This is a genomic window from Cupriavidus sp. KB_39, from assembly GCF_052114485.1.
In the GTDB taxonomy this organism is placed as follows: domain Bacteria; phylum Pseudomonadota; class Gammaproteobacteria; order Burkholderiales; family Burkholderiaceae; genus Cupriavidus.
Genome location: NZ_JBFREV010000021.1, coordinates 57272 through 105081, shown reverse-complemented (window position 1 = coordinate 105081; position 47810 = coordinate 57272). Strand labels below are relative to the sequence as shown.

Here is a 47810-nt window from a genome sequence, read left to right as displayed (position 1 = left end):
GGCTACACGGTGGTGATGGTGGAGCAGAACTTCCGCTTCGCCGCGCCGCTGGCCGACCGCTTCTACGTGATGGAGCACGGGCAGATCGTCGAGCGCTTCGCCGCCGCCGAACTGCAGGCCAAGATGCCGGTGCTGAACGAACTGCTTGGGGTCTGATCCGCGCGCGCCCTCGTGCGTGCGGGTTACTCGATTGATGGTGGCAGGAACGGGTGGCGTGAGCACGCTGCCGAAACTCAGGAGACAAAACATGAAGATGACTCGGCTGGCCGTGGCTGTGGCGGCGACTGTTCTGGGCGCGGTGTCCACGGGGGCATCGGCGCAGGTGTCGGGCGACACCGTGAAGATTGGCTATATCACCGACCTGTCGGGCCTGTACGCCGACATCGACGGCCCGGGCGGCCTGGAAGCGGTGAAGATGGCCATCGAGGACCATGGCGGCAAGGTGCTGGGCAAGCCGATCGAGCTGATGTCCGCCGATCACCAGAACAAGGCCGACATCGCCGCCTCGAAGGCGCGCGAGTGGATGGACCAGCAGGGCCTGGACATGCTGCTGGGCGGCACCAACTCCGGCACGGCGCTGGCCATGAACAAGGTGGCGTCCGAGAAGAAGCGCGTCTATATCAACAACGGCGCCGGCACGGCCCGCCTGACCAACGAGGAGTGCTCGCCGTACACGGTGCACTACGCGTATGACACGGTAGCGCTGGCCAAGGGCACCGGCAGCGCGGTGGTGAAGCAGGGCGGCAAGTCGTGGTTCTTCCTGACCGCCGACTACGCCTTCGGCCACTCGCTCGAGACCGACACCGCCGCCGTGGTCAAGGCCAATGGCGGCACGGTGGTTGGCTCCGTGCGCCATCCGCTGTCGGCATCGGACTTCTCTTCGTTCCTGCTCCAGGCGCAATCGTCCAAGGCGCAGATCCTGGGCCTGGCCAACGCCGGTGGCGACACGATCAACTCGATCAAGGCGGCCAAGGAATTCGGTATCACGAAGAATATGAAGATCGCTGGTCTGCTCATGTTCATCAATGACGTGCATAGCTTGGGCCTGAAGAACACCGAGGGCCTGCTGATGACCGACAGCTGGTACTGGGACATGAACGACGACACCCGCAAGTGGGCGAATCGCTACTTCGGCAAGATGAAGAAGATGCCGAGCAGCTTGCAGGCAGCCGACTACTCGGCGGTCAGCACCTACCTGAAGGCGGTGGAGACGGCCAAGACCGAYGATCCGGACAAGGTGATGGCCGAGCTGAAGAAGATGAAGATCAACGACTTCTACAACAAGGGKCAGATCCGCGCCGACGGCCGCAACATCCACGACATGTACCTGATGCAGGTGAAGGCGCCGGCGGAATCGAAGAAGCCTTGGGACTACCTGAAGGTCGTGGCAACGATCCCGGGTGACCAGGCCTTCACGACGGTTGCCGAGTCGAAGTGCGCAATGTTGAAGAAGTAAGCATTGGTTTTGCGCCCCTCTCCCGCTGGCGGGGGAGGGGATAGACACTCAGGCACTCGACGCCAATGGACATATTCGGAATTCCTCTACCCGCCATGCTGTCCCAGYTGCTGCTGGGGCTSGTCAAYGGYGCKTTCTACGCGATGCTGAGCCTYGGGCTGGCCGTSATYTTCGGCCTGCTMAACGTSATCAACTTCGCACACGGCGCGCTGTTCATGCTCGGCGCGCTGCTCGCCTGGGCGGGCATGGAGTACGCCGGGCTCAATTACTGGGTCATGCTGGCGCTCTCGCCGATCATCGTCGGCGTGCTCGGCGTGATCATCGARAAGTCGATGCTGCGCTGGATCTACAAGCTCGACCATATCTACGGGCTGCTGCTGACGCTGGGCATCACGCTGGTGATCGAAGGCGTGTTCCGCTCGATCTACGGCGTCTCSGGCCTGCCGTACTCGCCGCCCGACGCGCTGCAGGGCGCCACCGACCTCGGCTTCATGATCCTGCCGAACTACCGCGCCTGGGTCGTGGTCGCCTCGCTGGTGGTCTGCTTCGCCACGTGGTTCGTGATCGAAAAGACCAAGCTCGGTGCCTACCTGCGGGCCGGTACCGAGAACCCCAAGATGGTGGAAGCCTTCGGCGTCAACGTGCCGCTGATGGTGACGCTGACCTACGGCTTCGGCGTGGCGCTGGCGGCCTTCGCGGGCGTGCTGGCGGCGCCGGTGATCCAGGTGTCGCCGCTGATGGGCCAGAACCTGATCATCGTTGTGTTCGCCGTGGTGGTGATCGGCGGCATGGGGTCGATCATGGGTTCCATCCTCACCGGCCTGGGCCTCGGCGTGATCGAGGGCCTGACCAAGGTGTTCTATCCTGAGGCATCGGCCACCGTGGTGTTCTTCATCATGGTGATCGTGCTGCTGCTGCGCCCGGCTGGCCTGTTCGGGAGGGAGAAGTGATGAGCGGACAAACCGGACAAACCGCGGTGCCTGTGAGCACCGGAACCGTCAGGAACGGAGTGGGTGTGCAGAAGAAGGTGCTTTACGGCTTGCTGCTGCTGGGGCTGATCGTGGCCCCGATGGCGGGCGCCTACCCGGTGTTCGTGCTCAAGGTGATGTGCTTCGCGCTGTTCGCCTGCGCGTTCAATCTGCTGATCGGCTTCACCGGGCTGCTCTCGTTTGGCCACGCGGCCTTCTTCGGCGGCGCCGGCTACGCGGCCGGCCATGCGATGAAGGTCTGGGGCGTGACGCCGGAAGTGGGCCTGATCCTCGGCACGCTGACCGGGGCCGGCATCGGCTACGTGGTCGGCTCGCTGGCCATCCGACGGCAAGGCATCTATTTCTCGATGATCACGCTGGCGCTGGCGCAGATGCTGTTCTTCATCTGCCTGCAGGCGCCGTTCACGGGCGGCGAGGATGGCCTGCAGGGCATTCCGCGCGGCAAGCTGTTCGGCGTGCTCTCGCTCTCCGAGGACATCACGCTGTACTACGTGGCGCTGGCCATCATCGTCGCCGCGTTCGCGCTGATCGTACGCACCGTGCACTCGCCGTTCGGCCAGATTCTCAAGGCCATCAAGGAGAACGAGCCGCGCGCGATTTCGCTTGGATACGATGTCGATCGCTTCAAGCTGCTCGCCTTCGTGATCTCGGCCGCGCTGTCCGGGCTGGCGGGTTCGATCAAGGCGCTGGTACTGGGCTTCGGCACGCTGACCGACGTGCACTGGTCGATGTCCGGCTCGGTGATCCTGATGACGCTGGTGGGCGGCCTGGGCACGCTGTCTGGCCCGATCGTCGGCGCCTTCGTGGTGGTGGCGCTCGAAAACAAGCTTGGCGACATCGGTTCGTTCCTGGCGCACCTGACCGGCATCTCCTGGTTCAACGCGCTCGGCGAGTCGGTGACGATGGTCACCGGCATCATCTTCGTGATCTGCGTGCTGACGTTCCGCCGGGGCATCATGGGCGAGCTGATCGCGCTGACGAGTCGCAAAAAGTAGTAAAAATGCGAGTGATGACAGGCCGACATGCCCGCTTTTGGGGCTAGGGTTTCTGCTAGCTTGTTTCATACGCACCGCTTCGTTACATTGCATATACGGTTTTCGCAGGTTAAATGGAGGCGGAAGCGAGGAGACGACAGGCGCGCACCCGGTGTCGGGTAGCAGCAGCCAATACAATGAAAAGGCGTTGCCAGGTGATCCTTGGCAGCGCCTTTTTGATTTGTAGCGCCCGCTGGCGCGCCAGGCTTATCTCCCGACCGTCCTTCCTGTCCATGGATCACCCATCCCCGCATTCCTCGCGCCCACAAGGGCTCGTGCGGGTCGGCACCCCTGCCGACGCCGCTTTGATCGACGCCTGGCTGATGGCCCGCGCGCCGCTTGCCGTACCCGAGGCCCGCGCCCGCAGGCTGTCGCTGGAAGCACTCCTGGCGCAGGGTGCGCAGGGGCTTTGTCTTATCGATGGCGCCATCGCCGATGCCGGAAACCCGGGCGGCGAGGCGAGCCCCAACACGGTGCATGGTCTGCTACCGGTGACACTTATCCACAGCTTGTCCACCGGAGGCCGCGTTGCGCTGGCGGCGGAGTGGTGGGGGCCGGCCGATCTGGACGATCCGGCGGCTTCGACGGCGTCCCTCGCCGCCTGCTGTGACGTGCTGGCCGACTGGTGCCGCGCGCATGGTATCCGGCAGGTGTGGCTGGCGCCCGGCTTGCTGGCCGATCCCGCAGCCGCGCCGCGCGGCTTCGCCCCCGGGGCCGACGGGCTCCTGCACCGCAGCCTCGTGCCGACGCCCAAGCAGCTCGGCTGACCTCGGCATCGACCCCAATCCCGCTACTGGCCGGCTTTCCCGGCCGACCCTGACTGTTGCGCCCGCGCCGCTGCGGGTTAATCCCGCCTTTTCGTACGAAATCGCTGTGTTAGACTCGATTCGCATTCCCGACCGCACGGTCGGGGAATGCAACTGCGCAATCCGGGGGTAAACCGCGCAGGACGGGAAAATCAAAAGGGACGGTCTTCGAAGTTCCCGACATTGACGCTGGTGCCAGCGCTGCGCCGGCCATAGAGCCCGAAAAACGGGCCAAACCAAGAACTGAGGGCATCCGCCGGCCGGAAGCCGGCGGATGCCTTTTTCCTTTTTTGGAACCGAAGGAGACGAGATGACATTCAAGCGCGCCAGCGTGATGGCCCTTGCCGCCGCCAGCCTGTTCGCCGGGGCGGCCAGTGCCCAGGTCAAGGTGGGGGTCACCGTATCGGCCACCGGGCCTGCCGCTTCGCTCGGCATTCCCGAGAAGAACACGTTCACGCTGCTGCCCAAGGAGATCGCGGGCAAGAAGATCGAGTACTTCGTGCTCGACGACGCCACCGACACCACCACTGCCGTCAAGAACACCCGCAAGCTTATCAGCGAGGACAAGGTCGACGTGGTGGTGGGCTCCACGGTTACGCCGAACTCGCTCGCGATGGTCGACATCGCCGCCGAGAGCGAGACGCCGATGATCTCGATGGCCGCCTCGGCCCGCATCATCGAGCCGATGGACGCCAAGCGCGCCTGGGTCTTCAAGACGCCGCAAAACGACTCGCACATGGCCACTGCCATTGCGGAGCACATGACGAACAACAACGTGAAGACGGTGGCATTCATCGGCTTCGCGGATGCCTACGGCGAAAGCTGGGCGCAGGAATTCGCCAAGGTGGCGGAGATGCGCAAGATCAAGGTCGTGGCCAACGAGCGCTTTGCGCGCACCGACAACTCGGTGACGGGTCAGGTGCTCAAGATGATGGGCGCCAACGCCGATGCGGTGCTGATCGCTGGTTCGGGTACGCCGGCCGCGCTGCCGGCCAAGACGCTCAAGGAGCGCGGCTACAAGGGCAAGATCTACCAGACCCACGGCGTGGCCAACCCGGACTTCCTGCGCGTCTGCGGCAAGGACTGCGAGGGCACGTTCCTGCCGGCTGGTCCGCTGCTGGTGGCCGAGCAGCTGCCCGACAGCAATCCGGTGAAGAAGCCGGCCGTGACCTACAAGACCGCCTACGAGAAGGCCTTCGGCGGCCAGGTGTCGACCTTCGGCGGCCACGCCTGGGACGCCGGCCTGCTGCTGCAGAACGCAATCCCGGAGGCGCTCAAGAAGGGCCAGCCCGGCACCAAGGAATTCCGCAAGGCACTGCGCGACGCCCTGGAGCAGACCAAGAACCTGCCCGTCTCGCACGGCATCATCACCATGAGCCCCACCGACCACCTCGGCATGGACCAGCGCGCGCGCGTGATGGTGCAGATCGTGGATGGCAAGTGGAAGCTGCAAACGAAGTAAGCCGGCATTCGACCGGCGGTACGGAGCAAGTCGCGGAGTCACGAGGCAAAAAAGGGCGCATGGCGATCCATGCGCCCTTTTTTTGTCCGCCGGATCCTGTGATGATGCCCGCATGACCCTGTTCAGGAGGGCGGCGCCGCCAAGCTGGTAACGCCGCACCTCCTTCCACGACACGTTCCCAGACACGGGGAGACAATGGACCTCTCGATTGCGGCCATCCTGGCGCAGGACGGCATCACCTCCGGCGCCATCTACGCGCTGCTGGCACTGGCACTGGTGCTGGTGTTCTCGGTGACGCGCGTCATCTTCATCCCCCAGGGCGAGTTCGTGGCGTATGGCGCCCTGACGCTCGCCGCGATGCAGGCCGGCCACGCGCCGCAGACCACGTGGCTGCTGCTGGCGATGGGCGTGCTGACGTTCCTCTACGAGTGCGTGACCGTGCTGCGCAGTGCCGARCTGCGCCGCACCGCCCCGCGCCGGCTGGCCGTGCTGGCCGGCAAGTACGTCGTGTTTCCGCTGGCCGTTCACCTTGTCGTGCAGCAGTACGGCGGGCAGCCGCTGCCGATGCTCGCGCAGATCGCCCTGACGCTGCTGATCGTGATTCCGCTCGGGCCGATGCTGTACCGGCTGGCGTACCAGCCGCTGGCCGAAGCCAGCACGCTGGTGCTGCTGATCGTCTCCGTGGGGGTCCACTTCGCGCTCGTGGGGCTGGGTCTGGTGATGTTCGGCGCCGAGGGCTCGCGTACCAGCGCGTTCTCCGATGCGCGCTTCGACATCGGCACCTTGAGCGTCTCGGGCCAGAGCCTGTGGGTGGTGGGCGTGTCGGCGCTGCTGATCGGCGCGCTGTACTTCTATTTCGAGCGCACGCTCCAGGGCAAGGCGCTGCGTGCCACGGCCGTGAACCGGCTCGGCGCGCGGCTGGTCGGCATCGGCACCACGCAGGCGGGGCGGTTGTCGTTCACGCTGGCGGCGGCGATGGGCGCGCTGTGCGGCATCCTGATCGCGCCGCTGACCACGGTGTACTACGAGTCCGGCTTCCTCGTGGGCCTGAAGGGCTTCGTGGGCGCCATCGTCGGCGGGCTGGTCAGCTATCCGGTGGCCGCGCTCGGCGCGATCCTCGTCGGCCTGCTCGAATCCTATTCGTCCTTCTGGGCCAGCGCGTTCAAGGAGGTCATCGTATTTACCTTGATTATCCCGGTGCTGTTGTGGCGCTCGCTGACCAGCAAGCATGTCGAGGAAGAGGAGTAAGCCATGACACTGCTGACCGAGAAGCCCGTGGCCGACAAGCCGGTGGAGATCATCCACCCTCGCACGAAGGCGCGCACCCCAGCCGCCACGCGCAATCGTATTTTCACGATGTTGTTCGTCGTCGTGCTGGCCTTGCTGCCTGTGCTGCCGACGCCCGAGTTCTGGATCACGCTCGGCAACTACATCGGTCTCTATAGCATCGTGGCGATCGGGCTGGTGCTGCTGACGGGCGTCGGCGGCATGACCTCGTTCGGGCAGGCGGCGTTCGTGGGCCTGGGCGCCTACAGCACGGCCTACCTGACGACGCAGTTCGGCCTGTCGCCGTGGTTCGGGCTGCTGGTGGGGCTGGGCATCACGATGGCCTGCGCCTACGTGATCGGGCTGATCACCATGCGGATGTCGGGCCACTACCTGCCGCTGGCGACGATCGCCTGGGGGCTCTCGCTGTTCTTCCTGTTTGGCAACCTTGAATTCCTGGGCAAGTACGACGGCCTGAATGGCGTGCCGGTGCTGTCGTTCGTCGGTGTGTCGCTGCAGTCCGGGCGCTCGATGTTCTATCTGATCTGGGTGGTGGTGCTGCTCGCCGTGCTGGCCATGCAGAACCTGCTGAACTCGCGGCCGGGCCGTGCCATCCGTGCGCTCAAGGGCGGCGGCACGATGGCCGAGGCGATGGGCGTGAACACCGCCTGGATGAAGGTGGTGATCTTCGTCGTGGCGGCGGTGCTGGCCTGCGTGTCGGGCTTCCTCTACGCGCACCTCCAGCGCGCCGTGAACCCGACGCCGTTCGGGCTCAACTACGGCATCGAGTACCTGTTCATGGCCGTGGTGGGCGGCGTGGGCCACGTATGGGGCGCGGTGCTCGGCGCGGGCATCCTGACCATCCTCAAGGACGTGCTGCAGGGGCTGCTGCCGAAGCTGCTCGGCTCCACGGGCAATTTCGAGATCATTGTCTTCGGTGTGCTGATGGTGCTGCTGCTGCAATACGCGAGCGACGGCATCTGGCCGTTCTTGCGCCGGCTGTTCCCGTCGGGGCCACCGGTGACGGCGCCKGACGATGCCCAGCCGCTGCCGGTGCGCCAGAAGCCCGAGGCCGGCGAGCTGATCCTCGACGTGCGTGCGGCGCGCAAGCACTTCGGCGGGTTGGTGGCCGTGAACGACGTGAGCTTCCAGGTGCGCGCCGGCGAGATCATCGGGCTGATCGGGCCGAACGGCGCCGGCAAGTCCACCACGTTCAATCTCGTCACGGGYGTGCTGCCGCTGACGCGGGGCGAGGTGCGGTACCGCGGTGAGGTGATTTCGGGCTTGCCGTCGCGCGAGATCGTCAAGCGCGGCGTGGGCCGGACCTTCCAGCACGTGCACCTGCTGCCGACGATGACGGTCCTCGAAAACGTAGCCATCGGCGCGCACCTGCGCGGCGAYTTCCGCCCCCAGGGCGGCGTGGCGGCGGCGATTCTCCGCATGAATCAGGCCGAGGAGCAGAAGCTGCTGTTCGAAGCGCGCCGGCAGCTCGAGCGCGTGGGGCTGGCCGACTGCATGTATATGGAAGCCGGCAGCCTCGCGCTGGGCCAGCAACGCATTCTGGAGATCGCGCGTGCGCTGTGCTGCGACCCGGCGCTGCTGCTGCTGGACGAGCCAGCGGCCGGCCTGCGTTACAAGGAGAAGCAGGCGCTGGCCGAGCTGCTGAAGAAGCTGAAGGGCGAGGGCATGAGCGTGTTGTTGGTCGAGCATGACATGGACTTCGTGATGAACCTGACCGATCGCCTCGTGGTGATGGAGTTCGGGACGCGCATCGCCGAGGGCGTGCCGGAGGAGGTCCAGAAGAATCCGGCTGTGTTGGAAGCCTATCTGGGCGGCGTCGAGTGAGGATATGAGATGAATCTGATTCTGGAAGTCGATGACCTGCATGTTCGCTACGGCAAGGTCGAGGCGGTGCATGGCGCCAGCCTGAAGGTGGAGGCCGGGAAGATCGTGACCGTGATCGGTCCGAATGGCGCGGGCAAGTCCACGATGCTCAACGCGATCATGGGCGCGCTGCCGGTGAGTGGATCGTCGAACGGCGCGGTGCGCTACCTCGGCCATGACATGGCGGGCATTCCGGTGGAGGGGCGCGTCGCGCGCGGCATGTGCCTGGTGCCGGAGAAGCGCGAGTTGTTCGCGTCGATGACGGTGGAGGACAACCTGCAACTGGGCGCGTTCCGTCGCAAGAAGGCCGGCGAGCGCAATTACCTCGATCAGATGGAGGTGGTCTACGGGCTGTTTCCCCGGCTGAAAGAGCGGGCGAAGCAGGACGCCGGCACGCTGTCAGGCGGCGAGCGCCAGATGCTGGCGGTGGGCCGCGCGCTGATGGCCAAGCCGCAACTGCTGATGCTCGACGAGCCCAGCCTTGGGCTGGCGCCGCTGATCGTCAAGGAGATCTTCCACATCATCCACAACCTGCGCGAGACCGGCGTAGCGACGCTGCTGATCGAGCAGAACGCGCGCGCCGCGTTGCAGGTGGCCGACTATGCCTATGTGATCGAGACCGGCGACATGGCGATGGAAGGGCCGGCTTCCGAGTTGGCTAGCAATCCGAAGGTGATCGAAACGTACCTGGGGCTGGCGAAGAAGGCGGCCTAGTGTACGAAGTAGGTACGGTTGGTTACYTGGATGAATGAAAGCCGGCGTTGAGCCGGCTTTTTTATTTGTGCAGGGAATATCAGGCTGGAGTAGATGGGCGGGATGGATGTTTTTTCCCTTGGCTTAGGARAKCTCATCTATCCAGTTCATCCTCCTTCGCCACCTCCAACAGCCATGCGCGGAAGCAATTCAGCGCCACATGGTCGCGCCGCTCCTTCGGGGCGCAGAGGAAGTATCCACGCTGCAGCCGGATCGGCAGATCGAAAGGTGCGACCACTGCGCCGGCGGCGATTTCGTCGCGCACCAGGCAGCGCTGGAGCACCGCCACGCCCATGTCCGCCTTCACTGCCTGGACGAGGATCGACACCTGATCGAAGCCGGTGGCCAGTCGGGGCGCAGCACTGGGTACGCCCGCTGCTTCGAGCCAGTGCTGCCAATTGGCGGGCGCCGTGGTGTGGAACAGCAGCGGTTCCTGGAGCAGATCGGCGGGGTGCTGCCATCTTCCCGCCGCGCGCCGTGCGTGGGCCCGTGCGGGGTGGCAGATCGGCACCATCTCGCGGCCAATCACATAGTCGACTTGCAGACCCGGCCACTTGTCGGCCACGCCGGCGAGCAGCGCCGCATCGGGCGACGGCCCGGAGAGATCCTCGTTGCGGCGATAGGGCACGAAGTCGAGCCGGATGTCGGGGTGTCGRCGGTGAAAGTCGGGCAGGCGCGGCACGAGCCAGACGCTCGCCAGCGTGGGGACGGCTGACAGCGTGAGGTKGTGCTGCCGGGCCTGATCCCGTTGCAGCATCGCCGCGCTGGCGGCTTCGATGGCGGCCAGTGGGCCAGCCACGGCCTCAAGATAGATTCGTCCCGCCTCGGTGAGCGTCAGCCGATGTGCGTTGCGATGGACCAGCGGCTGGCCGAAGTGTTCTTCCAGGCGCGCGATGGCCCGGCTGATGGCGCCCTGGGTCACGCAGAGCGTCTCCGCCGCGCGCGTGAAACTGCCCAGCCGCGCCGCCGTGGCGAACGCGTGCAACTCGGACATCGACGGGGAACGGAGCCGCATGGGGCAGGGCGCGGGGGCGCTTGGTTAGGATGAGCTTTGGTARTGCAACCGTGCAATATAGTCGTTTGTGCGCGACCGGTAAACTCCCGACACTCGACGCTCGGTATCCCCATCGAGAACGATAAAGAGGAGTTTGATCCCATGACCCGAGCCCGTTCCCCGCGACGCCAGTTCCTGCTGACCGGCATCGCCATGGCCGCCACGCTGGGCGCCACCGTCAGCGGCCACGCCATTGCGCAAGGCAGCTATCCGAACAAGCCGATCCGGCTTGTCGTGCCGTTCGCGGCGGGCGGTTCCACCGATCTGTCGGCACGCCTGGTGGCCGAATTCGCCGGCCGGGAGCTGGGCCAGACCATCGTCGTGGACAACAAGGGTGGGGCGGGCGGCTCCATCGGCATGGAGCAGGTGGCGCGCTCGGCGCCGGACGGCTACACGATCGGCATGGCCACTGTGAGCACGCACGGCTCGAACCCGGCCGTCTACCCGAAGCTCGGCTATGACCCGATCAAGGACTTTGCGCCGGTCACCAACGTGATTGCCATCCCGAGTGTGTTCGCCGTCCACCCGAGCGTGCCGGCCAAGACGATGCAGGAGTTCATCGCGCTGGCCAAGGCCAACCCGGGCAAGTACACGTTCGCGTCGCCCGGTGCGGGCTCGCTGGGGCACGTCAACATCGAGAACTTCATGATGCTGGCCAAGATCGACCTGCTGCACGTGCCGTACAAGGGCGCCGGGCTTGCGCTCAATGACGCCGTGGCAGGGCAGGTCAACGCGATCACCGACAACCTGTCGTCCACGCTGCCCCACGTGAAATCGGGCCGCCTGCGCGCGCTGGCGGTGCTGGGYGCGGCACGCTCGTCGCAGTTGCCGAATGTGCCGACCTATAACGAGCTCGGCTTCAAGGACATGGGCGATGGCGGCTGGTTCGGCATCGTCGCACCGGCCGGCACGCCGCCGGCCATCGTCGACAAGCTCAACGCCGCCATCCACAAGGCGATGCAGAACCCCGAGTTYAAGCGCAAGGTCGAGGAGTCCGGCGGTACGCTGGTCCCGACCACGCCTGACCAGTTCAAGGCGCAGATCCAGCAGGCCATGGCCCGCTATGCCCGCGTGGCCAAGGCTGCCAACATCAAGCTGGACTGAGCGATGACGACCTTCGAAGCTGTACAGGGCGACGCCCCGATTGGCCCGTTCTCGCTGGCCGGCCCCCAGGGTGRTCCGCTGCCGCTGGTTTGCGATTCTCCGCACAGCGGCGTGTTCTATCCGGACGACTTCCGCGCGGTGGTGCCGCTGGCGCGGCTGCGAGGTGGGGAGGACACCCACATCGACACGCTGTGGGAAGCCGTGCCCGAGGTCGGCGGGACGCTGGTCGCGGCCACTTTCCCCCGCGTCTATATCGACCCGAACCGGATGCTCGACGACCTCGACCCGGACCTGCTCGACGGCCCCTGGCCGACCACGCTGGCCCCGGGCGAGAAGACGCGCCTCGGCTACGGGCTGGTCTGGCGCAGGCTGGATGCGAATACCCCGATCTATGACCGCAAGCTGTCCGTAGCGGAAGTGCAGACACGGATCGACCGCTATTACCGGCCGTACCACGCGGTGCTGTCGTCGGCGGTGGAGGCCGCTTACAGCCGCTTCGGCGCGGTGTGGCACTTGAACCTGCACTCGATGCCGAACAACGCCTACGAGCGGCTCAAGATCCAGAGCCCGCACCCGCTGGCGGACTTCGTACTGGGCGACCGGGACGGCACCACATGCGAGCCCGGCCTCGTCAACCTCGTGGAGCGGGAACTGCGGAAGATGGGCTACACCGTAGCCCGCAACGACCCGTACAAGGGTGTGCAGCTCATCGCCCAAATCGGCCGCCCCGCCGAGCGCCGCAATAGCCTCCAGATCGAGATCCGCCGCCCGCTCTATATGGATGAGGCAACCAAGGTACCCAATGCGGGTTTCGTGACCCTCCAGCGGGATTTGGGATTGCTGTCGGCGAGCATCGCCACGTATATCCGCGGGAAGCTTTGAAAGCGGTACGGCGATGTTTCACGTGAAACATCGGAGAGGGAAGGGCCCCGCGGAAGCGGGGCTTTTTCTTTGGGGGCTTAACAGATGACGCCGCCGATGCTTTTGCCGGTTTTCAAGTCGAAACCGACGTAGCACACGTATTCCTTGGCAGAGTATCGTAGACAAGAAATTTCTCTTTTTTCCCTCACGCGAGTCGAGGCGTCCGCACCGCATGCATCAGGCCGGTCCGGCCCAAGGGCGTTGAACATCTCTCGGGCGGCGCTACCCGAGATCAAAAAGGAAATCTTACTGTCGCCTTTGCTGGGCGGGATCGTGTCGCCAAGATAGCCRCCATATACAACGTACTCCACTTTTGCTGGACGAAACTCGTACTCCCATGCCGAAGCTGCAGCGCTCACTGCCGCCACGCCCAGCAATGTGGCGACCAGGACTATAGCCATTTGATATCTCATTGTCCTTATCCTCGGACACGAACGTGCAGATGGTTATCGTGGAATGGCTTCCGGACGACCCGTGGGACTGTGAGGTCGTTAAAGTACACATAATCCACGTGTCCACATTGCCAAATGAGCTCGACGAGTCGGCGTGTGGCGGCGCGATCATAGGCCGCTTGCTGGTATTCGACTGGCATGTGTTTCCCGTCCTTACGGACGGGCCGAATGTCGATATCCAGCCCATCCCTATGCGATTTGTGGCCTTCGAAATAGGTGCTGTCGGCGAGACTAATGTTCCCGAATCCCAGCTTCCGATCATCGTGCCGGCCCCATTTGAACTCAAGGTTGAACAAGAACGACAGCATATTCGGATGCGCGTATTGCCCCAGGCCCGCGCTGGGCGTTCCATAGGTGTAGTACGACGCTTCCTCTGGCGCCTGCGGCAGCATGTGAAGACCCCGTGAATCCTGGAAACTCATGACTGAACTCCTGTCTGGTGAGTCCAAGATCATGCGCCGAGTCATGTTGCGACGCAAAAAATGCATCAAATACGTCACAAATGACGTGCGTGGCGGAGATCACAGATTGTGTTCCACGTGAAACACTTCCTCCCACCATGTACCGCACCCGCCATGTTTCACGTGAAACATGGTGTCCGACCAAAGTCCCTGATGGGATTGCCGCTATAATTCGGCATCCTGAATTTTCCCGCCCAGCCTCCCGGAGGAGGTGTCCCATGCTTTACCCGAAAGAGTTCGATGTCATTGTCGTCGGTGGTGGTCACGCCGGCACCGAAGCCGCGCTTGCCGCCGCCCGTATGGGCTGCCAGACGCTGCTGTTGAGCCATAACATCGAGACGTTGGGTCAGATGAGCTGCAATCCGTCGATCGGCGGCATCGGCAAGGGGCATCTGGTCAAGGAAGTGGATGCCATGGGCGGCGCAATGGCGGCGGCCACGGACGAGTCCGGTATCCAGTTCCGCATCCTCAACTCCAGCAAGGGTCCGGCCGTCCGTGCCACGCGTGCCCAGGCGGACCGTGTGCTGTATCGCAAGGCGATTCGGACCCGGCTGGAGAACCAGCCGAGCCTGATGCTGTTCCAGCAGGCCGTCGATGACCTGATGGTGGAGGGCGACCGCGTGGTTGGCGCCATGACCCAGGTTGGCATCGCCTTCCGGGCGCGGGCTGTGGTGCTGACGGCGGGGACGTTCCTCGACGGCAAGATCCACGTCGGGCTGGATAACTACACGGGTGGGCGTGCCGGCGATCCGGCGGCGGTCTCCTTGTCGGCACGTCTGAAGGAATTGAAGCTACCGCAGGGCCGGCTCAAGACCGGCACGCCGCCTCGTATCGACGGGCGCACCATCGACTTTTCGGTGATGGAAGAGCAGCCGGGCGATCTCGATCCGGTGCCGGTGTTCTCCTTCCTGGGCCGTCCGGAGCAGCATCCGCAGCAGCTTCCGTGCTGGATCACGCATACCAACAGCCGTACCCACGACATCATTCGCGGCGGCCTGGACCGCTCTCCGATGTACACCGGTGTGATCGAAGGGGTAGGGCCGCGTTACTGCCCGAGCATCGAGGACAAGATCCATCGCTTTTCGAGCAAGGAAAGCCACCAGATCTTCCTCGAGCCGGAAGGGCTGACGACGAACGAGTTCTATCCGAATGGCATCTCCACCAGCCTGCCTTTCGACGTGCAGCTCGATCTGGTCCATTCAATCCGCGGCATGGAGAACGCGCACATCCTGCGTCCCGGCTACGCGATCGAATATGACTACTTCGATCCGCGTGCGCTGAAGGCGTCGCTGGAGAGCAAGGCCATCCAGGGGCTGTTCTTCGCCGGCCAGATCAACGGTACGACTGGGTACGAGGAAGCCGCCGCGCAGGGCCTGCTGGCCGGTATTAACGCAGGCTGCTTTGTGCGCGAGCGGGATGCCTGGACGCCGCGCCGGGACCAAGCCTACCTCGGCGTGCTGGTCGATGACCTGATCACGCGTGGCGTGACCGAACCGTATCGGATGTTCACGAGCCGTGCCGAATTCCGCCTGAGCCTGCGCGAAGACAACGCGGATATGCGTCTGACCGAGATGGGGCGCGAACTGGGCGTGGTCGATGACGCCCGCTGGGACGCCTTCAATCGGAAGCGCGACGCTGTTTCACGTGAAACAGAGCGCCTGAAGAGCACGTGGGTCAACCCGACGCTGCTGCCCGAGGCTGACGCCGTGCCGCTGCTCGGCAAGGCCATCGAGCGCGAGTATTCGCTGGCTGATCTGCTGCGGCGCCCCGAGGTCACCTATGAGGCACTGATGGCGATGCAGGATGGCCGTCATGCGCCGGAAGGGGTGCTMGATGCAGACCCGATGCTGGCCGAGCAGATCCGCGAGCAGATCGAGATCGGCGTGAAGTACCACGGGTACATCGCCCGCCAGGCCGCCGAGGTGGACAAGCTGGAAGCCAACGAGGCGACAAAGCTGCCGCCTAATTTCGACTACACCGAGGTGCGCGGGCTGGGCTTCGAGGTCAGCCAGAAGCTGAACCAGCATCGTCCGGAAACGCTCGGGCAGGCGTCGCGGATCTCGGGCGTCACGCCGGCCGCGATCTCGCTGCTGTTGGTACACCTCAAGAAGAAGGGCATGGGGCGCGGTGCGTCCGCTGCCGCGCCGGCCGGCAACGGCCAGGAGGCTGCCTGAGTGGGCGGCCCCCGACACCCCGCGATCGACGACGCCGCGCAACGCCGCCGCCTGGAAGCCGGGTTGGCGGCCATCGGCCTGACACTGGCGCCGGCCCAGATCGACACGCTGTTCGCCTACCTGACGCTGCTGCGCAAGTGGAACAGCGTCTACAACCTCACCGCCATCCGTCATCCTGACGAGATGCTCACGCACCATCTGCTCGATTCGCTGACGGCCGTCCCCGCGTTGGCGGAAGCCGCGCGCGCCACGGATGCGGCCGAGCCGGCCCGGGGCAGGGTGCTCGACGTCGGCTCCGGCGGCGGCATGCCCGGGCTGCCGTTGGCGATTGCCTGTCCGGACGTGTCCGTGCTGATGGTCGACATCGTCCAGAAGAAGACCGCGTTCCTGACACAGTGCCGCGCACAGCTTGGGCTGTCCAACGCCGCCGCGCATTGGGGCCCGGTGGAGAAGCTCGAGGACGCCAGCGGCTATGCCGTGATCACGTCGCGGGCGTTCGCGGAGTTGAGCGATTTCGTGAGCCTGTCTGGCCAATTGCTGGCGCCGGGCGGGAAGCTGATCGCGATGAAGGGTATTTATCCACAGGCGGAGATCGATCGCATGGAAGCTGCTGGACTGATGGCGACGTGGCAGGTGGAGGCGGTACCGAAGCTGACGGTGCCGGAACTGGATGCGGAACGGCACCTCGTGGTGCTGTCGCGCCGGTCATGAACGATAATGTGAACAATTCAGCACAAACCGGCCTCGCGCCGGCGGTAAGCACTGAGGAGCAGCAAGCGCCTATGGCCAAGGTATTCGTGATCGCCAACCAGAAGGGCGGTGTGGGCAAGACCACCACCACGGTGAATCTGGCCGCCGGGCTGGCTGCGCAGGGGCAGCGCGTGTTGCTGGTGGACCTCGATCCGCAGGGCAATGCCTCGATGGGCTCCGGCATCGACAAGCAGTCGCTCGAACACAGCGTGTACCAGGTGCTCGTGGGGCTGTCGACGGTGCAGCAGGCGCGCCAGCGTTCCGAGTCCGGCCGCTACGACGTGGTGCCCGCCAACCGCGAACTGGCCGGTGCCGAGGTGGAACTCGTCGAGTTGGACCAGCGTGAGCGCCGGCTCAAGCAGGCGCTGGCCGAGGTGGATGGCGAGTACGACTTCGTGCTGATCGACTGCCCGCCGTCGCTGTCCCTGCTGACGCTGAACGGCCTCTGCGCCGCGCACGGCGTGATCGTGCCGATGCAGTGCGAGTACTTCGCGCTGGAGGGCCTCTCGGACCTCGTCAACACGATCAAGCAGGTCCACGCGAACCTGAACCGCGAGCTGAAGGTGATCGGCCTGCTGCGCGTGATGTTCGACCCGCGCGTGACGCTGCAGCAGCAGGTGTCGGCGCAGCTGGAGGCCCACTTCGGCGACAAGGTGTTCAAGACCGTGATTCCGCGCAACGTGCGGCTGGCCGAGGCTCCGTCCTATGGCATGCCGGGCGTGGCGTTCGACGCCGCGTCGAAGGGCGCCAAGGCGTATCTCGATTTCGGCGCGGAGATGATCGCGCGCGTGCGGCAGCTCGGTTGAGCGTCGCGGATTAGGATAGAAGGATGGCGACCATGAGTACCGCGAAGAAGAAGGGCCTCGGCCGWGGACTGGAGGCACTGCTGGGCGGCCCCGCCGAGATCGTCGAGACCGCGAAGCAGGAGGGCGCGCCCACCGTGCTGCGCCTGGAACAGCTGCAGCCGGGCAAGTACCAGCCGCGCACGCGCATGGACGAGGGTGCGCTGCAGGAGTTGGCCGCGAGCATCCGCGCGCAGGGACTGATGCAGCCGATCCTCGTGCGCCGTGTGGCCGAGCCGGACCGCTACGAGATCATYGCTGGTGAACGCCGCTTCCGCGCCTCGAAGATCGCGGGCCTGGACAAGGTGCCGGTGCTCGTGAAGGACGTGGCCGACGAGGCCGCCGCCGCGATGGCGCTGATCGAGAACATCCAGCGTGAAGACCTGAACCCGCTCGAGGAAGCGCAGGGCATCATGCGGCTGATCCGCGAATTCCAGTTCACGCACGAGCAGGCCGCCGAGTCGGTCGGCCGCTCGCGCAGCGCGGTGTCGAACCTGCTGCGCCTGCTGAACCTGGCCAATCCCGTGCAGACGATGCTGATGGCGGGCGATCTCGACATGGGTCACGCGCGCGCGCTGCTGGCCGTCGACGGCGCCAACCAGATCACGCTCGCCAACCAGATCGTCAACAAGCGGTTGTCGGTGCGCGAGACCGAGAAGCTGGTCACGTCGACGCTCAAGCCGTTCGACCTCAAGTCGCTCAAGCAGAAGACCGGCAACGGCACGCGTGACGTGGCGCGCCTGGAAGAAGAATTGTCCGATACGCTGGGCCTGGCCGTGCAGATCAAGCTCGGCGCGCGCGGCAAGGGTCAGCTGACGATCCACTTCACCAGTAACGACGCCCTCGACGGCGTGCTCACCCGCCTGCGCGAGCCTGCGGACGGCCAGCGCGTGGCCTAGCGTCATCCGCGCGTTACGGCAACCGCTTTGTGCCCCGGAGGCACGCGGTTGTCGGCCTGTTGCGACAATGCCGCGATGTCCGTCGCGGCGCTTCCCACAATCTGCGCGATAACCGAACGGCTTGCACCGTCGAAGGGCAGGGTGCACCGCTCGCGCGCAGGTCAAATCGCCATCATGCGGCCCGTTGCGCGCGCAATCCAATTACGTCTTGCGTCATTGCCGCGCAATATCCCGCCAGCCATCATGGAGGCGTGATAGCAACCGTTGTGCGCAACATGCTGCAAGCTAACTGAAAGCAGATTGACTCGTCTCGTGGATTCCCCGTAGAATCGTGCGGTTTGAATTCTGGCCGGACCCGAAAAGTTCCGGCCTGGAACGAGGCTAGGCAGGTGGTGGTACGAGACCGACAGCAAGACCCTTCGCTGGACCGTGCAGCGTCTCCGGATCAACCGAATACCGCTCGTCGTTACGACGACTGGAGCGATCGGGATGATGACTGGGGCGATGATGGCGCGAATGAAGAACAGGCTGTCGATCCGCTATCGCGTGCCGATGCGGTGACGCTGCTGGGCGAGCGTGCGCTGCGCCCGTCGCGGATGACACCAGCCAGGGTGGTGATGGCGCAGGTTGTTGTGACGCTGCTGTCGGCCTTGGCCTGGGCGGTGTTCGCGCAGGAGCAGGCGGCGTCGGGCTGGTCGGCGTTCTTTGGCGGCACGGTGTGTTTCGTGCCGAGCGGTTTCTTCGCGCTGCGCCTGTGGATGTCGCGCGGGCAGCCGTCGGTCGGCGGCCTGGTGGCCGGCGAGGCGATCAAGGTCTTCGGCACCGTCGCACTGTTCGTGCTGGTGGTGGTGCTGTACCGCGATCTGCGCTGGGTACCGATGCTGGTCACGTTCCTGTTGGCGCTGAAGACATATTGGGTGGCACTCGCGATTCGCTGAGTGGATTCCTGAAGCGGTGGCCGGATGCAAGGGTCGGCTGCCGATTCAAATGAGGCACCCCTCCGGAATATCAAGAGGTTTCAGTTTCACGCGCGGCGGGCCCACGAAGGGGCCAGTGCCGCGTGAGCAAGGTTTGCCCAGAACAACGAGGCGGCTTGCCTGGCGGTGACCGGTCACGTGACCGAAGGCCATGCAAGACGCGTACCGGGCTTCCGCCAGAGCGGGGGCCAGTACCTATCCATTTCGCAATATACGGTTCGCAACGACATGTCAGCAGAAGCTACGCAAGGCGCAGGGCATACGCTCACACCCTCAGGCTATATCGCCGAACATTTGCAGAACTTGAATTCGATCGGCGGGAAGCAGCATTCCGTGGTCGATTTCAGTGTCATCAACTATGACACGGTGTTCTGGTCCGTCCTGTGCGGCGTGCTCGCACTCTCGTTCCTCTACGCCGCCGCGCGCCGCGTGACGCCTGGCGTGCCGGGCCGCTTCCAGGCCTTCGTGGAAATGATCGTCGAGATGGTGGACGACCAGGCCAAGGGCATCATCCACGGCGACCGCTCRTGGATCGCCCCGCTGGCGCTGATGGTGTTCTGCTGGATCACCGTGATGAACGCGATCGACTTGATCCCCGTGGACTGGGTCACCGGCCTGAACCACCTGCTGGGCGTGTTCCACATCCACCTGCCGCACCACCGCGCCGTGGCCACTGCCGACCTGAACGGCACGCTGGGCATGTCCTGTGCCGTGCTGGTGCTGATGATCTACTACAGCTTCAAGATCAAGGGCGTGGGCGGCTTCACGCACGAGCTGTTCTCGGCCCCGTTCGGCGCCAAGTGGTACCTGGCCCCGTTCAACCTGATCCTGAACGTCATCGAATACCTGGCCAAGGCCGTCTCGCTCGGCATGCGGTTGTTCGGCAACATGTACGCCGGCGAACTGGTGTTCCTGCTGATCGCGCTGCTGGGTTCGATCTGGACGTTCAGCGGCGACCTGTCCGCGCTGGGCTTCGTCGGTCACGTGATTGCTGGCGCCGTCTGGGCCATCTTCCACATCCTGATCGTGCTGCTGCAGGCATTCATTTTCATGATGCTGACGCTGGTGTACATCGGCCAGGCTCACGATCACCACTGATTTCAAGGTTTTTGGTTTTTTGGTTTTTTGGTTCTAAGTCTCTCTCAATTTAAAGGAGTCATCATGCAAGCATATCTCGCCAACATCCAGGGTCTGACCGCTATCGGCATCGGCATCATCATCGGTCTGGGCGCCATCGGTGCCTGCCTGGGTATCGCCCTGATGGGCGGTAAGTACATCGAGGCATGCGCACGTCAGCCCGAGCTGATGAACCCGCTGCAAACCAAGATGTTCCTGCTGGCTGGCCTGATCGACGCGGCATTCCTGATCGGCGTGGGTGTTGCAATGCTGTTCGCCTTCGCCAACCCGCTGCTGGCTGTCATTCAGTAAGTCTTTTCGGTCTGCATGATGCTGACGGGCGGCGCAGGCCTCAGTCCGATGGCCTGGCCGCCCTTGTGCATTTATCTGTAGTTTGATTACCGAAAGGAACACACCATGAATCTGAACGCAACGTTTTTTGCGCAGATGGTCGTGTTCTTCATCCTGTGGTGGGTTGTTGCCAAATTCATTTGGCCGCCGCTGGTGAAGGCGCTCGACGAACGCGCAAAGAAGATCGCCGATGGCCTCGCCGCTGCCGAAAAAGGCAAGGCCGAGCTCGAACTCGCTAACAAGCGTGTGGACCAGGCTATGGCCGAAGCCCGCACCGAGGGTGCTCAACGCGTCGCTGACGCCGAGAAGCGCGCCCAGCTGACGGCCGACGAGATCAAGCAGAACGCCCAGGCAGAAGCCGCACGCATCATCGCCCAGGCCAAGGCCGAGGCGGATCAGCAAGTGACCCGCGCTCGCGAACAGCTGCGCGACCAGGTCGCCACGCTGGCCGTGAAGGGCGCCGAGCAGATCCTCAAGCGTGAAGTGAACGCGCAGGTGCACGCCGACCTGCTCAATCAACTCAAGGCTGAGCTCTAATCATGGCTGAAACCGCAACCATTGCCCGTCCCTACGCCGAGGCGCTGTTCCGCGTCGCGAGCGAAGCCGGTGCAGGCAACCTGGGTGCATGGTCCGAACTGGTGTCGGAGATGGGGCAGGTTGCTGCCAATCCCGACATGAAGGCGCTTGCCGACGATCCGAACGTTTCCGCCCAGAAGCTGGCGGAAGTGTTCCAGTCGGTGCTGAAGAGCCCGGTCAACGACGAGGCACGCCGCTTCGTGAACCTGCTGGCGGAGAACCACCGCCTGACGGTGCTGCCGGAAATCGCCGAACAGTTCCATGCGCTCAAGAACGCCCGCGAGGGGTCGTCCGACGTCGAGATCACCAGCGCTTTCCCGCTGGAGACCTCGCAAGTCAACGAACTGGTCGCCGCACTCGAACGCAAGTTCGGCCGCAAGCTGTACGCACAGGTGGCGGTGGACCCGTCCCTGATCGGCGGCGTGAGCGTCAAGGTCGGCGACGAAGTGCTCGACACCTCCGTGCGCGCGCGCCTGGCCGCCATGCAAGCCGCGCTGACCGCCTGACCGCAACGGCCGACGGATTGAAGAATTAGGAGCATTGTGATGCAACTGAACCCCTCAGAAATCAGCGAGCTGATCAAGTCCCGCATCTCGGGTCTTGGCGCCGACGCTGAAGTGCGCAACACCGGCACGGTGATCTCCGTGACCGATGGTATCTGCCGCGTGCACGGCCTGTCCGGCGTGATGCAGGGCGAGATGCTGGAATTCCCCGGCAACACCTTTGGCCTGGCGCTGAACCTGGAGCGTGACTCCGTGGGCGCCGTGGTGCTGGGTGAGTACGAACACATTTCCGAAGGCGACACGGTGAAGTGCACCGGCCGCATTCTGGAAGTGCCGGTGGGACGCGAACTGCTGGGCCGCGTGGTGAACACGCTGGGCCAGCCGATCGACGGCAAGGGCCCGATCAACGCCAAGGAAACGGACGTGATCGAGAAGGTGGCCCCGGGCGTGATCGCACGTCAGTCGGTGAGCCAGCCGGTGCAGACCGGCCTGAAGTCGATCGACGCGATGGTGCCGATCGGCCGTGGCCAGCGCGAGCTGATCATTGGCGACCGCCAGACCGGCAAGACCGCCGTGGCTGTCGACGCCATCATCAACCAGAAGGGCAAGGGCGTCTTCTGCGTGTACGTGGCAATCGGCCAGAAGGCTTCGACGATCGCCAACGTGGTGCGCAAGCTGGAAGAGCACGGCGCGATGGAATACACCGTCGTCGTGGCCGCTGCCGCTTCGGACTCGGCCGCCATGCAGTACCTGGCCGCCTACGCCGGCTGCACGATGGGCGAGTACTTCCGCGACCGCGGCGAAGACGCRCTGATCGTCTATGACGACCTGACCAAGCAAGCCTGGGCCTACCGCCAGGTGTCGCTGCTGCTGCGCCGCCCGCCGGGCCGCGAAGCCTACCCCGGCGACGTCTTCTACCTGCACTCGCGTCTGCTYGAGCGTGCTGCCCGCGTGAACGAAGACTACGTGTCGAAGTTCACCAACGGCGCCGTGACCGGCAAGACCGGCTCGCTGACCGCGCTGCCCGTGATCGAAACGCAGGCTGGCGACGTGTCCGCCTTCGTGCCGACCAACGTGATCTCGATCACCGACGGCCAGATCTTCCTGGAAACCGACCTGTTCAACGCCGGTATCCGCCCCGCTATCAACGCCGGTATCTCGGTGTCGCGCGTCGGTGGTGCTGCCCAGACCAAGGTCATCAAGAAGCTGTCCGGCGGTATCCGTACCGACCTGGCCCAGTACCGTGAACTGGCTGCGTTCGCGCAGTTCGCCTCGGACCTGGACGATGCCACCCGCAAGCAGCTGGAGCGCGGCCGCCGCGTGACGGAACTGCTGAAGCAGCCGCAGTACCAGCCGCTGCAAGTGTGGCAACTGGCCGCGTCGCTGTACGCCGCGAACAATGGCTTCCTGGACAACGTGGACGTGAAGGACATCCTGCCGTTCGAGAAGGGCCTCCACGACCACCTGAAGACCAAGTTCGCCGATCTCGTCAACCGCATCGAAGATACCAAGGATCTGTCGAAGGACGACGAGGCCGCACTGCGTGCCGCGATCGAGGATTTCAGGAAGTCCGCCGCGTTCTAACCGCGTAATTCCACGGATCGTGCCGCGCGCCCGGAGTAACGGTGGCGCGGCGCGAAACGAATGGAGAGGAAGATATGGCCGGAACGAAAGAGATTCGAACCAAGATCAAGAGCGTGCAGAACACGCGCAAGATCACCAAGGCGATGGAGATGGTCGCCGCGTCCAAGATGCGCAAGGCGCAGGAACGGATGCGGAATGCCCGCCCCTACGCCGAGAAAGTGCGGAATATCGCGGCGCACCTGGCTACGGCCAACCCCGAGTTCAAGCATCCGTTCATGCAGGCCCGCGATGTAAAGCGCGCTGGCATGATCGTGGTGACGACGGACAAGGGCCTGTGCGGCGGCATGAACACGAACGTGCTGCGCGCGGTGACCAACGAACTGAAGACCCTGCAGGGCCGCAACGTGGACGTACAAGCGACCGCGATCGGTACCAAGGGCATGCAGTTCCTGGGCCGCATTGGCGCCAAGGTGGTCTCGCATGTGGTGCACCTCGGTGACACCCCGCATCTGGAAAAGCTGATCGGCGCGATCAAGGTCCAGCTCGACGCATTCGCCAATGGCGAGGTCGACGTGGTGTACCTGGCGTACACCAAGTTCATCAATACGATGAAGCAGGAGCCGATGGTCGAGCAACTGCTGCCGCTGGCAGCCGACAAGCTCAGCCAGACCGAAGACGAAAAGCGTGCCTACTCGTGGGATTACATCTACGAGCCTGACGCCCAGACCGTGGTGGAAGAGCTGCTCGTCCGCTACGTCGAAGCGCTGGTGTACCAGGCCGTGGCCGAGAACATGGCGTCCGAGCAATCGGCGCGCATGGTGGCCATGAAGGCTGCTTCCGACAACGCCAAGAACGTGATCGGCGAACTGCAACTGGTCTACAACAAGACCCGTCAGGCAGCGATCACCAAGGAACTGTCGGAAATCGTCAGCGGTGCCGCTGCGGTCTAAGGCGTCAAGTATTCAAGCTATCGGAGATACGAAATGAGTATCGGAAATATTGTGCAGTGCATTGGCGCCGTGGTGGACATCGAGTTCCCGCGTGACGCAATGCCGAAGGTGTACGAGGCGCTCGTGCTGGAAGAATCCGGCGACTCGTCGTTTGCCGAGAAGGGCCTGACCTTCGAAGTGCAGCAGCAGCTGGGCGACGGCGTGGTGCGTACGATTGCCCTGGGCTCGTCCGACGGCCTGCGCCGCGGCATGCCGGTCAAGAGCACTGGCGCTGCCATCTCCGTGCCGGTTGGCCACGGTACGCTGGGCCGCATCATGGACGTGCTGGGTCGTCCCATCGACGAAGCCGGCCCGATCCAGGCTGACGAGCTGCGCGGCATCCACCAGAAGGCCCCGAAGTTCGACGAACTGTCGCCGTCGGTGGACCTGCTGGAAACCGGCATCAAGGTGATCGACCTGGTCTGCCCGTTCGCAAAGGGCGGTAAGGTTGGCCTGTTCGGCGGCGCCGGTGTGGGCAAGACCGTGAACATGATGGAGCTCATCAACAACATCGCCAAGCAGCACAGCGGTTTGTCGGTGTTCGCCGGCGTGGGCGAGCGTACCCGTGAAGGGAACGACTTCTACCACGAAATGAAGGACTCGAACGTGCTCGACAAGGTGGCCATGGTGTTCGGCCAGATGAACGAGCCGCCGGGCAACCGTCTGCGCGTGGCGCTGACCGGCCTGACGATGGCCGAGCGCTTCCGTGACGAAGGCCGCGACATCCTGTTCTTCGTGGACAACATCTACCGCTACACGCTGGCCGGTACCGAAGTGTCCGCACTGCTGGGCCGTATGCCTTCCGCCGTGGGCTACCAGCCGACGCTGGCCGAGGAAATGGGCAAGCTGCAGGAGCGCATCACGTCGACCAAGACTGGCTCGATCACGTCGATCCAGGCCGTGTACGTGCCTGCGGATGACTTGACCGACCCGTCGCCCGCCACGACGTTCCTGCACTTGGACTCGACCGTGGTGCTGTCGCGTGACATCGCAGCGCTGGGTATCTACCCGGCCGTTGACCCGCTCGACTCCACGTCGCGTCAGCTGGATCCGCAAGTCGTCGGCACGGAACACTACGAAGTGGCCCGCCGCGTACAGCAGACCCTGCAGCGCTACAAGGAACTGCGCGACATCATCGCGATTCTGGGCATGGACGAACTGTCGCCGGAAGACAAGCTGGCTGTGTCCCGCGCCCGTAAGATCCAACGTTTCCTGTCGCAGCCGTTCCACGTGGCCGAAGTGTTCACGGGTTCGCCGGGCAAGTACGTGCCGCTGAAGGAAACCATCCGTGGTTTCAAGATGCTGGTGGATGGCGAGTGCGATCACCTGCCGGAACAGGCGTTCTACATGGTCGGTTCGATCGACGAAGCCTTCGAGAAGGCCAAGAAGCTCCAGTAAGCGGTGTGTTTCGCCTTCATGCACCGTGGCAACTGCCGCGGCCCGCGTGGAGGCGRAAACTTGCTTCCTGGTATCGGGAAGCTAACGCTTTCAGGAGAAAGGATCTGATATGGCAACCATTCTTGTAGACGTCGTCAGCGCGGAAGCGTCGATCTTCTCCGGTCAGGCGAAGTTCGTGGCGTTGCCGGGCGAGACGGGTGAACTGGGTATTCTGCCGGGCCACACGCCGCTGATCACCCGCATCCAACCGGGTGCGGTGCGCATCGAGAAGGAAGACGGTAGCGAAGAGTTCGTGTTCGTTGCCGGCGGTATTCTCGAAGTCCAGCCGAAGCACGTAACTGTGCTGGCCGATACTGCCATCCGCGGTAGCGATCTGGACGAAGCCAAGGCGCAGGACGCCAAGCGTGCGGCCGAGGAACTGATGCAGAACCAGGGCAGCGACCTGGACCTGGCGCGCGCACAAAGCGAGCTGGCCGTGGCCGCTGCGCAGCTGGCTGCCATCGCCCGTCTGCGTCGTAAGAAGTAAGCAGTTAAGTAGGACTGGCGCACCTGTTGTTTTTTCGGTGCGCCATGGAAAAAGGCAGCCATGTGGCTGCCTTTTTTGTTCGACGGGCGCTATATTTTCCTGCCTGGACCACAAAAAAAAGCGCGCGGGCCGGGGAGGCTCCGCGCGGACGGGAAAATCCCTTCGAGGGGTCAATTCGAAGGAACGGGTTCGGTCCAGGATTTACTCACGAGCGCATCGGAGTCTTCTCTCCGCATCCTTGGCGAGGTCTCCGACATCACGTCCGGGGAAACTCAAGCCACGCGCCGATCGGTCTTTCCTGGTGCTCCGGATCGGCAAGTTCTGACTTGCTGGTCCGGAAAATCGGGATACTGCCAAGCAAACTCTTCAGGCTTTCTTCCGCATCCCCTTATTTTTCAATGCTTTACGGGTGGGGACACTTCACACCAGCGCTTCGGTGTGTCAATGCATTGTGGGGGAAACTTCTGGGGATGGCAGTAACAAAATGTATCGTTTTGCAAGTAGTTGAAAGCCCGGCGAGTAAGAAACCGGCGTTTTAGACGCTTTTATGCGCCGATCGGGGCCCAATCTGCACACGGATCGCCGCAGCCCCGGCAAGCCAATGTTAAGACATTTAAGCGCTAGGCTACTGAATGCATTAGGTTTTCTGCGAATGCATAATCCGTACTCCCCACTTTTGGGGGATAAAGAAAACTCCCGCTTTAAAACTGTGTTCGGTAGCGCCTCTAGCGTTACGATTCGATACGGTTCAAGCGCACCCTTCGCCGCTTTGTTTCCTTCGTCGCCCTCCGCCGGGCGATTACACTGGCGCCAGTTCAGATTTTCCACGACGCGCCATGGCCATCGACCCCCAGATTCTCGCCTATTACCAACGCATGGCCGAGCAATACGCCGGCCAGCCCGTACCCGTTGATGCGTCCGCGCGCCGCGCACGCTTCGACGAGGTGGCCGCGCAGTCGTTAATCGACGACCCGGCGGGCATGGCCGTTACCGACATCACGATCGAGACCGGCACGGCGTCGCTGCCTGTGCGCCTGTTCCGTCCTGCCGATGTGGAACGCCCACGCCTGATCGTCTATTTCCATGGCGGCGGCTGGGTGGTTGGCTCGCCGCGCACCCACCACACGGTGGCCGCCTTGCTGGCCGAAGACACGGGTTGCGTGGTGGCCAGCGTCGATTACCGGCTCGCGCCGGAACACGCTTTTCCTGCGCCGTGCGATGACGCGATCGGTGCCGTGCGCGCGCTGGCGGCAATGCGCGAGGCGCTCGACGTCGATCCGACCTTCCTCGCCGTGGCCGGCGACAGCGCGGGCGCGCACCTCGCCGCCGTGGCCGCCCGCGAGGTCAATGCCGCCGCCGGCGCCCCGGTCGTCAACGCGCAGCTGCTGATCTATCCGGTCACCGCACCGGTGCTGACCACGGAGAGCTACCGCGCCTTCGCCGACGGTCCGGGCCTGACGCGTGACGAGATGGCCTGGTTCTGGACCCAATTCATCGGCGTCGATGCCCTGGTGCGTGGCCCCGAGRCCACYGACCCGCGCATCCATTTGATGGCCACCGCGCCCTCGCGGCYGCCGCCGGCCAGCGTGGTGCTGGTCGCCGCCAACGACGTATTGCGCGATGACGGCCTCGCYTACGCCGATTTTCTCGTGCGCCACGACGCCCCGGTCGTCACGATCGAGGCCAGCGGTATGACCCACGGCTTCGCGCGCCTGCAGCCGGACGCGCCGCGCGCCCGCGAGTGGATGCGCCGCGCCGCGCAAGCCTTCGTCGGCATCTTCGACGAGGCATGACACCTTTCCCGGACACCGTGTGGCGGCGGGCATCCCTTAGAATGGCGGTCTTGAGAGGATGACCATGACCGCATTGCAGAACGATACCTTCCTGCGCGCGCTGCGCCGGCAACCCACCGAGTACACGCCGCTGTGGCTGATGCGCCAGGCGGGCCGCTACCTCCCCGAATACAACGCCACGCGCGCCCGCGCCGGCAGCTTCCTCGGGCTGGCGAAGAATCCCGCCTATGCGACGGAAGTGACGCTTCAGCCGCTGGATCGCTACCCGCTCGACGCCGCGATCCTGTTCTCGGACATCCTCACCGTGCCGGACGCGATGGGCCTCGGCCTGTCGTTCGCCCAGGGCGAAGGTCCGCGTTTCGCGCACCCGCTGCGCACGGAAGGGGATGTGGCCAAGCTCGCCGTGCCGGACATGGCTTCCCTGCAATACGTTTTCGATGCCGTGAGCGAGATCCGCCGCGCGCTGATCCAGGACGGCCGCCAGCGCGTGCCGCTGATCGGCTTCTCGGGCAGCCCGTGGACGCTGGCCTGCTATATGGTCGAAGGCGGCGGCTCGGACGACTTCCGCACGGTCAAGGCGATGATGTACGGCCGCCCGGACCTGATGCATCGCATCCTCGACATCAACGCCCAGGCGGTGTCCGCCTACCTGAACGCCCAGATCGAAGCAGGCGCCCAGGCCGTCATGGTGTTCGATACCTGGGGCGGCGCGCTGGCCGACGGCATGTACCAGCGCTTCTCGCTCGAATACATGCGCCGCGTGCTGGCCGGCCTCAAGCGCGAGCACGAGGGCCAGCAAATCCCGGCGATTGTCTTCACGAAGGGCGGCGGCCACTGGCTCGAGCAGATCGCCGAGATCGGCCCGGATGCCATCGGCCTCGATTGGACCGTGAACCTCGCCCAGGCCCGTCGCCGCACGGGCGGCCAGGTGGCGTTGCAGGGCAATATCGATCCGACGGTGCTGTTCGCGCCCGAAGCCGCCATTCGTGAGCAGGTGCGTGGCGTACTCGACACCTACGGGGCAGGCGGTGGCAGCGACGGCCACGTGTTCAACCTCGGCCACGGCATCTCGCAGTTCACGCCGCCCGAGAGTGTTTCCGTGCTGGTGGACGAAGTGCATCGTTACAGTCGCACCCTGCGCGGCGCGCGCTAACACAGGCTCCCGGCCGTTTGAAATACCCCGCGTCGCAGCGACGCGGGCCCGTGCGCCGGCCTTGTGCACGGGGAGGCTCACGGCAAGGGCTGTCAAGTAAACTATTTTTTGATTTGTCTCCAAAAAGGTGCCGATGGGTCGTTGTCAAGGCTTGACTTATGCACACTGATAGGTTTGCGGCAGTGCACGAGCGGGTTACCCCTTAACTCAGTTGGGGGGTCTTCGCAAGTCCTTGATTCATAAGACTTTGAATCTTCTTCAAGCGAGCCCGCGACAGCGATGGAACCTTGGATTCAAGCGCCTTCCGGGGAAGATGGAGCGACTTTTCAACAAAGTTATCCACAGGCACTTCGGGGGAAGTGGAAAACCATCCATGGATCATCGACTTAGGGTCACATTTGAAGTTTTACTTTAAGTTGATGTTGCGCCGCACACAGACTTTTCTCATGGTGTCGACCATGCGTCGCATGCACAACGATTGCGCATCTGGACTGCACCAGTCGGGGGTCCGTCGATGACCGCCCCGGCGCTCCACGTCGCGCAAACATCACAGACATTGGAAGCCGATCCCGCCCCTGCACCAGCGCCGATCGTGCGCGTTGCGCTCGATACGCCCGCTGACGATTGCTTCGACTACGTCGCCGCGCACGATGTGGCGCCGGGTGACCTTGTCGTGGTGCCATTCGGCCGCCGCAGCATGGTCGGCGTGGCCGTGGAGATGGCCGACAGCAGCGATGTGCCTGCAGACCGCCTGCGCCCGGTGGAGCGCCATATCGGCTGGATGCCCCCGGTGAATGCCGAATGGATGGCGCTGGCGCGTTTCGCGGCGCGCTATTACCACCGGCGGCTGGGCGAGGTCATGCTGCCCGCGCTGCCGCCTTCCCTGCGCGAGGCCGAGACGTGGGACCGCCTCGGCCAGCGCGCCCAAAGCACGCAGTACCGGGTACGCGACGGGCAGGGCGACGCCTTGCTCGCCGCCGTGCCCACGCGCGCCCGCACCGCCCACGCGCTGGCTGCCGCCCTGGCCGCAACGCCGGACTGGATCGGCCTGACCGACGCCCGCGCGCTCTGCACCGCCGCCCCGGCCCGGCTGGCCGAATGGGAGGCCGCCGGCTGGATCGAATCGTCCATTGCGGCCCGCAGGCTGCTCGATATTGCGCCAGACCAGCCGCCCTCCGTCGCCCCCCCCCTTCACGACGAGCAGCGGCAGGCCGTGGACGCCATCGCCAGCGCCGAAGGCTTTGCGCCGTTCCTGCTGCACGGCGTGACCGGCAGTGGCAAGACCGAGGTCTACCTGCACGCCATGGCGAGCCTGCTGGCCGCCGACCCCGCCGCACAGATCCTGATGCTCGTGCCTGAGATTAATCTCACGCCGCAGCTCCAGGCGCGCATCGCCGCCCGCTTCCCGCACGAGCCGCTGGCCGTGCTCCATAGCGGGCTGGCGGATCAGGAGCGCAGCCTGCAATGGCTGGCCGCCCATCGCGGCGAGGCGCGCATCGTTCTGGGTACGCGGATGGCGGTGCTGGCGTCGATGCCGCACCTGCGGCTGATCGTGGTCGATGAAGAGCACGATACGTCATACAAACAGCAGGAAGGGTTACGCTACTCGGCGCGCGATCTGGCCGTCTGGCGCGCCAACCAGTTGAAGATCGGCATCGTGCTGGGCTCCGCCACGCCGTCGATGGAGACCTGGCATCGGGCGGGGCAGGGCGCCTACCGCAAGCTCGTGCTGCGCGAGCGCGCCCAGGCAGACGCCGCGCTGCCCACGGTGCGGCTGATCGACCTGAACCATGAACGGCAGCGTCAGCGCCATCTGTTCGAAGGGCTGTCCGTGCCGCTGCTGGACGCCATCCAGCAACGGCTGGAACGCGGCCAGCAAAGCCTGCTGTTTCTGAACCGGCGCGGCTATGCGCCGGTGCTGGCCTGCGATAGCTGCGGCTGGCTCTCCGGCTGCCCGCGTTGCTCGGCGTACCTGGTGCTGCACCGGCCGGAGCGCCGGCTGCGCTGCCACCACTGCGGGCTGGAATCGCCGGTGCCGCATCACTGCCCCGACTGCGGGAATGTCGACATTGCGCCACTTGGGCGCGGAACCCAGCGCATCGAGGAGGCCCTCGCCACGCGCTTCCCGGACGCCCGCATCGCCCGGATCGACGCCGATTCCACGCGCCGCAAGGGCACCGCGCAGGCGATGTTCGACGAAGTCCACGCGGGCGAGGTCGACATCCTGGTTGGCACACAGATGGTGGCCAAGGGCCACGACTTCCAGCGCGTGACGCTGGTCGGCATCGTCCATCCGGACGCCGCGATGTTCAGTCACGACTTCCGCGCCGCCGAGCACCTGTTCGCGTCGCTGATGCAGGTCTCCGGCCGCGCGGGCCGGGCCGGGCTGCCGGGCGAAGTCCTGATCCAGACCCGTTACCCGGACGCCCCGGCGTTGCAGGCGCTGGTCCGGCATGACTATGATGGATTTGCCGCCAGCCAACTGCGCGAGCGCCGTCAGGCCGGCCTGCCGCCGTTCGCGTACCAGGTGCTGGTCACGGCCGAGCACGGCCAGCTCGAACGGGCGCTGGCCTTCCTCCAGGCCGCGCGCGAACGGGCCGATGCCTGTGCGCTGGCGCCAGAGGTGCAACTCCACGACCCGGTGCCGATGTCGATGGTGCGCATCTTCAACAAGGAGCGGGCGCAGATGCTGGTGGAAGCGAGCGCGCGCCCGGTTTTACAACGGTTTGTGAGCGAGTGGGTGCAAACATTTGGCGAGGTCGGCAGCGCCGTGAAGGGGGTGCGCTGGCAGCTGGAGATCGACCCGCTGCGGATCTAGACGGCGTGCAAAGTGTTGTAGTGGTGCAACCGTCGCACCCCTTCGCAGGCTAAGGGGTTGCACTAGGTTGCACCTCGCAATTTTCCGAGGGTAATATCGCGGCAGCCCTGAAGCGGCCGGGGCTCGCGTGCGCACCGCGCGCGGACCGCGTGGCCGCTTCCCCCCGCTTTTCGGAGAACTGCTCGCATGGCCACCACCACCCTCGGCGTCAAGCTCGACGACGCCTCGCGCGACCGCCTCAAACGCGTTGCCCAATCGATCGACCGTACCCCGCACTGGCTGATCAAGCAGGCGATCTTCACGTATCTGGAGCAGGTCGAACGCGGCCATCTGCCGCACGAAGGCGGGTTCAGCGCCGGCGCAGACGCCGAGGGCGGTGACACCGAGGTGCAACCGGGCGATGCCGCCCCGCAGCCGTTCCTCGAATTCGCCCAGAGCATCCAGCCGCAGTCCGTGCTGCGCGCCGCGATTACCTCGGCCTATCGTCGCCCGGAAACCGATTGCGTACCGGTGCTGCTGGAACAGGCCCGCCTGCCGCAGCAACAGGCCGACGCCGCGATCAAGATGGCCAAGACGCTGGCCCAGCGCCTGCGCGAGCAGAAGGTGGGCACCGGCCGCGAAGGCTTGGTGCAGGGCCTGATTCAGGAATTCTCGCTGTCGTCACAGGAAGGCGTGGCGCTGATGTGCCTGGCCGAAGCGCTGCTGCGCATTCCCGACAAGGCCACGCGTGATGCGCTGATCCGCGACAAGATCAGCGGCGCCAACTGGCAGTCGCACCTGGGCCAGAGCCCGTCCCTGTTCGTCAACGCCGCCACCTGGGGCCTGCTGCTGACCGGCAAGCTGGTGGCCACGCATACGGAGTCAGGGCTGTCGAAGGCGCTGACGCGCATCATCGGCAAGGGCGGCGAGCCACTGATCCGCAAGGGCGTGGACATGGCCATGCGCCTGATGGGCGAGCAGTTCGTGACCGGGGAGACCATCTCCGAGGCGCTCGCCAACGCCCGGAAATACGAGGCCGAAGGCTTCCGCTACTCGTACGACATGCTCGGCGAAGCCGCCATGACCGAGGCCGATGCCCAGCGCTACCTGGCCTCCTACGAGCAGGCCATCCACGCCATCGGCCAGGCCTCGCGCGGCCGGGGCATCTACGAGGGCCCGGGCATCTCGATCAAGCTGTCCGCGCTGCATCCGCGCTATAGCCGCGCCCAGCACGAGCGCGYGATCTCGGAACTCTACGGCCGCCTGAAGTCCCTGACGATGCTGGCGCGCCAGTACGACATCGGCATCAATATCGATGCGGAGGAGGCCGACCGCCTCGAAATCTCGCTCGACCTGCTCGAACGCCTCTGCTTCGAACCCGATCTGGCCGGCTGGAACGGCATCGGCTTCGTGGTGCAGGGCTACCAGAAGCGCTGCCCGTTCGTGATCGACTATGTGATCGACCTCGCGCGGCGCAGCCGGCACCGCCTGATGATCCGCCTGGTCAAGGGCGCCTATTGGGATAGCGAGATCAAGCGCGGGCAGGTCGATGGCCTGGAGGGCTACCCGGTCTATACGCGCAAGGTTTATACCGATGTGTCGTACATCGCGTGCGCGCGCAAGCTGCTGTCCGTGCCCGATGCGATCTATCCCCAGTTCGCCACGCACAACGCGCACACGCTTTCGGCGATCTACCAGATTGCCGGCCAGAACTACTACCCCGGCCAGTACGAGTTCCAGTGCCTGCACGGCATGGGCGAGCCGCTGTACGACCAGGTGGTGGGCCCCCTCGCCGAGGGCAAGTTCAACCGGCCTTGCCGGATCTACGCGCCGGTGGGCACGCATGAGACGCTGCTGGCCTATCTGGTGCGCCGCCTGCTCGAAAATGGCGCAAATACGTCGTTCGTGAACCGCATTGCCGACGACACCATCGCCCTCGACGAACTGGTGGCCGACCCGGTCGCCGTGGTCGAGCAGATGCACAAGACCGAAGGCACGCTCGGCCTGCCCCACCCCCGCATCCCGCATCCGCGCGCGCTGTATGGCAAGTCGCGCGCCAATTCGATCGGTATCGATCTGTCGAACGAGCACCGGCTGGCGTCGTTGTCGTCGGCGCTGCTGGCCGGCACCAGCGACACCGTGCGTGCCGAGCCGCTGCTGGGCGGCGATGTGTCGCGCGCCGACGCCGTGTTCGCCCCGGTGCTGAACCCGGCCGACCACCGCGACGTGGTGGGCCACGTCAGCGAAGCCACGCCCGATGAGATCGAGGCCGCGCTGGCCGCCGCCGTCAACGTGGCACCGATCTGGCAGGCCACGCCGCCCGAGGTGCGCGCCGCCGCCCTGGAGCGTGCCGCCGATCTGATGGAAGCGCAGATGCAGTCGCTGATGGGCACCATCATGCGCGAGGCCGGCAAGACCTTCTCGAACGCGATTGCCGAAGTGCGCGAGGCCGTCGACTTCCTGCGCTACTACGCGGTGCAGGTGCGGGACGGCTTCTCGAACGATACCCATCGCCCGCTAGGCCCGGTGGTCTGTATCAGCCCGTGGAACTTCCCGCTGGCGATCTTCACCGGCCAGGTGGCCGCCGCGCTGGCCGCCGGCAACCCGGTGCTGGCCAAGCCGGCCGAGCAGACCCCGCTGATCGCCGCCCAGGCCGTGCGCCTGCTGCGCGAGGCCGGCGTGCCGGCTGGTGCCGTGCAACTGCTGCCGGGCCGCGGCGAGACCGTAGGCGCCATGCTGGTGGGCGATGCCCGCGTCAAGGGCGTGATGTTCACCGGCTCCACCGAGGTGGCGCGCCTGCTGCAACGCAACGTCGCCGGCCGCCTGGACGCCGCCGGCCGTCCGATTCCGCTGATCGCAGAGACCGGCGGCCAGAACGCGATGATCGTGGATTCGTCCGCGCTGGCCGAGCAGGTGGTGGCGGACGTGGTGTCCTCCGCCTTCGACTCGGCGGGCCAGCGCTGCTCCGCGCTGCGCGTGCTGTGCCTGCAGGAAGACGTGGCCGACCGCATCCTGGAAATGCTCAAGGGCGCGATGGGCGAGCTGACGCTGGCCAACCCGGACCGCCTCTCGACCGACGTCGGCCCGGTGATCGACGACGAAGCGCGTACCGGCATCGTCCGCCATATCGAGGCGATGCGCGCCAAGGGCCGCCGCGTGCACCAGGCCGATCCGGGCGCCGCGCAGTCCGCCGCCTGCCGCCACGGCACCTTCGTGCCGCCCACGCTGATCGAGCTGGAAAGCCTTGAAGAACTGCAACGCGAGGTCTTCGGCCCGGTGCTGCACGTGGTGCGCTACCCGCGCGCCGCGCTCGACACGATGATCGACCAGATCAACGGCACCGGCTACGGCCTGACGCTGGGCATCCATACGCGGATCGACGAAACCATCGCCCGCATCGTGGATCGTGCCCATGTGGGCAACCTGTACGTGAATCGCAACATTGTGGGTGCAGTGGTCGGCGTGCAGCCGTTTGGTGGCGAGGGCCTGTCCGGCACCGGCCCCAAGGCGGGCGGCCCGCTCTACCTGCACCGGCTGCTGTCGGTGTGCCCGCAGGACGCCGTGGCGCGTACCGTGCGCGGCGCCGATACCAATGGCGGGGCACAGGTCGCGCGGGTCTCGTCCGGCCTGGCCGCGCTGAAGGCGTGGGCGCARGGCTCGCAACCCGAACTGGCCGCCGCCTGCGACCGCTTTGCCGAGGCGAGCCCGTCCGGCCTGGCCGTGACGCTGCCCGGCCCCACCGGCGAGCGCAATACCTACTCGCTGCTGCCGCGCGAGCGGGTRCTGTGCCTGGCCCAGCAAGAGGCCGACCTGCTCACCCAACTGGCYGCCGTCCTGGCCGTGGGCGCCCAGGCGTTGTGGCCAGACACCACTGCAAACAAGGGCTTGCTGTCGCGCCTGCCCCAGGCAGTACAATCGCGCGTCCGCCTGGCCGCCAACTGGCAAGATGCGCAGGCCGCGGACGCCGCTTTCGACGCGGTGCTGCACCACGGCGATTCCGACCAGCTGCGTACCGTCTGCGAACAGGTGGCCCAGCGGCACGGTCCCATCGTCGGCGTGCAGGGGTTGGCTCACGGTGAACCGAATGTCGCGCTGGAGCGTTTGTTGATCGAGCGTTCGCTGTCCGTCAACACGGCGGCTGCGGGCGGCAATGCAAGTCTGATGACGATCGGCTAAGTATTAAGCAAGTCCTTAGTTGATCGGTTGTCGATGCGTGCGGTGGGGGCCGGCGATCCCGACCCCGCCGCGCAACCGAGGAACGGAGCGGTGCTGCCAACGCCGGTCCGTGATGCGCGCCGGAGGCCGGCCGCGCAGCTACAACACGGCACCCTAAGCACCCAATGGGACCCAAGGAGAACTGATGAGCTCGACATTCCAAAAAACGGCCATGACCGTTGCCATGGCCGTTGCAGGCCTGACCGCCGCGCAGGCTGCCTTCGCACAGGCGCAGGAAATCAAGCTGGGCTTCGCCGCCCCGATGACCGGCGGCCAGGCGCAGTACGGCAAGGACATGCAGAACGGCGTRGTCCTCGCCATCGAGGACATGAACGCCACCAAGCCGAAGATCGGCGGCAAGGATGTCAAGTTCGTGCTGGTCTCCGAAGATGACCAGGCAGATCCCAAGACGGGTTCCGTGGTCGCCCAGAAGCTGGTGGACTCCGGCATCCAGGGCATGCTCGGCCACTTCAACTCGGGCACCAGCATCCCGGCGTCGATGGTCTACAACCGCGCCGGTATTCCCCAGATCGCCATGGCCACGGCTCCGGAGTACACGCGCCAGGGCTTCAAGACCACGTTCCGCATGATGACGTCCGACACCCAGCAGGGTTCGGTGATCGGCGCCTTCGTGGTGAAGAAGCTGGGGGCCAAGAACATCGCCATCGTCGATGACCGCACCGCCTACGGCCAGGGTCTGGCTGACGAGTTCGAGAAGGCCGCCAAGGCCGCTGGCGGCAAGATCGTGCGCCGCGAGTTCACCAACGACAAGGCGGTGGACTTCAAGGCCGTGCTGACCAACCTGAAGCGCAGCAACCCGGACGTGATCTTCTACGGCGGCGCCGAGACCCAATCGGCCCCGATGGCCAAGCAGGTCAAGGAACTGGGCCTGAAGGCACCCCTGGTGTCGGGCGAAATGTCGAAGACCGACAACTTCCTGAAGCTGGCTGGCCCGGCTGCCGATGGCACGGTGGTGTCGCTGGCCGGCCTGCCGCTGGACCAGATGCCCGGCGGCTCCGCGTACGAGAAGAAGTACGAAAAGCGCTTCGGCAGCAAGGTGCAGACCTACTCGCCGTACGCCTATGACGGCGCCACCGCCATGATGACGGCGATGATCAAGGCCGGCTCGGCCGACCCGGCGCGTTACCTTCCAGTGCTGGCCGCCACCAACATGCAGGGCGTGACCACCAAGACGCTGGCCTATGACGCCCGCGGTGACCTGAAGGACGGCGGCATCACCGTCTACAAGGTCGCGGACGGCAAGTGGACCGTGCTGGAAACGGTCGGCGGCAAGTAAGCCCTGACTGCGCAAGACACAAGGCCGCCGGCTGGCTTTCCTCCGGCCGGCGCGTCTGCCGGACTGACGCCACCCCCCCGGGGTGGCGTTTTTTATGCCAAAGCGGATGGGTTTCCCACGCTGTTCTTCCCATGGTCTTTCTCGGCGTTGGCGCATAATCGCGCTTTTGCATACTTTTTCCATAGGAGCCGTCCGTGCAGGAAGTCAGTTATGAGCACGCGATTGCGCTAGCCAACGCCGGGCGCCACGCCGAGGCGCTACAGATCGCCGACCAGCTTTGCGAGGCCCATCCCGAGGTGGTCGACTAYGCCGCGCTGCAGGCGCAACTGCATGCGGACCAGGACGATGTGCCCGGCGCGCTGGCTGCGCTGGAAGCCGCCATGGCCCGTCTGCCCGAGCTGTCGCTGGCACCGGTGCACCGCTGGGCGTCGCGCGGCGCGCTCGCCCATCTCTACGGCACGCTGCTGATGCGCCAGGGACAGGACGCCGAGGCGCTGCCCTGGCTACACGAGGCCGCGCGCCGCAACGGGCTGGCCTCGGGCGAGTGGGCCGCGCATTTCTACGCCGGCTTTGTCGCCTTCCGGCTCAACGATTTCGCCCGCGCGGGCCGCTACTGGCACGATCTGCTGTATCGCGCGCCGGACCTGGGCGCCGCCGACATCCTGCCGCTAGTGCAGGACTACGTAGACCGCGCCGACGCCGCCAGCCAGCTTGGCGAGCCGCTGATGCGCATCTGCCTGGCCCGCATCGCGCTCGATTCCCCCGAATTGCTCGACCTGACGCCGGAAGCCGGCGACGCCATGGCGGGCATGGAGGCCGAGCGCGTGCTGGCCGAGCACCCCGATCACCCCGAGGCGCGCCGCCTGCGCGCCCCGCTGCGGCTGGGCAGCGACCGCGCCGGTGCGCTGGACGACCTGGCCACCTACCTGCGCCAGCGGCCCGACCCGCAGGCGCAGGTACGCGACCTGACCTGGCGCTATCAATCTGCCGACGCAGCGCCGGGTACGCCSCCGGCGTGGCAGGGTTTCGCGATGACCGCCGATGCCGACGACGGCGCCGCCTACTTCCACGCCGCCACGGCGCTGGGGGCCTTCATCGACGAGGTGCCGGCGTCCGAGGCGACCCTGAAGCCGATGCTCGAGGCCACCTGCCGCAAGGGGCTGGAGCGCTTCGAAGCCTACTTTTCCACAGGCGAGGGCGATGCCGACGGCCACGGCGGCAACGCCGAYCCGCACCTGTACTCGCTGCTGTGCCGGCTGACGGCGCGCCTGCTGCCGGCCGATGCCGTCCATGTCGAGGAAAAGGTGGCGCTGCACCGCAAGGGCATGGCCGCGAGCGATTTCATCGACCATTGGATCGACCTGCTCGACGCTCACGCGTCGGCGGGCCAGCACAAGCAGGTGGTGGAGCTGGCCGGCGAGGTGCTGAACCGCTACCCGGTGGAGCGCAATCCGGCCGATGTCACGTGGGCGTTCAGCCGGCTCGTGGCCGCCTGGCGCGCGCTGGGCGGGCGCGATGCCACCGAGTCCGCCCGCGCTGCCATCACCCATATGGACGCCCGGCTGGACGCGCTGCCCGTGGAGGCCCGCACCGCCGGCGCCCACGCCATGGCGCACGCGCGCGCCCACTATGCGGCGTTGCTGCAGGCGGGCATGGCAGCGATGGACGAGCACGACAAGATCGACGCCCTGGGSGAGCTCGAAGCCCTGCAACGCCGCTCCTTGCTGGTGGAGGACGCGTGGCTGTTCAATCACTTCGGCCAGATCTGGCACGAACTGGCCGAGCCGGCCCGCGCGCTGCCGTTGTTCGAGCGGGCGGTGTCGCTGACCGAGGGCGATCCGGCCGACCAGGCCGCGCCCCGCGCCCAGCGAGCCCGGCTGCTGACGGAGATGGAGCAGTTTCCGGAAGCGCTGACCGACTTCCAGCTCGCCTTTGCCGCCCGTGCCGACTGGGACGCCGAAACGTGGCTGCACGCCGTGCTGGCGGCGCTGGGCATGGGCCAGCGCGAGACGGCGCTGGGCTGGTTCGAGCGCGCCCGCACGCTCGGCGCGGACAAGGGCCGCACCCGTCCGCTGTACGCCAAGGCCGAGGCCGGCCTGAAGGCCACCCGTCCGAAGTGGAAGGTGTGGGGCGTGTAACTTCGGAACGGCTCGCGGGGGCGCCGGGCGCTGAAACAGGTCCGGAAAACCGTCCCCGATTCTGATTCTTGAAAGACCTACAAAACGCCATCGACGACGATGGCGTTTTTTATTGGAATTTGCTGTAAGTTGCCGGCGTCTTCCACGTAGGGTCGGACAAAGCCCGACACTGCAACCCAAGTGCTTCCGTTACCATGTCGGCCATGAACGGATTGAGCCAACTTTTCCCGACCCTGCCGCTGGCACCGGGCGGCCTGTTCTGGGTGGGTCTCGCGCTGGTRGGCGCGGGCCTGGCCGGAGAGGTTTGCCGCCGCTGGCTGGGCCTGCCGCGCATCGTCGGCTACGCGGTGGTGGGGCTGTTCGCCGGCATGCTCGGCCGCAGCATCGTCGACGACAACATGATCCTGCAGACGCGGGTGCTGATCGACATGGCGCTGGCCCTGGCCCTGTTCGAACTCGGGCACCGGCTGTCGCTGTCGTGGCTGCGCGCCAACCGCTGGCTATTGTTTACCAGCGCGGCCGAGAGCCTGCTGACCTGGGGGCTGGTCTCCACGGTGCTCCAGTGGCTCGGGGCGTCGCCGGGCGTGGCGATCCTGGCCGGCGGCATCGCGGTCAGCACCTCGCCCACCATCGTGCTCCAGCTCAAGAACGAGTTGCGCGCCGAGGGGCAGGTCACGGAACGGCTGATGGCCATGGCGGCGCTGAACAGCATCTACGCGGCGGCCATCGTCCAGGTGGCCACGGGTTGGCTCCATTCCGAATACGGCAATATTGGCGCGGCGCTGCTGCATCCGCTCTACCTGCTGGTGGGCTCGTGCCTGCTGGCGTGGGTGGTCGGCAAGCTCGGGCACGCGCTGTACGCGCGCATGTCCGCGGACGATCACTACAGCTTCCTGGTGCTGGTGGGGCTGGTCCTGTTCACGCTGGCGCTGACGCGCGTCCTAAAATTGTCCATGCCGCTGACGCTGATGCTGGCCGGCGTGGTCTTCAAGCACCAGGACCGCCAGCCGCACGTGTGGCCAGCGCACTTCGGCAGCGCCGGGAGCCTGCTGATCATCGTGATGGTAGTGTCGCTGGGCCTGCCGCTGACGGCGCACGACTGGGTAGTCGGCGGCACGCTGGCCGTGGCCCTGGTGGTGATGCGCCATGTGGCGAAGCTGGCCGGCGTGGTGTCGCTCGGTTCGTTCTCGGGGTTGAGCCTGCGCCAGTGCATGGCGCTGGGGCTGGCGCTGGCGCCGATGTCGGGGCTGGCCTACCTGCTGATGAACGACGTGGCGCGCCTGTACCCGAGCACCGGCGGACCGCTGGCATCGATCATCCTGTGTGCGCTGGCCATCGAACAGCTGCTGGGGCCGGTCATCGCGTCCTGGGCGCTGCGCTATGCTGGCGAGGCGCGTGACAATGGAGGAGGGCGCTGATGTCGCTCGAACCGTTCAAGCATTCCGAGGCGCTGACGTTCGGCGTGGAGCTGGAACTCCAGCTTGTGAACCGTCATGACTACGACCTCGCGCCCTTCGCGCCGGACCTGCTGCGTGCGGTCAAGGGCGCCCAGCACGCGGGCGACATCAAGCCCGAGATCAGTCCGTCGATGATCGAGATCAGCACCGGCATCTGCCGCGACTACGCGCAGGCGCTGGAGGAGCTGACGGTCATGCGCGACCTGATGACGCGCGCCTCCCGCTCGCTGAACCTGGGCATCTGCGGCGGCGGCACCCATCCGTTCCAGCAGTGGTCGGACCGGACCATCTCCGATTCGCCGCGCTACCAGTACATTTCCGAGCTGTATGGCTATCTCGCCAAGCAGTTCACGGTGTTCGGCCAGCACGTCCATATCGGCTGCCCGAGCGCGGACGAGTCGCTGTTCCTGCTCCACGCCATCGGCCGCTACGTGCCGCACTTCATCGCGCTGGCGGCGTCGTCGCCGTACGTGCAGGGGGTGGATACCGGCTTTGCCTCGGCGCGCCTGAACTCGGTGGCGGCCTTCCCGATGAGCGGCCGCGCACCGCATGTGCTGACGTGGGACGCCTTCACCGCCTACTTCAACAAGATGCGCAACACGGGCGTGATCGAGAGCATGAAGGACTTCTATTGGGATATCCGTCCCAAGCCGGAGTTCGGCACGATCGAGGTGCGCGTGATGGACACCCCGCTGACCGTGGAGCGCGCCTGCGACATCGCGGCGTACATCCAGGCGCTGGCGCGCTACCTGCTGCTGTCACGGCCGTTCATGCCGCAGGAAGACGACTACCTGGTGTACACCTTCAACCGCTTCCAGGCGTGCCGCTTCGGGCTGGAGGGCGAGTACGTGCATCCGAACGAACTGACGCGGATGCCGATCTCGGATCATATTTTGTCGATTTGCGACGCGCTGGTGCCGCACGCGGAGGCGCTSGGSTCGCTSAAGGCGCTMGARAATATCCGCGCGCTGGCTTCGAGCCGTGACAACGACGCGCACTGGGTGCGCACCGTCGATGCCGATGCGCACAGCCTGCGCGAGACGGTGCGGCGTACCTGCGAGCGGTGGGAGGCCTGACGCCGACGGCGGGCCGGGGTGACTGCACCGCTTATTGAACGGTATAGCCCTTGCCWCCCATGCAAGCCTTCCACGCCTGGTAGTAGCTGCCCATCGCCTGTTGCTGGCTCGCGGCGTTCTGTTCGTTCGCCGCCTGCACGTTACGGCGTTCCTGCCGGTTCCGCGAGCCGCCCGCCATGGTCCCGACGGCGGCTCCGGCCGCCGCACCCTTGCCGGCATCGCCCGCAACTGCGCCAATCACGGCGCCGCCCGCTGCCCCGCGCGCCGCGCCTTGCACGCGCTGGCCGCCCTGGGCCTGCTGGGGCGGCGGGGCCTGGGCCACCACTGCGGGGTCTATGCCGGTTTGTTGTTTGGCCCAGCTGTAGCACTCCCCGTCATCCTTGGATTGCTGCTGCGCGGACTGGCCCTTGGCCGGATAAGCCACCGGTTTCGACTGTGCCTGCACGCCGGCTGCGGCCAACGCGATTGCCGCGCCGAGCACCATCCCCCATCGCTTGCTGTGATGCATGATGTACCTCCTCCGGCGGGGCCATGTGCCCGCGTGTGCGGTCTCAGTATTGCAGCGCAGGGGGCGAAGTCAAATGAATTCCTTCGTGCCGCGTATTAGGCGTTTGCAGGGGTCAGGTCGGATACACCGGCTCGCATCGGATCTCGGATTTCACCGAATTGGCGATGAAGCAGGCGTCGTGCGCGGCGTGGTGCAGCTGATCGATGTCGGCGCGGGTCGGCAGGCGCTCGCCCGAGAACGTAACGTCGGGACGCAGCGTCACCACGGTCACCGCCATGCGGCCTTCGGCGGTCTTGGCCAGCGTGCCCACGGACTTGTCCACATAGCGATCGACCACRAAGCGCTGCTTGGCGGCCAGCGCCAGGAACCACAGCATGTGGCAGGCCGAAATCGACGCGATCAGCATTTCCTCGGGATCCACCGCGCTGGCATCGGACATCGGCGGCGGCACCACGTGTGGCGACGCCGAGCCCGGCACTTCCGCGCCGCCGTCGAACCGCAGCACATGCTTGCGGCTGTAGCGGTTGCTCACGAAATCCTGATCGCCGCGCTCCCACGCGATCTCGGCACTGTGCTCGGCCATGCTGGTCACTCCGGGTAGTAGAAGAACGAAAAATCAGATGCCGTGCGGCACGCTTTCCCCATCTCGCCCGGTCACGAGCCCCAGGCGCTGGTTCGCCGGCACGGCGATATCGATCAGCTTGGGGCGGGGCAGGTTGAGGTTGCGCATCATGACGATGAACTCGTCGCGCGAGCGCCCCGCCACGCGGCTGTTGTGGGCGCGCTCATGGCCGATGGTCGACTGGGTGTGGCCCTTGTAGTCGTGGGCGGGGTAGACCAGCGTGTCGTCGGGCAGGCGGAAGAGCTTCTCGGTGAGGCTGTCGAACAGCGTGCCGGCGTCGCCGGACTGGAAATCGGTGCGSCCGCAGCCGTCGATCAGCAGCGCATCGCCGGTGAAGATGCGGCGCACCACGCCGTCCGGCGTGGCTTCCTCCCAGAGGTAGCTCATGCTGCCGGCGGTGTGGCCGGGGGTGTGGATCGCGCGAAGCACCTGCTTGCCGAAGCTGACGGTGTCACCGTCGATCAGTTGTTTCAGCGCAGGCTTGATGTCGCAGCCGGACGGCGCGGCGGTGTTGGCGCCAGTCTGCAGGGCGAGTTGCCCGGCGGAGGTGATGTGGTCGGCGTGCGCGTGGGTCTCGACAATCCAGACCAGCCGCGCGCCAGTCTCGCCCAGCAGCGCCAGGTCACGCGCGTACTGCCGGTCCACCGGATCGATCAGCAACGCCTCACGCGTCTCGGCGTCGATCAGCAGGTAGGTGAAGGTGGACGAAGTCTCGTCGAACAGCTGATGGAAGGTCTGCATGGCCGTTTTCTTCTTGGCAAACCGGGGGTGCCGCCATGATACGCCGGCGCCTGCTCAACATTCCACGATATTCACCGCCAACCCGCCGCGCGCCGTCTCCTTGTACTTGGTCTTCATGTCGGCGCCGGTTTCGCGCATGGTCTTGATGACCGAATCGAGCGAAACATAGTGGGTGCCATCGCCGCGCAGGGCCATGCGGGCGGCGTTCACCGCCTTGACGGATGCCATGGCGTTGCGTTCGATGCACGGGATCTGGACCAGGCCGCCGACCGGGTCGCAGGTCAGGCCGAGGTTGTGCTCCATGCCGATCTCGGCCGCGTTCTCGACCTGCTCCGGCGTGCCCCCGAGCACCGCCGCCAGCGCGCCGGCGGCCATCGAGCAGGCCACGCCGACTTCGCCCTGGCAGCCGACTTCGGCGCCCGAGATCGAGGCGTTGAGCTTGTAGAGCAGGCCGATGGCGCCCGCCGTGAGCAGGAAATCGACCACGCCSGCGCGGTTGGCGCCGGGGATGAAGCGGTCGTAGTAGTGCAGCACGGACGGGATGATGCCGGCCGCGCCGTTGGTCGGCGCCGTGACGACGCGCCCGCCGGCGGCGTTTTCCTCGTTGACGGCGATGGCGTAGAGGTTGACCCAGTCCATCACGGAGAGCGGATCGGACAGCGCCCGCTCCGCGTGCAGCGTCAGTCCCCGGTACAACTCGGGCGCGCGCCGCCGTACCTTGAACGGCCCCGGCAGCTCGCCATCGGTGCGGCAGCCGCGCGCCACGGATTGCTGCATCACGTCCCAGATATGAAGCAGGCCATCGGTCACTTCCTGCTCGGGCCGCCAGGTCAGTTCGTTCTCCATCATGAGCCGGGCGATGGACTTGCCGCTCGCGTGCGCCATCTCCAGCATCGCCCGGCCGCTCCGGAACGGGTGCGGCAACTGCCGCTCGGCCGCCAGGATCTGGGTGTTCGGCGCGCCGGCSGTGACSACGAAGCCGCCGCCCACGGACAGGTAGCGYGCCTCGCGCAGCGGCGTGCCCTCCGCGTCGAAGGCGTGGAAYTTCATGCCGTTGGGATGCTCGGCCATGGCCTCGCGCCGGTAGAACACGATGTGCTCGCGCTCGACGAACGGCACCTCGTGCGTGCCGAGCAGGGCCAGTTTGCGCTGGGCGCGTAGCGTGGCGAGGCGGGACTCGATGGTTTCGGGGTCGACGGTGTCGGGCGCATCGCCCATCAGCCCCAGSATCACGCCCTTGTCGGTGCCGTGGCCCTTGCCGGTGGCGCCGAGCGAGCCGTATAGCTCCACGCGCACGCTGCCCACCTGGGGCAGCAGGCCGTCCCGCTCGAGCCCGTGCGCRAACATCAGGGCCGCACGCATCGGCCCCACGGTATGCGAGCTGGACGGCCCGATACCTACCTTGAACAGATCGAAAACGCTGACAGCCACGGGGAACTCCGGTAGGGGGCGGCGCGCAGGGCGCAGGGGCGGGGAGGCCGTCGGGAAAGTGGTCGGGTGTCGGGTCAGAGCGACATATCGGCATCGGGCCGGCCGGGCTCGCGCCACATGGCGTCGATGGCGGGCCTTGCGTGCCCGTCCTCGGACTTTTCCTTCTGGATCACGCTAATCGTGCCGTCTGTCTCAAGAATAGCGAAATGCACGTCTTCCACACGCGCGCAACCGTTGCGGCGTAGCGCCTTCTGCAGCTCGCGCGGTGTGATGCGCTCCCGGCGCATCACATCCTGGAAGATCTCGCCCTGGTGAATGATGATCTCGGGCCGGCCTTCCACCAGCGCCTCCAGGCGGCGGCTGCGCCAGGTGCCGTAGCCCACCAGCACGTCGGCGCCGAACAGCGTGGCGGCCAGGATCAGCCCGGCGGTGACGGAGTTGTCGCCGCCGTTCATGGCGTTCTGCACCGCGTTCGAGATGATCAGTAGCAGCACCAGATCCAACGGCGACAACTGGCCGATCTGGCGCTTGCCCGACACGCGCATCAGGAACAGCAGCGCGGCGTAGACGATCAGCCCGCGCAGCACGAATTCCCACCAGGGGGCGCTCAGATTCCACATGGACTAGACCTCCGCTAGGGATGGTGTGCTGCACGCCGGCCCGGGGGGCCGGGGCGGGAGGCGCAAAGCGCGCCAGCGGCGTCCGGGCAGGCCGGACGCCGCCAGACACGGCGCCTTAGTCCTGCGCGTACTCGCTCATCGGTACGCAGGCGCAGAACAGGTTGCGGTCGCCGTACACGTTGTCCGCCCGGCCCACCGGCGGCCAGTACTTCTGCGTGCGCAGCGAGGCAATGGGGTAGGCCGCTTCCTCACGCGTGTACGCGTGGGTCCACTCATTGGCGGTGATCACGGCGGCGGTGTGCGGCGCGTGGCGCAGCGGGTTGTCGTCGCGGTCAAAGCTGCCGTCCTCCACGCGCGCGATCTCGCCACGGATGGCGATCATGGCGTCGATGAAGCGGTCCAGCTCGTGCAGCGCCTCGCTCTCGGTCGGCTCGATCATCAGYGTGCCCGGCACCGGGAAGCTCATGGTCGGGGCGTGGAAGCCGTAGTCCATCAGGCGCTTGGCCACGTCCTCGTTGCTGATGCCGGTGGCCTTCTGCAGCGGGCGCAGGTCCAGGATGCACTCGTGCGCCACCAGACCGTGCTGGCCGGCGTAGAGCACCGGGAAGTGCGGCGAGAGCCGGCGCGCCACATAGTTGGCGGCCAGGATGGCGTTCTCGGTGGCGGCGGTCAGGCCGGCCGAGCCCATCATCGCGACGTACATCCACGAAATCGGCAGGATGCTGGCCGAGCCGAACGGCGCGGCCGAGACGCCGCCGATGCCGTTGTCGTCGCGGCGATAGCCCACGCTGTCCTGGTTCGGCAGGAAGTCCGCCAGGTGTGCGCCCACGGCCACGGGGCCCACGCCGGGGCCGCCACCGCCGTGCGGAATGCAGAAGGTCTTGTGCAGGTTCAGGTGCGAGACATCGCCGCCGAACTGGCCCGGCGCGGCGGTGCCGACCATCGCGTTCATGTTGGCGCCATCCACGTACACCTGGCCGCCGTGCTGGTGCACGATCTCGCAGATCTGCTGCACGCCCTGCTCGAACACGCCGTGCGTGGACGGGTAGGTGATCATGATTGCGGCGAGGTTCTGGCTGTGCTGCTCGGCCTTCTTCGCCAGATCCTGCAGGTCGACGTTGCCGTCGGCGTCACACGCCACCACCACCACCTTCATGCCGGCCATCTGGGCCGACGCCGGGTTGGTGCCGTGCGCGGACGAGGGAATCAGGCAGATGTCGCGATGGGCTTCGCCGCGGCTGGCGTGGTACTTCTGGATGATCAGCAGGCCGGCGTACTCGCCCTGCGAGCCCGCGTTCGGCTGCAGGCTCACCGCGGCGTAGCCGGTGGCGGCGCAGAGCATGGCTTCGAGCTGGTCGATCATCTCGCGATAGCCCACGGTCTGGTCGAGCGGGGCGAACGGGTGGACCTTGCTGAACTCGGGCCACGTCACCGGAATCATCTCGCTGGTGGCGTTGAGCTTCATGGTGCAGGAGCCGAGCGGGATCATGGTGCGATCCAGCGCGAGGTCCTTGTCCGCCAGCGAGCGCAGGTAGCGCAGCATCTCGTGCTCGGCGTGGTGCGTGTTGAAGACCGGGTGCGTCAGGTAGGCGCTCTGGCGGGCCAGCGCGGCCGGGAAACCATCGCCGACGGCGG

General features: G+C 65.8%; 40 protein-coding genes and 1 pseudogene (1 of these 41 cut by a window edge). 32 read left to right on the top strand and 9 right to left on the bottom strand.

Annotation, left to right across the window (positions count from 1 at the left end; translation table 11 throughout):
- From AB4Z27_RS17250 to AB4Z27_RS17210, 9 genes and pseudogenes are all read left to right on the top strand, one after another.
- A pseudogene (locus tag AB4Z27_RS17250) lies at positions 1 to 156 on the top strand (ABC transporter ATP-binding protein); the annotation flags it as partial.
- 91 nt (positions 157 to 247) lie between these two features.
- Positions 248 to 1456, top strand: coding sequence for an ABC transporter substrate-binding protein (locus AB4Z27_RS17245; protein ID WP_092300387.1), 1209 nt, complete (start codon positions 248 to 250; stop codon positions 1454 to 1456).
- Between the two features lie 65 nt (positions 1457 to 1521).
- A complete protein-coding gene (locus tag AB4Z27_RS17240) occupies positions 1522 to 2406 on the top strand; it encodes a branched-chain amino acid ABC transporter permease (protein ID WP_092300384.1) in 885 nt (294 codons plus the stop codon).
- Positions 2406 to 3440 carry a branched-chain amino acid ABC transporter permease gene (locus AB4Z27_RS17235; RefSeq protein ID WP_369823531.1) on the top strand — a complete coding sequence of 345 codons (1035 nt, stop codon included), beginning with the start codon at positions 2406 to 2408 and terminating at the stop codon, positions 3438 to 3440. The genes AB4Z27_RS17240 and AB4Z27_RS17235 overlap by 1 nt, the downstream gene beginning before the upstream one ends.
- A 194-nt stretch (positions 3441 to 3634) precedes the next feature.
- Positions 3635 to 4246, top strand: coding sequence for a hypothetical protein (locus AB4Z27_RS17230; protein WP_255370966.1), 612 nt, complete (start codon positions 3635 to 3637; stop codon positions 4244 to 4246).
- Between the two features lie 349 nt (positions 4247 to 4595).
- Positions 4596 to 5747: an ABC transporter substrate-binding protein gene (locus AB4Z27_RS17225; protein WP_092300378.1), complete on the top strand. Its 1152-nt coding sequence runs from the start codon at positions 4596 to 4598 to the stop codon at positions 5745 to 5747.
- Between the two features lie 195 nt (positions 5748 to 5942).
- Positions 5943 to 6995, top strand: a complete 1053-nt coding sequence (locus AB4Z27_RS17220) for a branched-chain amino acid ABC transporter permease (RefSeq protein WP_092300375.1) — start codon at positions 5943 to 5945, stop codon at positions 6993 to 6995.
- Positions 6996 to 7103: 108 nt separating this feature from the next.
- Positions 7104 to 8858 (top strand): branched-chain amino acid ABC transporter ATP-binding protein/permease, encoded by a 1755-nt coding sequence (locus AB4Z27_RS17215; RefSeq protein WP_441644883.1) that lies wholly within the window; start codon positions 7104 to 7106, stop codon positions 8856 to 8858.
- Positions 8859 to 8867: 9 nt separating this feature from the next.
- Positions 8868 to 9611 carry an ABC transporter ATP-binding protein gene (locus AB4Z27_RS17210; RefSeq protein ID WP_092300369.1) on the top strand — a complete coding sequence of 248 codons (744 nt, stop codon included), beginning with the start codon at positions 8868 to 8870 and terminating at the stop codon, positions 9609 to 9611.
- Positions 9612 to 9744: 133 nt separating this feature from the next.
- Here the strand turns inward: AB4Z27_RS17210 and AB4Z27_RS17205 are convergent, their stop codons facing one another.
- Positions 9745 to 10665, bottom strand: coding sequence for a LysR substrate-binding domain-containing protein (locus AB4Z27_RS17205; RefSeq protein ID WP_441644881.1), 921 nt, complete (start codon positions 10663 to 10665; stop codon positions 9745 to 9747).
- A 141-nt stretch (positions 10666 to 10806) separates the two neighbouring features.
- Here AB4Z27_RS17205 and AB4Z27_RS17200 point away from each other — a divergent pair, with 141 nt between their 5' ends.
- Together AB4Z27_RS17200 and AB4Z27_RS17195 are read left to right on the top strand one after the other, a co-directional pair.
- Positions 10807 to 11808 carry a Bug family tripartite tricarboxylate transporter substrate binding protein gene (locus AB4Z27_RS17200; RefSeq protein WP_092300363.1) on the top strand — a complete coding sequence of 334 codons (1002 nt, stop codon included), beginning with the start codon at positions 10807 to 10809 and terminating at the stop codon, positions 11806 to 11808.
- Between the two features lie 3 nt (positions 11809 to 11811).
- The gene (locus AB4Z27_RS17195; RefSeq protein ID WP_441644880.1) at positions 11812 to 12690 is read left to right on the top strand and encodes an N-formylglutamate amidohydrolase; all 879 of its coding nucleotides are present in this window, start codon (positions 11812 to 11814) and stop codon (positions 12688 to 12690) included.
- Between the two features lie 77 nt (positions 12691 to 12767).
- On the opposite strand, the gene AB4Z27_RS17190 is transcribed toward AB4Z27_RS17195, so the two are convergent.
- Complete coding sequence (locus tag AB4Z27_RS17190) at positions 12768 to 13130, bottom strand: hypothetical protein (RefSeq protein ID WP_092300357.1); 363 nt, start codon at positions 13128 to 13130, stop codon at positions 12768 to 12770.
- A 17-nt stretch (positions 13131 to 13147) separates the two neighbouring features.
- Positions 13148 to 13603: a penicillin-insensitive murein endopeptidase gene (locus AB4Z27_RS17185; RefSeq protein WP_441644879.1), complete on the bottom strand. Its 456-nt coding sequence runs from the start codon at positions 13601 to 13603 to the stop codon at positions 13148 to 13150.
- A 257-nt stretch (positions 13604 to 13860) separates the two neighbouring features.
- Here AB4Z27_RS17185 and mnmG point away from each other — a divergent pair, with 257 nt between their 5' ends.
- From mnmG to AB4Z27_RS17080, 21 genes are all read left to right on the top strand, one after another.
- On the top strand, positions 13861 to 15816 hold the full coding sequence (gene mnmG, locus AB4Z27_RS17180) for a tRNA uridine-5-carboxymethylaminomethyl(34) synthesis enzyme MnmG (RefSeq protein ID WP_441644878.1): 1956 nt from the start codon (positions 13861 to 13863) through the stop codon (positions 15814 to 15816).
- Positions 15817 to 16527 carry a 16S rRNA (guanine(527)-N(7))-methyltransferase RsmG gene (rsmG, locus tag AB4Z27_RS17175; protein WP_441644877.1) on the top strand — a complete coding sequence of 237 codons (711 nt, stop codon included), beginning with the start codon at positions 15817 to 15819 and terminating at the stop codon, positions 16525 to 16527.
- A gap of 71 nt (positions 16528 to 16598) precedes the next feature.
- A complete protein-coding gene (locus AB4Z27_RS17170; RefSeq protein ID WP_092300345.1) occupies positions 16599 to 17372 on the top strand; it encodes a ParA family protein in 774 nt (257 codons plus the stop codon).
- 32 nt (positions 17373 to 17404) lie between these two features.
- Positions 17405 to 18307 (top strand): ParB/RepB/Spo0J family partition protein, encoded by a 903-nt coding sequence (locus tag AB4Z27_RS17165; RefSeq protein ID WP_092300434.1) that lies wholly within the window; start codon positions 17405 to 17407, stop codon positions 18305 to 18307.
- 389 nt (positions 18308 to 18696) lie between these two features.
- Positions 18697 to 19245, top strand: a complete 549-nt coding sequence (locus AB4Z27_RS17160; RefSeq protein ID WP_092300343.1) for an ATP synthase subunit I — start codon at positions 18697 to 18699, stop codon at positions 19243 to 19245.
- Positions 19246 to 19512: 267 nt separating this feature from the next.
- Positions 19513 to 20382, top strand: coding sequence for a F0F1 ATP synthase subunit A (atpB, locus tag AB4Z27_RS17155; protein ID WP_441644876.1), 870 nt, complete (start codon positions 19513 to 19515; stop codon positions 20380 to 20382).
- A 63-nt stretch (positions 20383 to 20445) separates the two neighbouring features.
- Positions 20446 to 20712, top strand: a complete 267-nt coding sequence (atpE, locus tag AB4Z27_RS17150) for a F0F1 ATP synthase subunit C (RefSeq protein WP_092138471.1) — start codon at positions 20446 to 20448, stop codon at positions 20710 to 20712.
- A gap of 105 nt (positions 20713 to 20817) precedes the next feature.
- The gene (locus tag AB4Z27_RS17145; protein ID WP_092300337.1) at positions 20818 to 21288 is read left to right on the top strand and encodes a F0F1 ATP synthase subunit B; all 471 of its coding nucleotides are present in this window, start codon (positions 20818 to 20820) and stop codon (positions 21286 to 21288) included.
- A 2-nt stretch (positions 21289 to 21290) separates the two neighbouring features.
- On the top strand, positions 21291 to 21833 hold the full coding sequence (locus AB4Z27_RS17140; RefSeq protein WP_092300334.1) for a F0F1 ATP synthase subunit delta: 543 nt from the start codon (positions 21291 to 21293) through the stop codon (positions 21831 to 21833).
- 39 nt (positions 21834 to 21872) lie between these two features.
- On the top strand, positions 21873 to 23414 hold the full coding sequence (gene atpA, locus AB4Z27_RS17135; protein WP_092300331.1) for a F0F1 ATP synthase subunit alpha: 1542 nt from the start codon (positions 21873 to 21875) through the stop codon (positions 23412 to 23414).
- 74 nt (positions 23415 to 23488) lie between these two features.
- On the top strand, positions 23489 to 24364 hold the full coding sequence (atpG, locus tag AB4Z27_RS17130) for a F0F1 ATP synthase subunit gamma (protein WP_092300327.1): 876 nt from the start codon (positions 23489 to 23491) through the stop codon (positions 24362 to 24364).
- Positions 24365 to 24397: 33 nt separating this feature from the next.
- Positions 24398 to 25801 (top strand): F0F1 ATP synthase subunit beta, encoded by a 1404-nt coding sequence (gene atpD, locus AB4Z27_RS17125; RefSeq protein ID WP_092300324.1) that lies wholly within the window; start codon positions 24398 to 24400, stop codon positions 25799 to 25801.
- A gap of 109 nt (positions 25802 to 25910) precedes the next feature.
- Entirely contained in the window at positions 25911 to 26327 is a 417-nt protein-coding gene (locus AB4Z27_RS17120; protein ID WP_092300321.1) for a F0F1 ATP synthase subunit epsilon, read from the top strand.
- Positions 26328 to 27163: 836 nt separating this feature from the next.
- Complete coding sequence (locus tag AB4Z27_RS17115; RefSeq protein ID WP_441644875.1) at positions 27164 to 28120, top strand: alpha/beta hydrolase; 957 nt, start codon at positions 27164 to 27166, stop codon at positions 28118 to 28120.
- 64 nt (positions 28121 to 28184) lie between these two features.
- Positions 28185 to 29273: a uroporphyrinogen decarboxylase gene (gene hemE / locus AB4Z27_RS17110; protein ID WP_441644874.1), complete on the top strand. Its 1089-nt coding sequence runs from the start codon at positions 28185 to 28187 to the stop codon at positions 29271 to 29273.
- 514 nt (positions 29274 to 29787) lie between these two features.
- Positions 29788 to 32091: a primosomal protein N' gene (locus AB4Z27_RS17105; RefSeq protein ID WP_441644873.1), complete on the top strand. Its 2304-nt coding sequence runs from the start codon at positions 29788 to 29790 to the stop codon at positions 32089 to 32091.
- A gap of 186 nt (positions 32092 to 32277) precedes the next feature.
- Positions 32278 to 36246 (top strand): trifunctional transcriptional regulator/proline dehydrogenase/L-glutamate gamma-semialdehyde dehydrogenase, encoded by a 3969-nt coding sequence (gene putA / locus AB4Z27_RS17100; protein WP_441644872.1) that lies wholly within the window; start codon positions 32278 to 32280, stop codon positions 36244 to 36246.
- Between the two features lie 184 nt (positions 36247 to 36430).
- Positions 36431 to 37582, top strand: coding sequence for a branched-chain amino acid ABC transporter substrate-binding protein (locus AB4Z27_RS17095; protein WP_092300309.1), 1152 nt, complete (start codon positions 36431 to 36433; stop codon positions 37580 to 37582).
- Between the two features lie 194 nt (positions 37583 to 37776).
- Complete coding sequence (locus AB4Z27_RS17090; RefSeq protein ID WP_092300306.1) at positions 37777 to 39720, top strand: hypothetical protein; 1944 nt, start codon at positions 37777 to 37779, stop codon at positions 39718 to 39720.
- A gap of 194 nt (positions 39721 to 39914) precedes the next feature.
- A complete protein-coding gene (locus AB4Z27_RS17085; RefSeq protein WP_177220002.1) occupies positions 39915 to 41138 on the top strand; it encodes a cation:proton antiporter in 1224 nt (407 codons plus the stop codon).
- The gene (locus AB4Z27_RS17080) at positions 41138 to 42253 is read left to right on the top strand and encodes a YbdK family carboxylate-amine ligase (RefSeq protein WP_092300303.1); all 1116 of its coding nucleotides are present in this window, start codon (positions 41138 to 41140) and stop codon (positions 42251 to 42253) included. The genes AB4Z27_RS17085 and AB4Z27_RS17080 overlap by 1 nt, the downstream gene beginning before the upstream one ends.
- Positions 42254 to 42284: 31 nt before the next feature.
- Here the strand turns inward: AB4Z27_RS17080 and AB4Z27_RS17075 are convergent, their stop codons facing one another.
- The 6 genes from AB4Z27_RS17075 to gcvP all read right to left on the bottom strand — a co-directional run.
- On the bottom strand, positions 42285 to 42761 hold the full coding sequence (locus tag AB4Z27_RS17075) for a glycine zipper family protein (RefSeq protein ID WP_369823529.1): 477 nt from the start codon (positions 42759 to 42761) through the stop codon (positions 42285 to 42287).
- Between the two features lie 112 nt (positions 42762 to 42873).
- Positions 42874 to 43344, bottom strand: coding sequence for an OsmC family protein (locus tag AB4Z27_RS17070; protein WP_092300297.1), 471 nt, complete (start codon positions 43342 to 43344; stop codon positions 42874 to 42876).
- Between the two features lie 33 nt (positions 43345 to 43377).
- A complete protein-coding gene (locus AB4Z27_RS17065; protein ID WP_092300294.1) occupies positions 43378 to 44124 on the bottom strand; it encodes an MBL fold metallo-hydrolase in 747 nt (248 codons plus the stop codon).
- 54 nt (positions 44125 to 44178) lie between these two features.
- Entirely contained in the window at positions 44179 to 45555 is a 1377-nt protein-coding gene (locus AB4Z27_RS17060) for an L-serine ammonia-lyase (protein WP_441644871.1), read from the bottom strand.
- A gap of 74 nt (positions 45556 to 45629) precedes the next feature.
- Complete coding sequence (locus AB4Z27_RS17055; RefSeq protein ID WP_092300288.1) at positions 45630 to 46175, bottom strand: DUF421 domain-containing protein; 546 nt, start codon at positions 46173 to 46175, stop codon at positions 45630 to 45632.
- A 115-nt stretch (positions 46176 to 46290) separates the two neighbouring features.
- A protein-coding gene (gene gcvP / locus AB4Z27_RS17050; RefSeq protein WP_441593518.1) for an aminomethyl-transferring glycine dehydrogenase crosses the window boundary here: on the bottom strand, positions 46291 to 47810 show its 3' portion. Its footprint extends 1402 nt past the window's final position; the window shows 1520 of its 2922 coding nt (coding positions 1403–2922); its start codon lies off the right edge, out of view; the stop codon is at positions 46291 to 46293.

Coding starts and splice junctions, on each gene's coding strand:
- AB4Z27_RS17235 (WP_369823531.1), top strand. CDS start 2,406: ATGAGCGGACAAACCGGACAAACCGCGGTGCCTGTGAGCACCGGAACC.
- AB4Z27_RS17225 (WP_092300378.1), top strand. CDS start 4,596: ATGACATTCAAGCGCGCCAGCGTGATGGCCCTTGCCGCCGCCAGCCTG.
- AB4Z27_RS17210 (WP_092300369.1), top strand. CDS start 8,868: ATGAATCTGATTCTGGAAGTCGATGACCTGCATGTTCGCTACGGCAAG.
- AB4Z27_RS17185 (WP_441644879.1), bottom strand. CDS start 13,603: ATGAGTTTCCAGGATTCACGGGGTCTTCACATGCTGCCGCAGGCGCCA.
- AB4Z27_RS17170 (WP_092300345.1), top strand. CDS start 16,599: ATGGCCAAGGTATTCGTGATCGCCAACCAGAAGGGCGGTGTGGGCAAG.
- atpE (WP_092138471.1), top strand. CDS start 20,446: ATGCAAGCATATCTCGCCAACATCCAGGGTCTGACCGCTATCGGCATC.
- AB4Z27_RS17145 (WP_092300337.1), top strand. CDS start 20,818: ATGAATCTGAACGCAACGTTTTTTGCGCAGATGGTCGTGTTCTTCATC.
- AB4Z27_RS17140 (WP_092300334.1), top strand. CDS start 21,291: ATGGCTGAAACCGCAACCATTGCCCGTCCCTACGCCGAGGCGCTGTTC.
- atpG (WP_092300327.1), top strand. CDS start 23,489: ATGGCCGGAACGAAAGAGATTCGAACCAAGATCAAGAGCGTGCAGAAC.
- atpD (WP_092300324.1), top strand. CDS start 24,398: ATGAGTATCGGAAATATTGTGCAGTGCATTGGCGCCGTGGTGGACATC.
- AB4Z27_RS17120 (WP_092300321.1), top strand. CDS start 25,911: ATGGCAACCATTCTTGTAGACGTCGTCAGCGCGGAAGCGTCGATCTTC.
- hemE (WP_441644874.1), top strand. CDS start 28,185: ATGACCGCATTGCAGAACGATACCTTCCTGCGCGCGCTGCGCCGGCAA.
- AB4Z27_RS17105 (WP_441644873.1), top strand. CDS start 29,788: ATGACCGCCCCGGCGCTCCACGTCGCGCAAACATCACAGACATTGGAA.
- AB4Z27_RS17055 (WP_092300288.1), bottom strand. CDS start 46,175: ATGTGGAATCTGAGCGCCCCCTGGTGGGAATTCGTGCTGCGCGGGCTG.